Below are 57,671 nucleotides of genomic sequence, written 5' to 3'. Positions count from 1 at the left end.
AATCAGGAATTGATTAAGTTACAACAAACAACGCTTGAACGTATATCAAGGTGTTATTTTTCAGGGGAAGCCGCATCTTCATTATCTCATGAAATTTCTCAGCCATTATTGGCATTGAACTCTTACTTGCTAGGGAGTATTTTACGTTTACAGCAAGAGGATAAAGGAAGCAATGAATTTATAAGCGTACTCCAGAAAGCATTAGAACAAGTTGAATTGATAAGTACCATTATTAAGCGCATGAAGCGTTTTGTAACTCATGGGGAATTACATTTTGAGCGCGTTAATTTAACTTCATTGGCAAAGCAGTCGGTTATCCTGTCAAAATTTTATTCCAATTTTTCGGGAACAGTTCAATATGAGTTTGATGAGGATTTAACTGAAGTTTATTTGGATCGAAATCAAATGCGACAGGTTTTTTTAAACCTTATTAATAATGCCTTTGAAGCGATGTTCGATGCAAAAACGATGAATCCTCTCTTGCTTATCAAGATAAAGAACGATGATACGGATGTATTGGTTACCATTATTGATAATGGGCCTGGAGTGTCACAAAATGTACTCGATAATCTATTTACTTCATGTTACAGCACCAAAGAATACGGCTTAGGTCTTGGGTTAAATATTTGTAAAAAAATTATTGAGGCACATGGAGGAAACTTCAAAATAGAAAGAAATGTCTCTGGTGAGGGTACTGTAAGTTCTTTTAGATTACCTAATCAATTTTTGGAGTCTCACAATGGATAAGACAATTTATATTGTTGATGATGATGAGGACGTATTGCGTGCTTTGAAATGGCTTTTTGACTCGATGAGTTTTGAAGTTAAAACCTACGCGAATGCAACCGATTTTCTGGAGCAACATAATCCCAAGCATATAGGGTGTTTGATTACCGATGTTCGTATGCCTGATATAGATGGCCTTGAACTACTCGAAAAATTAAAAGGACAAAATAGCTTACTCAAAGTAATTATCATTACCGCCTATGGTGATATACCCATGGCTGTGCGAGCGATAAAAGCTGGAGCCATTGATTTTATTACTAAACCAATAAATGAGAAGGATTTATTAAAACTGATTAAAAAATGTCTTGAACATTATCCAAATCATACCTCTCATACGGTTAATAAATATGAACTTTTAACCGAAATTGAGCTCAAGGCTCTCGAAGCTATTTGGAATAAAAATTAAATGGATTTATTAGATAATTAATATCCCACTAAACTTCTGATCCGATTGGTATAATTTCGTAGAGGAGTTTGCACTATAAAATCCTTCAGTGGTGTTTCAATTTCAAAATAGAGAATATTGGCTAAAAATCCATAACAACACGCATCCAGTGTATGTACTTTATCGCCAAATAGATAATCCTTATCTCCTAAAATGAAAAGAATTGCTTGTAAATCATCAATACCTGATTGATATATATCTTTAGCGGGATATCTACCAATACCTTGGTAATGATATTTTTCAATATTATATTTTCTGACTTGCTCAAGAGTGGTTTCAGATAACTCAGAAAATTGTTTTAAGAATTCAGCTTTAAACAAAGGCCAGAATTGTTCATCTTGCCAACGTGAATAGGACATAACCCAATACATGTGATTATCTAACATTCGCGTTGTTAAAAAATGAATGTTCTTTTGTACTTCAGTTAAGTCATGATCCAAATTAACATATTTCTGCGAAAGATATTGGATAATCATGTTACTGTCAGTAATAATTTGCCCCTCATCACTTAGGTAAGGTAACTGTCCTCTGGGTGCATCCTGGGTATTAATAATATGTTCATGTTGGTAATCTATTTGGGTTAATCTAAGGAAAGTATCTACTTTCAGGCCAAAAGGGTTATTATCTGGAAGACCAAAAAGTTCTGGATAAGAATATAAAGTGATCATTAAAAACCCCTAATTTTATATAAATTTCAATTACTAAAATAGCCTAACTTACCAAGATTGGCCAAATTAATTTATTTCTTGGGAATTCCAAAATGACATCATAGTTCACTTAGGCTCCATACAGAAAGTACGTATGCACGGGAAGAAATGGGTATGCGCTCTTTCTGATTTGTATTGAAAAAAGGAGCTTGTTGTTGCGGATTATTAAGAGTCGATTCGTAATTCGCTCTCAAATCAGTAAGAAAAAAATTATCATGTACTCTGTTTTTTTGCACCAAATAGAAGCATTTTTACTCTTATTTAACAAAAAAAGGTATTTTTTTACACTTTATCTATTTAATTTAATATTTGTTTAATAAATAATCAGTATCATATGAGTTATTCCCTTGTGTTGCTTGAACAGCAAAATAAGTCCGGTAATTTAGGGGGGCAGTATGACAAATGAAGTTACTTTAAGTCCAGAAAGTCGAGAATTAATTACACAATTAAGTGCAATAGATTCAAGCCTCACTTTTGCAAACGCAACGCAAATTGATAAAAAAAAGCTGTATACGTGGCTTGAGCAAAATTCGAAAATTGCCAGCGACAACCCTGCATTTTTTTTAATTACCTCATTGCGAGCCTCTTTATTAAAAGATATCCATAAGTCATTAAATCCTGGACTGCCAGAAGAAGAAACCCCAAAAGGGGGGATGAGTGCAAAAACCAAATATGCGCTATTGGCTCTTGCCGGAACTGTTTATTTTGGTTGCGAAGGGTTTGATGGTATTACCGCATTCATGGGAATCTTTTCTTCTATTCCAACCATTGCTTTATTTGTGGCAGGAACATTATTTTCCGTTCTTTCCATGGTTGTATTTTATAGTTTTGATTTGGTTGAAGTTTCCAAAAATTTGGGTATTAAATCCACAGACACTAAAAAATTAGTTGATGTTTTACTTGACGAGGTCAAACAAATCCAAGCTGTTCGTATGCGTCTTGCTAAAACTGTCCAGAAAACTAAGGAAGAATATGAAGAGGATCTTCAGATTGCAAAAATGTTATTGCAACGATATAAGGACTTAGAACAAATTCGAACGGATCTAACATCTGCTGCGAATAATCCCTATTTACAAGCGGCTAAATACGTCACCGCAGCTGTTGCGGGTATTTTATTTTTTAGTGGTGGTTTTTTTGCCGGTCAAACTGTCGCTTTAGCCATTGCGGGTTTGTTTGTTACTACTATGGCGGCAACGGCATGGCCAATTGTTGTTGCAGGTGTTGCTGTTGGTTTAGCCGCACTAAGTGTTTATTGGTTTGTCGAACGTCCGGGGATTGAAAATTTGATTAGCCGCTGGAGAGGACTGGATAAAAAGAAAATTGATAAATTGTGTAAAGCGGAAACAGTAAAAAAAGAAACAGAGGAGTTGGAAGAATTAATTACAAGTATCACTTTTAAGATTAACTTACTGGAACAACATGATTCCGATCAATTAAAAATTAAGAGCCTTGAAAAAGAAGTGGCTGAATTGAAAGCGCAGAAGGAGGCGGCTCTTTTGCAAGCAGAAGAAGCTCAAGGTATCGTATCTAGTTTAACTTCAGAGTTAGAAGCGCTAAAAGAACAACAAGTCAATCTTGAGAGTCCAAAACAAGAAGACCACGTTGTGTCAGACAGCATAAAAGTCACTCAGCCGCTTCATCTATCTAAAGATGATAATGAACTGTCGCCACGCCAACGATACTCTCTTTTTAAATCGGCATCTACAGGACACCTCCTGGATTTAGGAAAAACTTCTACACTGGAAAATTCGATTTAATGCGATGAACAGGAAGTAAGCAAGTAGCAACTGCCTTGAAAATTTATTTCAAGACAGTTGCTACTCGTTACTCGCTCCATGTTTTATTTAGAGTGCGTGTGTACTCAATGTATTCTCTGTTTGCAAAACGTTTTCTTCCTCTGAATGGTTTTTCCCAGAAGTAGAAAGGAATCCATTCTTTGTCAGAGCCTGCATCACGGTGTGATTCGTTGCAGGTTGTTGCCAAACCGGTACAGCAATTGGCTTTTGCCCAAGAACAATAGGTGGTTGGGGTATTGGTCTTCTTCCTGGGTTAAGTTCAAGTTCTTCTGCTTCCAGTAATTTAAGTTGTTCGGTGGTAAGTGTTTTGAGTTGACTGGCATAAATAAAGGGCAGAACTCGAAGTTTGAAAACCAAAGAAAATGCTTCGAATTTATTACTTAGTTCAGTATACCCATGCTGCACTGGATCATTATATGTTGTTTGTAATTGGGATGGAGATAAGGTGTCAATATTATTAAGATCAGTACGATAATAAATTTTCTTGTCTGGACCTAATAAGAGCAAGGGTTGCGGTTGGCGGTATTGATAGTCAATATCGGGCATTTGTTCCAGGCCGCCATATTGCGACGGCTCAGGCAATTTGCTTCCATTAAATACTTGATGTAAATCGTGCAATGAAGAGGTCATTCCTGCAAGACAGGCTTGTTTGTTAAAATAATTCTTTGCAATATCAAAATCACCATCACCACTTGCTGCAACTGGAGGTTCGCTTTTATCGGGTGTTGGATCGTAAACGCGTTTGGTGTAGACGGTTATCCTATTCAATTCATCATGCAAATTATTAACTAAAATGCTGCCCCAAACGCCAAAGCGCTGTGGAAGTAAGGCACGTAAATCACCCATAAATGAAACATGGCCAGCAGCAAAATGATCGGTGTAATAGTGAAAACAAAAAAATTCCATTCCCAAAGACAAAGCCTGATAGCGATGGGCTAAATCCTCAAGTGTCTCACGATCCAGACCGTTAGGAGTTTCTCTCAGTATTTGGAGTAATGCATTGAAGTCGCTGTTATCTGATTGATAATCTTCATGAGTCAGAAATTGTTTTAACTCATAATAAATACGGGCATAGCTCAATGCTATATGATGGCCTATCATATAAACACGGACTGACCATGGAGTAAAATGCGAAATATTCCTATTTAAGATGTCACTGTAGTTTTTTACTCTTAGCGCAAACATGAGTTGTTGCACGTAGAAATTTAATGTGCTTGAAAACGGAATGTAATTGGCATTATTAATTGTATAAATCGTATCAATATCACTTTGTTTGACCTTGTTATTCGCTAATCGTTGATAAGAGCTAATTAGTTTTTGCTCCTCGTCTGCGGTAACTGGCGTTTTAATTAAATATTTTCCCAAAGTTTTGCATGCCTCTGTGCTATCAAAAGCCTTTGGATTTTCTTTAAACTCACAAATGCTTGGCAAATTAAATGAAACTTCTTTGCCTCCAAAATAATCACCGGACATGGCGATAATGACGCCCGCGGATGCTTTTAATCCAATGGGTTCAGGAAGACCATTCTCATTAATTCCTTGTAAGTGCAAATGCAAGCTGCCGTTTTCAATATCGATGTACGGATTGCTTTTTAAGACATCCCATTCTTGAAATCGCAATGCATCACCCAGTTCCGTGTGTTCATTTGTATCCATAAGCAAGCTCCATTTTTATTTTTATTATTGCGCTCAAAAACAATGAACTTCTAAATGCGGTTCTTACAGCAAATGTTTAAAAAAGAAGGGTAAAAAATAAATATAGAAGTGAGATGTCAAATTTTCAAATAATCCAGTTCAGCTCGTTAAGCGTAAAGTGTGTTTTCTGTAACTATAATTAAAATAAATTAAGCAGAATGAGATTATTATGACCGATAAAAAAATGGAGCAACCCTTAGGAACTCATCCTAATACTTTATTTTCAAATACTACAGAAACGAGTACAGCTTCCTCTAAAGACCGTCTAAAAGATTTTGATGCGAAAAAACAGGGTGCATGGCTTGAATTCAGCAAGACAGTGATTTATGAACTGGGTCAACGAGCGTCTTCTTTTCCAAAAGTACCGCCAGAAGTTCATAAGGACATTCATTGTCCTCCAGATATGTTAAGTTCTCAAGTCGGTTGTACTTATGCTTGGTTGGCTGATAAGCGGCGTGAGATAGCCAAGGCGTTGAAACATGGGCCGCTTAGACATCAATTCGGATTAATTAATAAAGCAGGTTTTATGTCTACAGATGATTTTAATTTATCTAAAGATTTACCAACTCAAAAAAATCTGATTTATGCGCACCTATCCGATTTAATTCATCAAAACAGGAAGAACGTTGAGGTAAAAGGATACCCGGATAAATCAGGCGAAGGAACAAAATACACAATTACGATTAAAATGACTGATGAGGAACGCGAATTGGCGCACAAAAAAAACGCGGCTTCTGAGTTTCCATTTATTGAAGATGATGTGGTTCTTACGATTACTTTTAACGATTATGGTAAGGATGACAGCAGAACATCCATCGTGGTTGATCATCGGTTTACCCCTTTTGCTGAGGATTATCGTGATAAGTCCAGTTATTTTCAGGTGCAATTTGAATTACTCGACCCTTATTTTCAAGCGTGTTTTAATTGGGACCCGGACCCGACTCAGGATATAAACGATTTTTTAGTGAATGCAGGAAAACTTGCATACAGTCTTGCTCGATTGCAACCTGTAGGCCGAGGAAATTCAGCAATTGTTGAATGGATGATAAGAGGACTTGCCGAAGCAAAGAATATTGAATTGGGACCTTTTAATCCTAATGAATTGGGATGGGATTTTAAAGCATTTTTAACCCCAGATATTAATGTGTATGCGCAATGGTTTGCTGAAAAAGCGTTTAGTCGTTATGCATTAAAAGAAAACGAAAATTTAGCGTTCAAAAGCTCATAAGTTGGTTCGGTTGCAGCCTGATTGATAAAAATATTTAATTTTCGATTATTTACAAATTTTCGAAAATAATCGATACTGTCTGCACAATTGAAATGAAGCGTAATGAATATGTCCCAAATTAAAACAAAACAATCAAAGACAAGTACCGTATTAGAGAAATTACGTCTCGATCTCGTAAGCGGTTATTTTGATCCGGGTCAAAAATTACAAATGGAACAATTAAAAGAACGATATGAGGTGGGATACAGTCCTTTACGCGAAGCTTTATCTCGGCTGGTAAGTCATGGTTTAGTGAGTCTTGAGGATTTGTGTGGTTTTTCAGTACCGGCTTTGTCTTTAGAAGAGTTATATGACCTCTATGCAGTGAGAATGCAGATTGAAACCCGTGCTCTGGAACTATCCATGCACCACGGAGATGAACATTGGGAAGCAGATGTTATTGCGTGCTGGCATCGTTATGCAAAATACCTTACGCCACAACCCAATAAGACACTGGATCTTATTGAATGGAATGCGTTTCAAAAAGAATTTACCTTTACCCTGATTAAGGCGTGCCAATCGCCTTGGTTGCTTAAAATTCAAGACATGTTGTATGACCATTCATCCCGTTATCGTTTTTTATGTTTGGGTCGTCATCATAATGATGAAAAAGTATTAGCGGAATTTAGACAAGAAAATGATGAGTTGGTTACTGCAGTATTGGCGAGGAATAAAGAAAAAGCGATTCAGATCTCCCAAAGTGGGTGGGATAGCTCGATTAAAATTATGGCGGATAGTTTAAAAGAATAAAAAACGCAGCTAGGGAATAAGCAATGACTGAAAATAAAAAAAATTATTTACTCATTCCTTCGGTACCTACCCCGAATGGTCGATTGCATTTAGGCCATATTGGCGGTCCGTTTTTAAGTGTGGACATACTTGCACGATATCTAAAGCTTTGTGGACACTCAGCCTGGATAATTTCAGGAACAGACAGTTATGAATCGTATGCAGCAGGGAAGGCAGAGGAAGAACATTTAAGTCCTAGAGAAATAGGTCATTATTATCATGCATTAATTGCGCATGATTTAACGTTAATGGATATTCAATGCGATCAATTTATTAATCCGCTTGATGGGCAATGGAGCACATCCTATCAAGAATGGCATGAGCAGATTTTGCAACAGTTATTGGATAATAAGGCTACAGTCTTATTAAAAGAGAACATGCCTTGGGATGATAAGAATAAGCGTTATCTGACTGGATATTGGCTGCAAGGAAATTGTCCTGTGTGCTCTGAGAACACTACAAGTTATTTTTGTGAACATTGTGGTGCACATTTTCGTCCGGAAGAAATGATTCGTGACGATCATTTAGAGCAAAAAACGGTTGAAAATATTTTTTTAGAACTTCCTGATGATGTTGAACTGAGTTCGCAGGGAATCGATCAAAAAATAGTGACGCTATTTCAACGTTATCGGATGTTACAAAATAATCGATTCAGACTTACGACCCAGTGTAATTGGGGTTTAGCTGATAATACTGATCCTGCTCACTCAAGAACTTTATTTAGTTATGGTTTTGTCTTTGCCTATTTTCTAATGTTTGGGGAAATTGCAGGCAAACTCATGGGCATCAACAAAAATGCGTTTGCTGTAGATTCTGATGTGGTGACTATTTCTAGCTTTGGACTCGATAATTCATTGCCTTTTTTAAGCAGTGCATTGGGAATCAGTGCTGGATGTCCTCAATACAAGTCATTTGATTATTATTTGATTAATTATTTTTATTACCTTGATGGGCGTAAATTTTCAACAAGTCGACAGCATATGATCGGAGTAGATGAGGCCATCAATCAAAAAGGGCTGTCCAGTGATATTATTCGGCTTTATCTTGCTTCAATCGATGTGCGCAGTCAAACAGGCAATTTTGTCCTTGAAGAGTTTATTCTTTATTACAACAAAACGATTGATTGGTTTGAACACTATATTATCCAAGGGATACAAAACGTACCTGATAGGGTGAGACAGCCGAGCAATCAACAGGTACACCATCAATTATGCGATTTGTTTGCAATTCAGGAGAATGCGCTGCAACCCGATCACTTTTCTCCTCATATTGGGGTTCAATCTCTAAATGATTGGCTCGTGCTGGGAAAAAATTTAAGTCGATCCCCGGGAGATTATTTCTGGTGGTTAAAAGGATTTACTTTGGTAATTTATCCTTACATGCCAAAGCTTGGCAAAATCATCTGGAATGCTCTGGGTTATGAACGCTTACCCACTCAAGCTGATTTTTTTGTTAAACCCACGAGGTTCTTGCAGAAAAAAATACAATTAACCCTAAAACGAATAACAACGGAATTTGAGATGCCTGTAGAGGAAATGAGTTATGAACACAACGAATCATGATGGGGTTTCCGATTTACTTGGGGTGGGGGTCGGACCATTTAATTTGAGTGTTGCTGCTCTTTTGTCCTCAGTCAAAGAGATTTCAAGCGTGTTCTTTGAACAAAATAAAGACGTGATTTGGCATCCAGGAATGTTATTTCCCAATGCTGAAATTCAGGTCAGTTATTTAAATGATTTGGTTACGCTTGTTGACCCTACTAATTCTTATTCCTTCATTGCCTATCTTGCAAAACATAAACGATTGTATCGTTTTATTAATGCACAATTTAAACATGTGTTACGCACAGAATTTAGTCAATATTTAAATTGGGTGAGCCGTTCATTACCTAATTTATTGTTTAACGAAAAAGTTGAGGAAGTTTCTTTTGATAAATCTTATTTTGTCATGCAAACCTCTCAGAGAAAAATCAAAGGAAAACATCTTATTTTGGGTAACGGCTTAAGTGTAAAAGTTCCTGCTTGTGTTAAGCCTTATTTGGGCAAAAATGTGTTGCATAACAAAAATTTTTTACTCAATCCAATCGATTGGCAGGGAAAAAGAGTTGCTATTATTGGTGGAGGTCAAAGTGGCGCTGAAATTGTGCAGCACATTTTATCGAGTGAACAATTGCCTTCAGAGTTAAATTGGATTTCAAAGAGATCGCAGCTATTGCCAATGGATACCTCTCCATTTGTAAGTGAATTGTTCACTCCTAAGTATGCTGAATTCTTTTTTCATGTACCTGAGAAAGAAAAAGCCTTTTTATTGCAAGAGCAACTCTTGGCGAGCGACGGTATTTCTTCCCACTTATTACAGGCGATTTATCAAAAACTTTATAGTCTTGAGTTTTTGGAAAATAAGCATAAGTTTTTTAAGTTTTTACCCGGTCATGAATTAACAAATATGAATAGCGGATTAGGGAGATATCAGTTAATACTGACGGAGCTTGGCACTATGAGCAAAAGAGTAATCTCTGCAGATATTGTTATTTTGTGTACGGGGTACCAATGGGAGTTCCCAGCGTATCTTTCGCCGTTATCTGAAAAAATACCTTTAAATAATGGAGCATTTTGTGTCAATCAGGATTTTTCCATTGTATGGGATGGACCAAAACAACATCGCATGTATGTCCAAAATGCAGCACGCAATTCTTATGGAATCGCAGAGCCTAATTTAAATATTATGGCATGGCGAAGTGCAAAAATAATTAATAGTGTGGCTCAATCGTCAATCTATGATCTGGATCAGGAGAGTACTGTCTTGGATTGGGAGCGAGAATTATTCTCAGAGGAGCATCAATATGCCTCAATTGCCTGAGTCTGTTGTTTTTGCAAGTCCAAGATTGGTTTTTTCTAATCCAGAACACATTGTTTCAGGAGTTGTAGTAAACCCTGTTGATTTTGCACAAAAGCAAGTAGCCCCCCCTTTTCAAACAACCTATTTTCACGTGTTGCCTCAAAGTGAAACTCCTATGGATTATCATCAGGAAGAAGAAATTTGGATTGTATTAAATGGAAGTGGCGTTTTGATTTATGAGGAAAATGTTTATCGGCTTAACGCGCACGATATTTTTTATTTTGCATCATTTAAAAAACATCAAATCCGTAACCTCATGCACGAACCACTTCTTATTTGTTCTATTTATTGGTAGGGTACTGTAAGGGAAATTGCGCATAGTGTTCTTTTGGGCGAGCATTTTAATGATGAACTATAAGGTTAGATGGTTACAGCCTATTGATAAAGAAAATTGGCTAACAATGTGGCGGGAGTATATGAAGTTTTATCAAAAGTCTCTGCCTCAAGAAGTAGTAAACAATACGTTGAACATGCTTCTTTCCGAGAATCAAAATACAGGATGCCTCATAGCTTGTGACTCTCAAAATACCGCAGTTGGATTTCTAACTTTTATCGTGCATTTAAGTACTTGGAATATCAATCCCGAATGCTATTTATATGATTTATATGTAAAACCGGAACATCGAAAAGCCGGGGTAGCAAAGATGCTCATGGAAGAATTAAAACAAATCAGTACGTTACATCATTGGAGTAGAATATATTGGATCACCGAGCCAGATAATCAGGTTGCCCAAATACTCTACGATAAAATGGGGCGTGGTGAACCTTGGATTGTTTACTCAATGTCTGGATAAGAGATCCTATCCAACCTTTCTCCGTAGAGAAAGGAGGTCATAGTCGTTATTTAAAATCATAAGTATAATATTGAGGGTATGCTTCCGGAGGATCGCTTGGAAAAATTTGCCCTGTTAGGTATTGCTCTTCAACAGTAGGCAACGGCAATCGTGCAGCTTCTTTTTGAAAAAAATAATTTCTTAATAGAGCCAGTTTTTGATTATAAATGTTCTTAAATTCATTAACGTCTGTTTGATAACTATTCTCAATTTCATCAAGAAATTCTTTGAGTTTAAGCTGTTGGGTTTCATTAAGCTGCTTTTGGTAGGGTGCAAATGTATTCGTTACTGTTGTAAAAAACAGGTAGTAATGAGTAGTTAACTCATTAATGATTTCTCGTGCTTCCTGTTTGGATAATACTCTACTATGAGACATACGTTGTTTTAAATTTTCGTAGGTAGGCACTATTTCTGAATCCCATTTTTTTTCAAATGAGTCAATTAGCTTTTCAAATTTATTGAGCATTTTAATTCTTCAATTAAGCAAAAAGAGACGAAATTATACATATTAATTAAATTAATATCAAATCTGCTTTTATTTTATCCATGGATTATATTTTTCTTAAAGAGACGAAGGGTACGTTTTGTACTAACTATTTATTAAGTAATAAATGATTTATATTCGAAGATATTAAAAAATTCGAATCATGTTGGAACAAAAAAACAAGAATTCCTCTAAGTAAAAACGGAGATTTTTATCATGCAAGAGTTAATCAAGCCAGCACTTTTTAATGCCCAATTAATAAGAAGTTTAGGATGTGCTACATATCAAGGTGCTGAAGTTGGGGAATGTCTTGCTATAGCGAACCAAATAGAACCTGGCAATAAAGAAAGCTGGTATGCACGGTGGACCGCTTTTGCTGATAGCAATTTCAGTATGGCAGAAGCTTATCGAAAGCAAGGTTTCCATTATGATGCCAAATTGGCTTTTCTGCGCGCGTGTACTTATTACCGAACCGCTTTTTTTTTCCTGGAAGATGAACCTGCTGATCCAAGAATCGAACAAACACTGCAATACAGCATTCGTGCTTTTCATCAAGCACTCGAATTTTTTGAAGCTCCAGTGGAAAAAGTAGAAATTCCCTTTGAGGAAACAACGTTGCCTGGTTATCTTTATCTGAATAACTCATTTTCAAATCATCCTAAACCTATTTTAATTGATACTGGCGGGGGCGATAGCACTAAGGAGGAATTATATTTTAGTTCAGCAGCTGAAGCGTTAAAGCGAGGCTTTCATTGTTTAAATTTTGAAGGTCCTGGTCAAGGCAGTATGTTGCGTTTAAATAAAATACCCTTTATCCCCGATTGGGAGCGGGTTATCGAAAAAGTTGTCGATTTTATCAGCAACCGTCCCGAAATTGATCAGAATAAGATCTTCTTAATGGGGCGTAGTTTTGGTGGTTACCTTGCTGCTCGAGCAGTAACAAAAGAAAGACGTATCGCCGCCTGTATTGTTGATCCTGGGATATTTGATGCAAGTGGTAATCTCGAAGCTAAGTTCAATTCGTTTATGACGAAGTTTCCTGATTTACACGATGCTCCTATAGAGCACGCCTTAGTACACCTCATGAAAACAGATGAAAATTTACGGTTTATGCTAGAAAGTCGAAAATGGCGATTTGGCGCTAAAACAATTGAAGAAATGCTCGATAAAACACGTGCTTACACGTTGACTGGCTTAGTCGAAAAGATTCAATGTCCCATGCTGATTTGTGATAATACTTTGGAATACATCACTTTAGGTCAGGCAAAAAAACTGTATGATGAGTTACAATGCAAAAAACAATACATTCTTTTTAATGATGAAGAGGGTACTGGCGGCCATTGCCAACCACTTGCACCACGATTATTTAGTGCAAAAATCCATGCCTGGCTAAGTACACTCTAAGTTTTTTCAAGAGGATAAATGCCATTAAATGATTAAGAAAAACGCCCCCTATTTTTAGGGGAGGCCATTCAATTTCAGGAAGATAAATGGAGTCTATAGGTACATGGTGGTTGTGGATAGTTTTTATTGCTTTGATACTGATTGTATTAAGTATCGATATTTTTCTTTTGACCCGAAGTAAAAGGGAACCTACACTCAAGACATCGTGCATATGGGTTACTGTTTGGGTTGTTTTGGCTTTGCTTTTTAATGTCTTTTTGTGGGTCTATCTATTGCAAGGCGATACAAGCAACGTAGCGAATCAAAAAGCGCTTGAGTTTTTTGCTGCTTATCTGATTGAAGAATCATTATCAATGGATAATGTTTTTGTATTTATCATGATATTTAAATATTTTTCTATTCCCTTGAAGTATCAGCGCCGTCTACTCTTATTTGGCGTGTTAGGGGCAATTTCTATGAGAATAATACTCATTGTATTTGGGATTTGGCTCATTAATAAATTTACGTGGATTTTATATCTATTTGGCATACTACTCATTTATTCCGCGACCAAATTCTTGACTTTGTTTAAAGACGAACAATTTGTTACGAATAATTTTATCCTGAAAACATTGAGAAAATTTTTCCCAATAACAAAAGAAATTTCAGGCGATCATTTTATTGTTAAGAAAAATAACTCATATTTTGTAACTCCTCTACTTGTTGTTCTTATTTTTATTGAAGTGAGTGATTTGATTTTCGCCATTGACAGCATTCCTGCTGTATTAGGTATTACTCAAGATCCATTTATTGCATGTTCATCAAATGCTTTTGCAATACTTGGTTTGCGAGCTATGTATTTCATTTTGGCACATATAGAAAATAAGTTTCGTTATCTTAACTACGGGTTGGCTTTGATCTTAGGTTTCATTGGAATAAAAATGCTACTGCATGATCTCGTTGATATTCCTATAGTAGTTACGCTTTCAATGATTGTTTTGACACTCAGCGGCGCTATTATTGCGAGCAAAGTATGGAACAATAAAAACAGATAATTAATCTAATTTACATTAATATCATGTACTAACGCTTTAAATGAGCTATAACTAATTATTGAAGAAAAAGGATATTTATGGAGCAATTCTTAATTTTTGCACTGGTAGGCTTCGTAGCACAAATAATTGACGGTGCTTTAGGAATGGCTTATGGGGTAATTGTTACAGGTGTTTTAGTCACTTATGGTATTCCTCCTGCGGTGGCTAGCGCTGCAGTGCATACTGCTGAGATTGTCACAACCGGTGTTTCTGGTTTATCACATGCGATGTTTAAAAACATTGATTATGCATTATTTAGACGATTAGCTATCCCAGGTATTTTGGGAAGCATACTTGGTGCCTATGTCCTAACCAAGGCATCAGAAAAAATAGCGAGGCCTTTTATTGCAGTTTATTTGATCGTAACGGGTTGCTATATTTTATACCGAGCACTCCAAGGTGGAAAAATCATGCAGCTCATAAAAAATTTTATGGTCAAGCGCCTAAAAACCAGGCGTGCACTGCCTTCTAATCATGCACGTGGGTTAATACCTCTTGGTTTTTTTGGTGGTTTTTTTGATGCAACAGGTGGAGGCGGTTGGGGATCCATTGTTAATTCCACATTACTTGTCCAGGGAACTTCGCCTTCTTACACCATAGGTACGGTGAATTTGACTGAATTTTTAATCACCCTCAGTGTTTCTGCGACCTTCTTTTTTACCATCGGGATTACCAATTGGTCAATTATTCTCGGACTGATTGCAGGTGGGGCTATTGCTTCCCCCTTTGCAGCCTACCTTGTTCGTCATCTTCAGCCGCGACTCATTATGTTACTGGCGGGAACAGCAATCGCATTACTTGGAACGTACTCAATTATTAGCATGCTTATAAAATGGATGGGATGATATAGAGCGAGGATTATCCTTAATTAAACTTCCACATATCCAGTCAAATTAACAATAGAGAGTATTTAATGAAACAAATATTTAATTATTCCTTCAATAAATACATATATAAAACTAATATAAACAAGAGTACCAATATATCCTACAACAAGAAGTACTCCGTCTTTTTCTATTAATCCCAGGCTAAAAATAATAAGAAGAAATGCAAAGATAAAATTACTCAATGGGATGGGCAACATCAGAAAAATAGCTAAACAAAAAATAATGATACCCGTGATGATTTCCATCAAGCGACAGGTCATAAATATCCAGCGTGGTTTCAAAAAATATTCGATTTTAGTCAAATAAGGTACTGTAGTATGAATTACCTTGGAAATAGTCTTTTGATGAATGGTGCGTTTCGCAATGATTTTTGGTAACCACAATGTTTTTCTGGCAAATATCATTTGACATGCAAAAAGTGCTATAGGCAGACTGAATACAACAGAAATGCCTGGAATCGTAGAAAAAGGTAAGGCACTGGGTAAAGCAAAAAACAACAATACAATTCCAAATGCACGCTCACCCAATACTTGTAAAATATGCTGGAACGTTAATTCACCCTTTAATTCCTTAAGGCTTGCGAGCTCTAAAAGGATATCAGAAGAATGTGTAGTTGTTGTTTTCATAAATAACTCGTAGTTGTAACCTGTTACCAGGCAGGTTTTCCGTCCTCAATGAGAGCAAGTATTGCCTCATGTAAATTGCATAACGGGTTCTCGTTACGTTCAGTTCAAGTGTAATTGTTTATAAAGGATAGAGGAAAATCTTTTAGATGACGAGTAACAGCGGCCTGTCAATAAAGAATTTCTTTGAATCATGAAGCAAAGATTATCCCAGAGGGTTTGGAAATTTTTGTAGATAAAGCCCTCCCAATTGATACGACGCATAGTCAGTAATGTGGCCTACATCACGGTATATTGGAACTCCGTTGATGTCCGCTTTGCAAATATTTTTTTTACATTGTACTTTTTTAGGGTCGATAATCATTAATTGCGGGTATTTGTTTTTCATTTTACTAAATAATTGATTAAACCATTGATCTTCATGATACGTAAACTCACATTCATGGGAATTATAAGATGTTCTTGATTTTATATGTTTAAAAAAACAATTATGAAAATCATTTAAAGCAGTTGACTGAATTAATACAGGTTTTGCTCCTGAGTTAATAATGATTGAAAGCGCTTTATCGAGAGCTTTTTCCAATCGCTCTTGAGTTAAAAGTAAAGAACGCGGATCATCTAAGTTATTTATGATGTTTGCGGACAAATAATTAGTCCATGCTTGACCAATAATTACATAATCATAATGATGATTTTGAATCATTTGATAATATTTTTGGGTAAGTTCATGACAGAGTGAATAGACTTGATTTTTAAAGTGCCACCAGTCATAAAGATACATATCAGGCAAGGTTAGGCAAGAAGATACTGTTTGCGATAAAATGGAAACATTTGCTGCTTGCCCTAGCATATCTACAAAACCCCAGTAATGATTGGCAAACGAATCACCGATCATTAATGCGTGTTTACTGTCTGATTTTTTTGAGCCAACAATGCATTGCATACTGATTTCGTTCCGAGAATCGGTGACACACAAAGCTCTTTGTGGGCTTTTGTATTGCTCTAATTGTTGATAAACGGTTAATAGTTCATTATTAAAACGCTGAGGAAACCCCTGATTTTTTTTGATGACATAGTCGGTAAGATGCAAAGCGAGGATTGGAGCTAATAATAGAAACACAAAGGTATAACGGAATTGTATTTTTTTCCAGCGTTTTGATGGTTTTTCAATAAAGCGCCAAGAGAGATAGGATAAAACAAAAGTAAGCCCAAAAGCAGCAAATAAAACAAAGGGAGTTTCTACCATACTTTGATATCTTAAAACCGAGAAAATAACCCAATGCCAAATGTAAAGTGAATAAGACAATAGTCCTATGAACACCAACGGCTTACTGGAAAATAATTGGCTCCAGATATTTTTGGGAGAACAGGTTCCTATGGCAATGAGAAATCCTGTTGCCATACAAACAATAAATGCATAGTAATTTGGATAACCTGTTATAACTGGATTGAAACTGGCGAGGCATAGCACGGTTATTAATGCCAAACCACCAATAAGGTTTAAGAGATATTTATTATTGGCTAAAAAAAAGGTTTTTGGAGTGATGAGTGCAATGCAGGACCCAATTAAAAACTCAAAGATTCTGCTGGAAAATAAGTAATAAGTGTGTGTGGGCAGGTTTTTTGCATTGTAGAGTGACCCTAGAAAAGCGATACAGGTCAATCCAGCTAAAAATGGAATTAAATATTTGTTAGGCGAGAAACGATACAGGCAATAGATAAGACAGGGTAAAAGTAAATAGCACTGCCATTCTATTGAAAGAGACCAGGTATGGAGTAAAGGGATTTGATGTGTGTCCGGTGAAAAATAGCCTGTTGTTGTTTTATCAAAAAATAAGTTGGATAAAAATAAGGAAGTTTTACGCGCACTTCTGCTGTATTGGATTAAATCATCAGGTAAAAAAAACAACAAAGTTAAGGCTGTTGTTAAAAAGAGCAAGCAAACAAAAACAGGTTGCAAGCGCCATAATCTTCGATTATAAAAATTCAAAAAAGAAAAAGAACCTTCTTTGAGTGACTCGTGGATGGTGCTCGTAATGAGAAAGCCAGAAATAACAAAAAATACATCAACTCCAATAAACCCTGAGGGAAAAAAGGAGAGTCCCCCGTGATAAATTAAAATCAATATAATCGCTATGGCTCTGAGTCCATCAATATCGGGGCGGTATTTCATTCACTTTCAAGCAAAAAAACCAATCCTAACATCTTGGTCAACGATTATCTATAATCCTTCTTGTTATTGCCTCTTGAGCACATCTATTCCTACGCCCCTCGGACAAGCCGCGGGACATAGGAATAGAACTGGACTGGTTTTTCAGCGATGTGTAGAAGATTCAGATGCTTGTTAGAGGTACCGAATTTAATTGATTCATTTTGTTTCTTCAAAATTTACGTATCGTTTCATCTTTTAGGTTATTGAGCATATCCACAGCTTGACCCCATATTTCAATTGTTGATGAGCTTTCATCTTGAATGGACCTATTTAAGGTATCAATATAACGGATGGAACCTTCGAGTTTTTTTTCGCTTAATTGTTTTCGTATCGCATTCATAATAATAGAGGCTTCTTCCGTTGATTTTGCCTTAATGATATAACCTAATCCTTGGCCAATAGGTTCAATTTTGAAAATAAGATTGACATCAAATTGACAGTTTTCTGCCAGTTCGTAGCGAAAATTGAAATTATCTTCCGAATCCGATGTCTTGGTGAAAAATTCATATTTATTAAGAAACTCTGATGAGGGTAATGCCCAAATGAAACTTAAAATATATTCCAGAACACCTTTTCTTAAAAAATGATTCCTGTGCTTTTTCATTAAAATATCAGCACTTGGAAGACCATTTTTTAATAATGTAAAATGCAGTTTCTGTTTTACTCTATTGAACTCTACTCCCAGATCAACAGTATTTTTATTTTTAATTTGCATTGCAATATGATTGTACAGTGAAGTAAGTACGATTAATTTACCTGCATCAAAATTTTTATCCGGCAAATCCCCCTTGATTATTATAGAGCTTGGAAGTTTTGCATCAGTTAAAATATTTTTTCCTTGTTTATCGCTTTTGCTTTTTTTATGCAGGGTAATGTTTGGTGGGTTTTTGCTATGCATGACATGTTTGAAGATATGATCAATGTGAAAAAGACATTCTTCCAAGAATTCAGTTTTTTCCTGTCGGCTCTTAAGGATCATCATAATCCTCCACTTTCCTTGTGTTGTCCGCTCTGGACCGTGCCATATCCAATTTTATTTGGACAATTTTGATACTATTATAGTATATATCCAAGTTCTTTTGATAAAGGGGCTATGAATGTTTTATTTAATAAATAGATTAGAGTCCTTACATCCTGATTTTATGAGGAAATGATGCATACGCTACGCGTTTTTTTCGCAATTATATTTCCCAAGTCAACTCAGGTTCGTCTATCTAGAAGTTTAAAAACGCTACAAAATACCCTTCTGTCAGATTATATTCGCTGGGTTCATGTAGAAAAAATGCATATTACTGTGCAATTTTTAGGAAATTTACCGCAAGAACAGTTAATTCTTCTAATTGAAAAGGTACCGTCCGCTATAAAAAATACACTGCCAATTCAACTGCAATTTGGGCATTTAGAATGGTTCCCCACCTTGCGCCATCCAAAAATTCTTTCACTATCCGTTCAACCACAGGCTGATTTAGCGATGTTGTCCAAAGTAATTGGCAACACCTTAATTACTTTAAATGTTCCAGTTGAAACGCGTCCTTTTAGAGGACATTTGACCATGGGGCGATTGATTCGCCACAGGATACCCCATGAACTATTGGAAACAATAAAGATACCGGTAATTCCGCCAATCGTGGTTAATAAAATCCATCTCATAGAAAGTAGATCTGAAAAAGGTAGGCAAAATTACTATCCATTAGCAGAATTCAAATTAGCTGAGTTATAGCGTGATGAGGCGAAGACACCTAGCCATACCTACGTAATAAATACTCTATGATGGCACGTAAACCCATAGCTTCACCGCCTTCAGGTTTGCCAGGTTTGCTTTGTTCACTCCATGCCATAATGTCAAAATGTGCCCAAGGAGTTGTCTTGCTGATGTATCGCTGGAGAAATAATGCTGCAATAATCGCCCCAGCATAAGGATAGTCACTGCAATTGATCATATCAGCAATCGTTGATCGCAGAAACTTTTCATAAGGTGCAAATAATGGTAAACGCCATACGGGATCAGCGGTTTTATAAGATGCGTCGATTATTTCCGCTGCTAAAGACTCATCATTTGCAAAAAATGCCGACATTTCTGTTCCAACGGAAACGCGAGCCGCTGAAGATAAGGTAGCAAAATCAATCAGTAGATCAGGCTTTTCCTCACACGCTTTGACTAAAGCATCAGCCAAAATCAAACGTCCTTCTGCGTCGGTATTATCGATTTCTACAGTAAAACCATTACGCATAATTAAAATATCGCCTGGTTTAAAGGCATTAGGACCAATCGCGTTTTCTACAGCAGGAATAAGTAAATGCAAGCGAATGGGTAAGTTCCGATTCATAATCCATTGAGCAAGACCTATCACATGAGCTGCGCCCCCCATGTCTTTTTTCATTATTCGCATACCATAAGGTGATTTAAGATTCAGGCCTCCTGTATCAAAACAAACCCCTTTTCCTACCAGGGTGACACGAGGATTTGTTTCATCGCCCCAGGTTAAGGAGAGCAAACGAGGCTCTGATTTGGCAGCACGACCAACTGCATGAATGGCAGGATAATTAGCATGCAACAATTCATCACCAATGCATTGTTCGAATTGTGCATGATGTTCTTCTGCTAATTGTTCCACTGTATCCGCCATTTCTTTAGGGCCCATATCACTGGCTGGTTGATTGATGAGATCACGTACTAAAAAGTGAGCTTGGGCTAAATGAATTAAATCAGTGAACATTTGTGGCTCGATTATCAAGATTCGGGGAGTCACACGATCTTTTTTGTATTTTTCAAAACGGTATTGTGCTAATCCCCAAAATAAGGCAGCTTCCTGGGAACAGGTACCTTGAAGCTGGTAACTGTTTGCGGGTAATAATAAAGCGGCATGAGCCATTGCTAATGCCTGATTTTCATCTTCAGTGCCAACATAAGCTTTCTCTAATAAACCATCCGCATTATAAAGCAAGCAATACTCGCCAATTTTTCCATTAAATTGAGCTTGAATGAAATAATTACGTTCAATAGTAGTTAGCATAGAACTTAGCTTCTCCCATTGTTTTTGGGAGATTAGATAAAGGGGGACGGGATGGACACTCTCTATCGTATAAAAAAGTTCAGCGTGCATGTCATTTCCTATTAAAAGTGGATGGTTTTTATCGTTGATAATTAATTATTTATTCTGGTTTGTTTTTTGTCAAAATAAATGATCGTGTTAGAGAACTTCTGTATAAAAAATATACTTAGACCAAAAAGCCTACATCACGAGATCCTCACAAAGTTTAGCGAGCAAGAATTTCATTTGTTACTGGAATCCATCCAGCTTAAGGAATAGGAATCTCAGGGCTTTTGCTTTTATGCGCAGAAGGCAGTTCCGGTTTTCATGTAAGCTCGACTAGATGCCGTGCAAAAAGCACGGCAAGGCAAAAAAGAGAGGTTTTATATCATTGGGCAGGAGTATTGCTGTTGAATTTTTGATAAATTCCAACCAGTTCCGCTTCACCGATAACATGTCCAGTCATTGCATTCAAAAGGATATCTCGAGTCGTACCATCTCCAAGACTTAATACGGTATCCAGGGCATAGAGTTTAAAATGATAAGTATGAGCAATTCCGATAGGGGGGCAAGGACCTCGATATCCTAGGCCATCCCAACTGTTTTTTGCATTTGCAGCTCCTGGAGGGACTGGACTTCCTGCCTCTAATTCCTTAACGGTTGGTGGTATATTAAATACAATCCAGTGCGTCCAAACGCCACCATTAGGTGAGTCCGGATCATCGACAATCAGTGCAAGTGACTGAGTTTTAGGTGGGATATTGCGCCAGGCTAATGGAGGGGATTGATCTACTCCGGTACACGTAAATTCGTCTGGAATTAAGGAGTTCATTTTAAAAGCCGAACTTTCCAAGGTGAATTTATTCGCAAAAGCATTGTAATGAAATAGAGAACACATTAAGAACAAAAAGAGAGAATATTTTTTCATTTTTTTTACCTCATCTCATTTTTAAAAATTGGATAATAAAGTATGGTATCGAAATCATCCAGAGTAGAAGAACAAATGATATTTTAATATTTTTTTATCTGCAATTATGCATTTACACATTCTCTATAAATAAAAAATTCAGGTGAAAATTTTGAGAGTTTTGAAGGATCTCAAAGGTTCGACTATTATTTCAGGAGCATAAAGGACAAACATACAGTACCACAGAAAGCATACTCATAGTTTTAATCTGAAAAATGAATGAATAGGGATATAAAATGACAATTGAATGTATTATCGATTTAATTGCAGCAAAAAAAGAAAAATCGTTTATTGTTTTTGAAGACGAGTATTTCATTTCTTTCTTGGATTCTCGTCCACTTTTTCCAGGTCATACCTTGTTGGCGCCTAAAATGCATATTAAAACACTTTATGATGTGCCTGATTCTATGGTATCACCTCTTTTTTTACTCACGCAAAAGATAGGGAAGGCTGTTGAAAAAGCAATGGAAGCTGCAGGAAGTTTTATTGCAATGAATAATACAATTAGCCAAAGCATTCCTCATCTGCATATCCATATCGTTCCCAGGAATAAACACGATGGACTTAAAGGTTTTTTTTGGCCACGTACTCATTATAGAGATGAAGAACACATGCGTGAAGTGCAAGAAAAAATCAGATATCAGTTGGATAAATAAATCATTGAAATTTTTCATTCTTGCTTTACAAGGTCAATAGTATATTATTAATCTCAATCCCAAAACTGATTTCAGTTCTGTGCTTCAATAAGATTAGGGATAACCATGCATTTTCTCTCATTAATAATACTAGGATGGTTTGTGATGACTTCTAATTTATCAGCAGCAGATACTCAGCATCATGACAATGCATATGATTATTCATTTCATACCTTACGCGGACATGAACCTTTACCGTTGTCTTCCTTTCAAGGAAAAGTTTTAATGGTAGTCAATACGGCTTCAAAATGTGGTTTTACTCCGCAATATGCTCGTTTAGAAAAACTTTATGAAAAATATAAAGATCGTGGTTTAGTCATAGTTGGAGTTCCTTCAAATGATTTCGGTAGCCAGGAGCCAGGAACGGAACAAGAAATTGCAAATTTTTGCCAAGTCAATTACGGCGTTACTTTTCCAATGGCTGCTAAAGAAGTGGTTTCAGGAAAAGATGCCCATCCATTTTATCTTTGGGCCAGAAAGCAATTAGGATTTGGCACGGCACCGAAATGGAATTTTCATAAGTACCTAATCAATCGTAAAGGTGAGCTTATTGACTATTTCTATTCAACTACTTCTCCGGAAGCAGGAAGGTTGGTTAAGGTTGTAGAGCAGGCGCTTGACGAAAAGGTGTAAAGCCATATTTGGCTCATCTTGAGCTCAAATCTGACTTTTCATCAAGATTCAAACATAGCCGTAGCCTGGGTGCGGCGTAGCGGAACCCGGGTAAATAGAGTTGCTTCTTAATCCCGGGTTCCGCTACGCTGCACCCAGGCTACAAGTTGAATAAATTAAGCAGCATCATATCCACCGGCGACGGCGTTATACACTTGTACGATGCTATCGAGTAATTGGGCTTTTTCCTGGATTAAACTCAACTTACTTTGGTCACGATTTATTTTGGCATTGATTACATTGCGATAATCTTTTGCCCCGGCTTTATATTGAGCTAATGCAATATCATATGCTTTTTGTGCTGCCAAATATGCTTTTTGAGTTTGCAAATAGGATAAGTTGTTTTTCTGCTCATTTGTAAGAGAATCATCTACATCCGCGAATACAGAATGAAGTGTTTCCAGATAGTCATAGTAGATTGATTTGAATCCAGCCTTAGCGGATTTGATATTTTGATAGGTGCTGGCATTGAAAATTTTTGTCGAAGCAGCGGCTCGAGCAACCCAAATATTAGTACTTAATTTTAAAATATTAGTTAAATCAACAGAGGCTCCTCCAACCAAACCAGTCAAGTCAATTGTAGGGAAAAAAGCTGAATAAGCCACTCCAATCTGTGCCTGAGCCATTTTCAGGTTATTTAAGGCAATCATGAGGTCAGGACGATTTTTTAAAACCGATGAAGGTAACGATTTAGGAATTAGATGATTTAAGTTTATTGAAAGTAACGTTCGATGAGTGGCAATAGGCCCAGGATTTTGATTCAATAAGAGGTGAATGGTATTTTCACTTTGCGCAATAACACGTTCAATTTGGGGAATCTTCGCTTCTTCTTGAGCAATCTGTTGATCTAGATTGGTTGTTATTTCGATATCATTGGCACCTTTGCGGAATCGAATTTGTTCGAGTCGGCGAAGTTTCCGCAAGTCACTACTAAGGGCTTTTTCTACGGCCAATTGTTCTCGTTGACTTAAGAGCATAAAGTAGGTTCCGCTCATTTGGCTAATAATTCCTAATTTTACTGACTGGGTCTGAGCCTGTTCCATAGCCAAAGAGGCTCTAGCTGCTTTAATATTATTAATATTGTTTAAGATGTTAAATGTATACCCTGGAACAAATCCGGCGTAGTATCCTCTAAATTTCAGGTTGGAGAGGTTAGAAAAGAAAGAGTTATTTGCTAATTGGCCTCTTGGGGTAATATGGGTATTCCAGGTTCTACCAGTAAAGCCGTTCGCTGTAGCATCAAGAGTTGGGATCCAGGCATATTGAGCTGCTTTAAGTTGTGCTTGTGCTTGCTCAATGGTTGCATAGGAGCTTCTAATCGAATCATTACAGGCTAGCGCCTGGGAAATAAGCTCGTTAAGCTCTGGATCGTTGAGTTTTTTCCACCACGCGACGCGACTTAAGTCGGCTTTATTATCGATGTATTTAACTCCACTACGCGTACTTGTAGGATAATTCACTTTTTCATGAATAATACAGTTTTTGCAACATCCTCCAAGCAGTATGGCAAAGAGATTGAGCAAGATAATTTTTCGTTTCATAATTTGGCCATTTTTGTTGAATTCTTCTATCTTGGCGAACTCAGTAGATTCTAGTCGAGCTTTGTTCTAAATATTTTTCCTGTCAAAATAATCAAAATAAAGGCAATCAATAAAATAGGTAAAATATTAGGGACAATTTGGCTAAATGTATTGCCCTTCAGTAATATTCCACGTGTAATCCGGGTAAAATAGGTCATTGGCAGACAATATCCCAAGAACTGTGCCCACGTAGGCATACCATAGAAAGAAAAAATATAACCTGATAAAAACATTGAAGGTAGTTGAAAAAAGACACTAAGTTGCATTGCTTGCATAGGTAAACGTGCGAGTGTAGAAAAAATCATGCCTACCATTAAATTAGCAATAAGAAACGGTGCAGCGGCTATATAAAGCAACAATATACTTCCTTCAGTAGGAATATGAATCAGGAGCTTACCAAAAAGTAAAATACTTGTAAGTTGCAAATAACCTAAAACAATGTAGGGTATCACTTTACCAAGAATGATCTCTAATGGCTTTAATGGAGTACTTAACAGCATTTCCATTGTGCCGGTTTCTTTTTCGGAAGTGATGGCAGTCGAAGTCAGCATTACCAAAGTTAGAGTAAGCAATACTCCAATTAAGCCAGGAACAATATTATAAGAGCTTATATTCGATTCATTATACAGTCGATGGATGGTGAGATCGACACTTCGCTCTGAATGAGTTGTGTGTGTGAAACCTAAACCTTGCTTTGTAAACCTATCCAGAGTTTGATTGAGTATGGGCAGAGCATTGCTGAGCGCACTCGCACTGCTTCCTGGATCAGAGCCATCGATTTCAACCAGTAATTGGGGGTTCTCATTACGAAGATACTTGCGTGTAAAATTTGGAGGAATGGTAAAAGCAAAGCTGATTTTTCCATTTGCAAAATCTTCATCCTTCTTTTGTTCATCAAATCCTTCATGAATGACTTTAAAATATCTTGAGGCTTCTAGTGAGCTGACATAGCTTCGGGTCAAGGGCGAATTATCATAACTAATAATGGTGGTGGGTAGATGTTTGGGATCGAATTCAATGGCAAAGCCAAAAAGGATAAGTAACATTATTGGTAAGATAACAAGCATCGCGATGGTGCCTCGATCACGACTGACAAGAATAAATTCTTTGCGTATTAAACCACCAAGACGAGTTAGAGATATTCCCTGTAATAGATTTTTATAGTTCATCGCATTAATCCGATAAAAACCTCTTCAAAAGAAGGAGTGACTTCTTTGCTTGAACGATCATTGTTTTCTTGAATCACTTGCTTTAGTGATTGATCATCACGTGATGAAATTCGCAATTCATTATTTACAATTGAAGCCAATAACTTTGGATGTGCATCATGTATTTTTTCCATTAATGGAGTTTGCTCTTTTCTATCGACTTCCAATACATATGCTTTGACTTTGGATTGAGGAATTAAATCTTTTGTGCTGCCTATATACAAGAGTTTGCCTAAATTAATGTAGGCTAAATCAGTGCACTTTTCAGCTTCATCCATATAATGAGTTGTTACTAAAATTGTGGTGCCATCACGAGAGGAAATTTTATGTAAATAATCCCAAAATTCTTTACGTGCCTTGGGATCAACACCTGCGGTTGGTTCATCTAAGAATAATAATTGCGGTTTATGAAGTAAACTACATGCCAAAGCCAAACGTTGTTTCCATCCTCCTGATAAATTACCTGCTTGTATCTTTCGATAGTCCTCTAATCCAAGATCTTTGATGATGTCTTCGATCGCTTGTGCCGAATTTTTTACCTGAAAAATATCCGCAGTAAAGCGCAGATTTTCATAAACGGTTAATCCCGTATAAAAACTGAATTTCTGAGGCATGTAGCCTATATGTTTTTTTATCTCATCGCTTTGAGTTTTAATGTCATATCCAAGGCAATTTCCTTCTCCATCTGTGGGAGTTAAAAGGCCACAAATCATTCGAATGGTGGTTGTTTTACCACTACCGTTTGAACCAAGAAAGCCAAATATAGAGCCTTTCTCTACTTGTAGGCTAATGTGATCCACAGCGACTTTTTCATCAAATTTTTTTGTTAGTTTTTTAACATCAATTGCAAAATCACTCATCGGCTAATTCCAAAGTGACAGGCAGTCCCAGATGAATTTTTTCTAAATCAGGAGAATCAATTTTTGCTTCAACTCGGAATACAAGACGTTGACGTTCTTCACGGGAATAAATAATTGGAGGAGTGAATTCAGCAATATTTGAAATATAGAAAATATGTCCCGTAGCAAAATTTTCATTTATATCAGTCTTTATCTTAACGTGTTCATTAAGGCGCAATTGAGAGAGTTCTTTCTCAGGAACAAAAAATACTGCTTTAAGATTATTTCGGGTAATTAAGGAAAGAACGGGAGCACCTGCTTGGACAAATTCACCTTGTGTATGATACGTATCAAATATAAGTCCTCGTTCGGGTGCAAAGTTTTCTTTGCGCGTTACCTGCCATTTTTTATCGTTTGTTTCAATTTGATTGTTTTGGATTTTAACATCGATGTCAGTAAGCTGATCTTTTGAAATCTTTAAATCTCTTTGAGCTGCATCCAGATCGCTTTGGCTTGCTGCATTTTGTTTTCGCATCCCCTGGATACGACGATAATTGATTTCATTGTAGTTAAGTTGGGTCAAAATTTGTTGGCGTTGAGCAAGTAGATTTTGTTTGCTTAGCTGACTCATTTGTACACTATAAAGCTCACTGGTTTGTTCGAGTTTAAATAAAAATTGATTGCTTTTGACTAACTGTCCCTTGAATACGGCTAAATCAGTCAGACGCCCACCAAAATCCGAAGACAAATAGACAAGATCTGTATCAACATATCCACTAAAAGACCTATTTTCTTTTTCGCAGGCTGCGAGCAGTAAAAGAGTCAACCAAACAATCACCAACTTATGCATTTCAAACCCATCCTGAGCTTTATAACTGTGGAATAACAGCAGATATGTAATTGAAGCAATTAAGCTATGTATATTAAGCTCAAGAACCCTGTGTGTCAAAAGAGTTAATCGGCTTCTTATGCAAGAGGCCTATTCAATGATGAGGTCTTAATGAGACAAATACTTCGCCTATAAAATTTCAAAAATACTATTTGACCTTAGCGGAACAAGATGTTAAACAACAATCCGATATCAACCCCCTCAGTGTTTTAGAAACAAAGGAGTATCTAAATGAATTTTAAATCGTTCTTCTGTGTCACAATTGCAGCATCTTCTTTATTAGCTCAATCTGTTTTTGCTGAGCAAAAAACAGTTACCTATAAAAATGAAAGAGGATCAATTTTAGAGCTCAATATCTTGTCCGATAATAAAATCGAAGGCTCTTTCACTACTGCTGTTGCCTCAAAAACGTGTCCACAAGCAATAAATCAAAAAAGACCAATTACCGGCTACATAGTAGGTAATGCATTATCTTTTAGCGTGGTTTATCCAATGTGTGAGTCCGTATTGAGCATTAGTGGGCATTTTGATAAAAATCAACAAGCGATTGATACCATTTCCATACTCAATAAGCAGGCAAGCGACATTACTCATGAAGGACCGGGAGCCCGTTTTATTGGACATGATTCTTATAAAAAAATGGGATAAATTATAGAATATAATAGCCTGGGCATAATTTGCATGTGTTCAGGCTTTGTATACCGATTTAATCAAGACATTCTTTGATGACGTTTAAAGAAAATGGAGGAAAAAAATCGGAGAATTAGTTCATGATATGTAATAACTATGCCAGTCTTGCACAGCGAAATATACCTTGTAACTTGAGAAAGACCTTTTCTTTTGTCTGAGTGATTCCTATGACTAATAGAACCTGGGCAATATAATAGAGCAACATAATTAAAACAGCTATGGGTTTATTGGGTGGCAAAATAAATAAGTCTAATGACAAGATAAAGTCGGAGAGTAAAAAAAGACAGGCTCCGGTTCGCAGCAATAGTGATTGCTGTTTGACTTGGAAGGAACAAAATACCATTAAGGTCAGCAGACATAAATAAACTGCTACCGGTATTTTCATTGCTCCCAGGTAAGGTGATAAAAAGTAAAAGCTTATGAGTACAAATAATAAGATGGGTAAAAAGGCGAGCAAATTCTTTCTTTGAAACTGTAGGTTCTTTAAAAATAAACTGATGTAGCTGCAATGGGTGGCCATAAACGCCAAGATCCCAATTTGCAATGCCGTTTCCATGGGAAGAGTCAAAAAGACATCACCAATTAGTGAAAATCCTAATGCAAGAAATAATAGACGTTTTATGTGCTTGTCTGGATTAACTTGGAAGACAAAAAGAATCAGCAAAGCAATGGGAATGGGTTTGAGGAACGTAGTCAAAGGGTATTGAATAAAGGAAAGTAACAAAAGATAAAGTACCATGCTGAACAAAACAAATGGCATGGTTATTTTAAATGGCTGTCCAGGCATTAGAATTCCCTGATTATTCAATAATCTTAATAATCCGAGTATACACTTTCTTTGCCCCTTTTCCTTTAAATTTTTGTCTACTTAGGAAAAATATGGTTTAATAACGCTCGTTTTGCGTTTTTTGGTGTCTAATTATGAAAAAAATAATCTTACTTCTGCTCGTTACTTCTCTATTCTCAGTAGGACATGCCAGTAAGCTCAGTAAATTTTTTAAAGAAATGGATGAAGAGGATAGAGCTCGTCAGCAACGAGAGTGGCAACAAGATATGAATTTTGGCGATTTTTCGTTCCGCTTAGACAGACGATATACAGATGATCATGGACAACGCTGCCGAGATTATAAGTTTAGATCGCGCAGTAATCCTTTTCGCCATGGATACTATACCGTCTGTGATGAACGCTAGGCTCTACTGAAATTTTCTCCTATGTAACTGCTCGCTTTATGTCTGAGAGATCCTCAAAAAATCGAAACAGGAAAATACGTACAGCCACGGAGCATTGTAGCCTGGGTGCAGCGCAGCGAAACCCGGGTTCCGCTGCGCTGCACCCAGGCTACTGTATTTTATTGAGTCAAATAACTCCTCAGTGGATGGCCGTTCAAAGCGGCATGCCCCTTGTAGATTCTTAATGGTTTTTAATTTGATGAATTGAAATGGAGAAATCCATTCTATACTACAATAACATCATATAGACCAAAATCTTGCTATGGCAATGCAACTTTAAGGATGCATTATGAGTAAGTCTATGATGATGCTTTTCCTGTTGGTATTTACTTCCTGTAATCATGCTAATATTGCCAATGATATTTTATTGAGCAGAACATCAGCGCAAAAAACACAAATACTAAGCGGTATTATCAATGCAGCAGGCGAGTCCTGTGCTCCTATTGAATCTTTTTATCAAGGAGTCGATCGCAATGATGCGGCATATTGGAATATCTTATGCTTAAATGGCCGGTCCTATGTTATTCAAATAGCAAATGATGCAGAAGCCACAACAACAATCTTTCCATGCAGCGCCATGAAATCTTTAGGAGCCCAATGCTTTAAACAGTTTGGCTTTTAAATAGGGTCTCTATCTAGGTATCAGTTCAAATTGATTATGTGGATAAATATTAATGGAGTTGCATGAGCGCTGATTGTATACTCAATTAAAAAGAGGAATTAATTATCTTGTTTGAATCGAGAAGAGGGACTTTTTATGGAGCAAACAGTAGAACATCGTGTTATTCATTTAATTGCAAGAACACAGGAAATTGCGCCTGAAGCGATCGATTTGGATCAATCAATTGATCAAGTTGTTCCTAGCTCTCTAGATTTAGTTAATTTTTTCTTCGACTTAGAGGATGAATTTGATCTTGATATTCGTAATGATATAGGTAAAGAAAAAACAATCCGTGAGATAGCAATTGATATTAAAGAGTTAATTGCGAAAAAAAACTAAATGCAAATGATCCTGCACTTTAACCAATGCTAAGCGACTTCTATTCTTTATTGCCTCATAAGGGGTAAACACATTATTCAACTATGCACCATTTTGCATATTTCTTTGTTGTTATTATTTAAAATAAAATTTAGAATGCCTTTTCATTTTTCTTATGAGTAGACCAAAATGGCATCCGTATTAGAGACTGTATTAGGAACTTTCGGGTTAAAAAAGCAACCATCTTATACACCTATTCCTCAATTGGGTATTAACAGTGAGTTAAATACATTGCAGTTGGAATCGCAACAGTATTTTGCTATTGGTAAGGGCGCTCAGGCGGCTGATGGCAATGTACTTGGCATCACAGTGGAGCAGGATTTTCGAACGACTAATTCAAATCAAATCGAGTTTTTAAATAAATGCATCGCACTCGTAAAAGATAAATCAATGCAACTAAAAAGTATTGATCAAAAAATTACCGGAAGTGTGGTTTTTGGGGTCACAGCAACCGCTTTGTCTTTTCTTCCAGTAATCGGTTATATAGGTTGGATAGGCTGGGCAGCTGCAGCGTACTTTATCAATAAACGCGCTACTGCATATGCTGAATATCACGAAGCATTAACTCTTTTAGTGGGAGCATGTAATTGGAGCCTTGGTTTAGGTTCTGGTAATCGTAAAGACTCTGCTGAGAATTTAACGAAGAATAAATCAATACGTGAGATGATGGCGGTGCTTTATCCCGTTCTTACAGAAACGCAAGTAAGGCACTTGATTGCAGATGATATCGAAGATGTATTTACTCAAGAATTACACGATTACGAAAAAAGATTTCAACCAGGCTTTGAACCAAGTCGATTTTTCAAAAAAGACGATACGATTGCACTCAGCAAAAAAGGCGCCGAATTCAGTCGTTGCATTTACGGGTTCAATAAGGGTGGGGTTACGGATTATCTTGATGCTATTGTATCCATCCTTCCTGATTTATACCGGGCAGCACTGCATGGTTGGCATAAACTGACCTATTGGTGGCAGGAAAAGAAGACTCATCAAGATACCGAAATGGAATCACATGAGCACGAACACAAAGCCACTATCAACTAAATAATCCCTGTTTACTGCATCACACTGAAGCCCTGATAGTATAACTGGGGCTTTAGAGTGCACATTGCCAGCGCGCCTCCTAGAATGTCATTATTTTTAATAAGGGTGCTATTGTAAGAAAGTCTGGAGGACTGAAACCCGGGTTTCACTTCGTTTCACCCAGGCTACATGCTAATGTTTTAATAGTCCCATCTAAACTATTTACTCAATTGGAAATCCAGGACAGCGCGTGCGAGCTCTGCTCCTAGGCGCGCATTATTTTTAATTAAAGCGATATTGGCAAGCAAACTTTTGCCTTGGGTCAGCTGGGCTACTTCGGCCAAGAGAAAAGGCGTTAATGCTTTTCCTGAAATATTATTTTGCTCCGCTTTGTGTATGGCATCCATGATTACTGGTTCAATCACTTCAAGCGGAATATTAAATTCTGCAGGAATTGGATTGGTAATTAAGACTCCTGAAGACATGCCGATATCCCAATGAGCTGTTACTATTTGAGCAAGGGTGGGTACATCCTCTACCCAAGTGGATAACGAATACTGAGTCGAATCAGTATAAAATGCGGGTAATACCTGCGTGCGATAACCAATAACAGGCACGCTCATCGTTTCTAAAAATTCTAGAGTACGTGGCAGGTCAAGGATGGCTTTTGCTCCAGCGCAAATAACCGCAATCGGTGTTCTTGAGATTTCAATTAAATCAGCAGAAATATCCTGAGCATCACCTCGATGGACACCGCCAATTCCACCTGTAGCGAATAATTTAATACCTGCTTTAGCAGCACAGAATAAGGTTGCTGCAACCGTGGTTCCTGCAGAATACCTGTTGGCTACTACGAAAGGCAAATCACGTCGGCTTGCTTTTAAAACCTCTTTATTGCTTGCAAAGTGGTGTAATTCATTTTCTGTTAAGCCCATTTTTATTTTCCCATCAATCACAGCAATGGTAGCCGGGGTGACATCGTATTCACGAACGATGTGTTCTACTGCCTGTGCTGTTTCATAATTATCAGGATAAGGCATACCATGGGAAATAATCGTGGACTCCAAAGCCAACACCGGCTTTTTATTTTCAAGAGCTGATTTTACTTCTGGGGAGTAACCAAAAAATTGCTTCATAATCTGTTTCTCTTCTTTTTATGTTTCAGCTGAATATTTTTTAGTGCTTCATGATGAAGCTGTTTATTTACATACCCAATAATTACCAAGCTCCAGGCATCCACGAACCATGTAAACCATGGGGAATTCGGCGAGGCATCCTTATGCGAGCAATGGGATCATTCGGGAAATTTTGGGCATCTAATAAAACGAGTTCACTTTGGTTTGAACGTTTATCGTATACAAATAACAGTAAATAACCGTCATCTTCTGATTTATGTGTTGCCGCTGGTGCAAAAACTGCTTCTCCTATTTCTGCATGGGGGCCAAAATCATAAACCCATGAGTGTTGATTCGTTACATCATATTTTATTAGCGCATTAAAGGCCTGCTGGGGATTAAGAGTATTCGTTTTTGTTGGTGTATAAATAAATTGATGGGATAGGCTGTTTTGATCTTCCCTAATACGAGGGAATTCTACCAGTCGCTCATCCAGTACACTATGTTTCATCATTTCTGTTTTCAGATTAAGAACAGTTCGGTTTAATCTAGGAGGAACGGATTGGTGCTTTTCTTCCTGTGCTAAAAGAACTATTTTTTCATGCCTAACATAGTCAATAATAAGTTCATCGTTTTGCTCATAAGCATTAGCAAAGTGAAATACAAAAAATGGTTCAGTGTGAAACCATTTTATTTGCCCGCCTGAACGAGGCATCACACCGATACGTACGCCGAGCTCAGGTCGCCAACTCAAAACAGGTCCCCCAGACATCATCTGTTGTATATCAAAGAGCACAGGGCAATCAAAAACAAGAACGTAATTTTTTGTTAAAATAAAATCATGAATCATAGAGCAATAGGGTTTTTCAATATCCCATTTTTGGATTTCTTCTCCCTGTTTATCCAATCGATAAAACGTCAAATAGGGTGGAATTAAAGCGTAATTTACAAACCACAACTCGCCATTTAGTGGATCTAATCGAGTATGAGCACAAATGTCTATGGCCGGTTGATCTTGATAAGGCTTCCATTCACCAAGGGTATCCAACTGTGCTGTCATGCGATATGCTGGTGCTGATTCACTCAGTGCCAGATAAATGTCGTGGTGACGAGTAATATGAATAAATGCTCCATTCTTAAAGGCAACGGGCTCATCCTCAGGGCCTGCCCACTTAGGATCCATTGGAGCAGGGTGCAAAACGCCACCATAGAGTGCTTTTCCCGCTTTCCGTTCTTTAAGTAACCCTTTGGTTGCAACAAATCGGTTCCGGTACGCTGCTTTACCCTCTGCGATATAAACCGCATGGATCATGCCGTCCCCATCGTATGGATAAGTATAGGAAATAGGAGCGAACTCTGGATTTGGGCCATTACGCATATAGACTCCCAGTAAATCCTTAGGGATTTCGCCGAGTATTTCCAATTGATTCACCTCCAATTCATCGTGAACTGGGGCATAGTTTCCTGATAGATAAGGATTATTTGAATTATTCATGTGCTATTCTTTTCTGAAATCGTTTTAAATATATAGCATAACCTAAAGCTTGTGAAAAAAGCAGTTTATCGAATCTAACTAAGGATAAATCATGGGACAATTAGTTGATGGTCAATGGCATGATGTTTGGTATGATACTTCGAAAACAGGAGGAGCATTCAAACGAGAACCTACTCAATTTCATTCAGCAATTGGTAATGAACCCAACACTCGTTTTCCTGCTGAAAAGGGTCGTTACCATTTGTATGTATCACTTGCCTGTCCATGGGCACATCGTACTTTGATCTTCAGAAAACTCAAGAAATTAGATGATTATATTGATGTCTCTATTGTACATCCTCATATGCTTGAATATGGTTGGGAGTTTAGAAAAGGAATGGGGGCTACTGGAGATTCTCTGTATGGATTGAACTATTTATATGAGCTTTATATCAAAGCAGACAATCAATACAGCGGTAGAGTTACTGTACCTGTTTTGTGGGATAAAAAAGAAAAAACGATTGTTAGTAATGAATCAGCAGAAATTATTCGCCAGTTTAATCAGGCGTTTAATCATTTAACAGGAGATAACCAAGATTTTTACCCAGAACCTCTGCGCGTGGAAATTGATGTGTTGAATGAGCGAATTTATAATGCCATTAATAATGGAGTTTATCGCTGTGGTTTTGCAACAACTCAGCATGCTTACGAAGAAGCGTATGTCCAATTATTTCGTTTACTTGATGAACTGGATGTGCGCTTACGCAACCAAGAATATTTATTCGGGGAGCAGTTAACTGAGACCGACTGGCGCCTATTTACGACGTTAATTCGTTTTGATGCCGTATATTACAGTCATTTCAAAACAAACCAGCAGCGAATAAGTGATTATGAGGCACTACAACCATATTTAGAGCGGTTGTATCATTATCCTGGGGTACGCGAGACCGTAAACTTTTTACATATCAAACACCATTACTATTTTAGTCATAAAACCATAAACCCAACACAAATCGTGCCTTTAGGACCGAAACTAAACTTTGATTCATGATTGCTGTTCCTGCAATGATACCCGTAGGTTGGGTCATTTTGACCCAACAACTCGTTGTGAACAGAGTTTTTTGTTGGGTCTAAAAGACCCAACCTACCTTGTGTTTATGAAGATTAATCTCATTCAAATATATCTAAGTGTGTAGGTTGGGTTGTTATTTACTTTTATTCTTCTTTTTTAGATCTTTTTTCACCCAATTAATTAATCCACCTTCAAGAAGCAATTCGATTTGACGTTTCGATAAGGTTTGTTGCACTTCCACTTCTTTGTCATTGATTTTTATTTTGAAGGTCTCTTTGTCCAGAATGTCAGGCAATTTCTTGATTTCAACAACATCATTTAAGTTAATTGCATCGTAATCTTTAGGATTTGTAAAAACTAAAGGCAAAATGCCAAAATTGATCAGATTTTGCCAATGAATGCGGGCAAAACTTTTGGCAATGACTATTCGTAAACCCAAATAGCGGGGAGCTAAAGCTGCATGTTCTCGACTAGAACCTTGTCCATAATTCTCTCCGCCTATGATCACATGACCTTGTTTATTTTTTTTCGCACGCTCTGCATAGTCTAAATCGATATGAGTAAAAGTAAATTCGCTAATTTTAGGAATATTACTGCGATAAGGTAGAACTTTCGCCCCAGCGGGGGAAATTTCATCCGTTGAAATATTATCTTCTACTTTGAGTAACACAGGTATTTTCAATGAATGAGGCAATGGCTCAAATTCTGGCAAAGTTACGATGTTTGGACCTTTCACTAATTTTATTTTTTTTGCTTCGTCTAAAGGCAGAGGTCCTTCAAAGCACGCCTGATTTAATATTCTTTTCTTGGGTATTTTTATTTTAGGATAAGGCATATCTAAAGTAGTTGGGTCGGTAATTAATCCTGTCAATGCGGATGCGGCCGCGGTTTCTGGGCTACAAAGGAAAACCTTGTCTTCATCAGTACCTGAGCGTCCGGGGAAATTTCTTGGTACTGTGCGTAAACTGTTTTTTTCTGTTGCGGGGGCTTGCCCCATCCCAATACATCCATTGCATCCGGCCTGATGAATGCGAGCACCTGCGTGAATCAGACTTCCTAAATAACCATCGCGCACTAGTTCTTCTAAAATAGTTCGGGAGGTTGGATTAATATCAAATGAGACATTAGGGTGAACGGTTCGTCCTTTTACTATCTCGGCTGCAATCGCAAAATCTCGATAACCTGGGTTAGCTGAGGAGCCGATATAGGTTTGATAAACTTCTTGGCCAGCTATCTCGGAAACTGGAACTACATTTCCAGGGCTCGTAGGCTTGGCAATCAGTGGTATCAGTTTGGATAAGTTGATTTCTGCATGTTCATCATACGCTGTTTTTTTGTCTGCCTTTAATTCAATCCAGTCTTTTTCGCGACCTTGACTTTGCAAGAATTCTTTTGTTATTTCATCCGAAGGAAATACTGTAGTAGTTGCTCCTAACTCAGCGCCCATATTGGCAATCACGTGGCGATCCATAGCGCTTAGGTGTTTTAAACCCTCTCCATAATATTCAAAAATATAACCCACACCACCTTTTACATCATAACGACGTAACATTTCCAAAATAACATCTTTTGCACTGACCCATTTGGGCAACGATCCGGTCAGATGAATGCCCATAACTTTGGGCATTTTTATATACAATGGATAACCTGCTATAGCCATTGCGACTTCCAATCCTCCTGAACCAATAGCAATCATTCCTAGGGATCCTGCAGCACAGGTATGACTGTCTGATCCGGTTAATGTTTTACCGGGTTTTCCAAAGTTTTGCATATGTACCGCGTGACTGATGCCATTACCCGGTCGGCTAAAATAAAAACCAAAACGTCTTGCTGCACTTGCAAGAAAGAGATGATCATCTGGATTTTTATTGTCTTCTTGAATTAAGTTGTGATCTACATATTGAACGGAAATTTCAGCTTGAGTTTGCTCAAGACCTATTGCTTCCAACTCAAGCATGACTAGGGTGCCTGTCGCATCTTGACACAGAGTTTGGTCTATTTTTAAGGCAATCTCTTTTCCTGGTTCCATTTTTCCTTCAAGAAGATGCGCTTTGATAATCTTTTCAGTAACATTCATTGCTATTTCCTCCATGAGAACAGCCAGATTGTTAAAATATAGCATAGTGAGATAAATACACTTAAATTAGGTATCTAAGGTGAGAAAAGGCACAATTATGGTTGATGCGGACACAAATAACGATTAAGAATTGATACTTTGTTACATGACGAAGTATGGACTAGACTTCAATTTGAAGGAGCGTTTTGGAGGAATATGGCAATGAACTATGATGATCGATATCAAGCAGGCCGTGTTCTAGTGGATTCGCTAAAGAATTATGCGAAGCGCACGGATGTAATTGTGTTGGCATTACCTCGAGGAGGTGTCCCCGTAGGCTATGAAATTGCGCATAAGCTATCGCTCCCGCTTGATATTTTTATTGTCCGTAAGCTGGGTGTTCCTGGACATGAAGAATTGGCTATGGGGGCTATTGCCTCTGGAGGGATAACCGTTTTAAATGAAGAAGTGGTCAACTTATTACATATACCCACAGAAGCGATTGATAAAATTCAAAAATCCGAACAGAATGAGTTATTGCGACGTGAACGGGTTTATCGTGGCACGAAACCTGCTCCTGAATTATTGGGAAAAACCATAATACTTGTGGATGATGGCATTGCGACTGGCTATACGATGCGTGCGGCAATTGCAGCATTGAAACAAAAGAAACCAGCAAAACTTATTGTCGCAATTCCAGTTGCTGCACGCTCGACGTGTGATGAAATCGCTCCATTAGTTGATGAGATCATTTGTCCAATGCGCCCAGTAAGCTTTTATGCTGTAGGATTGTGGTACAATGATTTTTCACAAACGACAGACGACGAAGTGATGCAGTTGTTACGGCAAAACTAACGATATCACAAAAAATAACTTATCCTACACTTTCCACTACTGATGTGCAGTAGTGCTTTTTACATCATTTGAAGATAATATTTTTAATAATTCATTGTATTTTTTCTAAATTTAAGTAGGGTATGTTGATAATTCATCCATATTCTACGTCCCGCGACTTGTTCGCGGGATCCAGGACGTGGAGAATAAGGCTACAATGTCTGATTATTAAACCAGATCGATCATGGATTCTGCGAACAAATCGCAGAACGTAGGTAGTGAGAGGGCTAAGAGATGAATGATTTAACCAATAAAATTATTTTAATTACAGGGGCTTCCAGCGGAATTGGTCAGGCTTGCGCTCGCTTGTGTGCAAAGCATGGAGCGCGACTGATACTCAGTGCTCGTCGTGTAGAACGCCTCGAGGCTTTGGCAAAAGAGTTGAATCAACAATATGGAGAAGTGCATTACGTTTTGCCTTTAGACGTATGTGATCATGAAGAAGTTAAGAAACAATTAGGTTCTTTACCCAATCAATGGCGCTCTATAGATGTCTTAATTAATAATGCAGGATTGGCATTGGATTCTTTGCCTTTGCAACAGGGAATTGAAGCACATTGGGATGTCATGATTGATACCAATATTAAAGGGCTGCTTTATGTAAGTCGTGCTCTGATTCCAGGCATGCTGGAACGAGGCCGCGGTCATGTAGTGAATATCAGTTCTGTGGCGGGACATGAATGTTATCCAAACGGTAACGTTTATTGTGCAACCAAACATGCAGTACATGCTATTTCAAAATCAATGAGACTGGATATGCTTGGCAGCCCGGTTCGTGTTACTGAAATCGCTCCAGGGGCAGTGGAAACTGAGTTTAGTGAAGTACGATGGAATGATAAACAAAAAGCAAAAGCGTTTTATCAGGACTTCCAATCCTTATTGGCAGAGGATATAGCAGATGCCATTGTATATTGTATTACTCGTCCCCAACATATGGATATCGAAGAAATGACCATTATGCCTACGGTACAAGCTTCTGCAAATCATTTATATAGAAATAAGGAATAAGTAAATTTTGTGCAAATAATAAACACCAATGGCACTCAATGGTCTATTATTTACATATATAGGTAATGAATCTTCCTGGCTGAACCATTGAATAACTTCAGATTGGGAGGTTGTGTTGGAGAGTGGTGTGCAAGCCTATGTAGTTGATAGGAAGCCTTAAGCTCTGCATAAACCTCCACAGTGGATAATGAAACAGGCTCAGGAGACGGGAAGGCGTTGCCTGTATTTCATTAAGCGAAATAAATAAAAAAATAATCATTTTGATTAAAATATGAACATACTGTATACTTAATCTACGCTGATTAGATTTGTAATAAGAGCCAGGAGGCTATTATGAAAAAACTAATTATTTCCGTAGTCTTAAGTATTCCTTTTTTCTTAACTGCCTTGCCCATTTTTGCGGCATTCCCTTCAGCTCCTGAGAATCCAGCTCAAAGGACAGATGTCTCGTCCATTAACACTAATTTACTCAAAGTAGCAAATTATGCTTATTGGCATCATGGGCACCGCTGACATCACTGGCATTATTACTAATTTTTAAGATTCAGTCTATTAAGTATCAATGAATAGGAAGATATCATGAACAGATTAATGCTTGTTGTAACGGTGTTAGGCACTGTATCTTTAATAACTGGATGTGCTCGAGATCGAGTGTATTACACTCCAACTTCTACTACTCCAGTTTATACGACTAAAACCTACTACACCCCTGCTACTAAAACCTATACTAAGACCTACTACCCCACTGCTAAAACCTATTACACTCCGGGCTATGCTAAGACTTACTATACTCCAGCCTATACTACTCCTGCTTACGCCTATAGTGTTGGGTATCAGACTAGCCCCTATTGGGACATAGATTATTACAATGATAGCGATGCTTATTATTATGGCTATGATGATTTAGGTAATGTGGGTTATTGGGGTATGTATAATACTTATCAGGTTTATTAATTGAAGAGCCTGTTTTCATTGGGTTCATTAAACGATCCTCGTGGCCGGGCGCGAGGGTCGTTATCGGGGAATGGCTGTATTTGGTGCATCTAAATTTAAAATTCCCCAAAACTTGGGGAATTACTCATTGAATGGAATTATTCTTTCGCGCGAGAAACGTACTCGCCTTTACGAGTATCTACTTTAATTAACTCGCCAGTTTGTACGAATAAGGGGACGCGCACTACAGCTCCAGTTTCTAAAATGGCTGGTTTTCCACCGCCACCAGAGGTATCGCCTTTTAATCCAGGATCGGTTTCAGTAATTTCTAAAACCACAAAATTAGGTGGTGTAACTTGTATTGGTTCATTATTCCAAAGGGTTACGATACAAATATCTTGTTCTTTTAACCATTGGGCCGCATCAGCAAGAACTTCTTTGCCCAAAGCATATTGTTCAAAATTATCAGGAACCATAAAATGCCATTGCTCGCCATCGTTATAAAGGTATTGCATTTCCATATCGGCAACATCAGCAGAAGGTAATGATTCATTCGATTTGAACGTGCGCTCTACAACTCGGCCTGTTTTCAAGTTACGGATTTTAATGCGAGTAAAAGCTTGGCCTTTTCCGGGTTTTACAAATTCACAATCGAGAATAGTACATGGGGCGTCATCAACCATTACTTTTAAGCCATTTTTTAATTCATTGGTGCTATAAATTGCCATTAGTGCTCCACAGTTGAGATTTTGCTTCGTTTTAGTTAAAGTTCGCACAGTTTATCAATTCTGTGTAATTAATGCGAGATACCTCTTTAAGTTGGCAAAAAAATTTGGTTCAAGGTTTTGCTTCAGTTACTGAATTATTAACTTTTCTGGAGCTGCCTTCCTCTATTGGGAATTTATATGCCGAAAAGCAATTTCCGAGTCGTATTCCTTTAGGGTTTGCCAAGCGCATGCAAAAAGGAAATCCTCGTGATCCTCTATTGCTTCAAGTTTTAGCTACTGAATCTGAATTACACGTGAGCGAGGGATTCAGTGTTGACCCCTTAGATGAACGCAGTACTAATCCAATTCGAGGATTAATTCATAAGTATTACGGCCGTGTTTTGTTAACTTTGACTGGTGTTTGTGCTGTGAACTGTCGGTATTGTTTCCGCAGACATTTTCCTTATCAAGATAATAATCCTGGTCGTCATGGATTTAAAGCAATTTGTGATTATCTTGCACAAGATACCAGTATTACTGAGGTGATTTTAAGTGGCGGTGATCCTTTATTGGCATCCGATTTGGTTCTCTCTGAGCTAATCCAACAACTGGAAGATATTCCTCATCTGCATACATTGCGCATTCATACACGAATTCCTGTAGTTTTTCCCGAACGGATTGAGCAGGGTCTACTTTCATTATTAAAAACAACTCGATTCAACAAAGTGATTGTCCTGCATTGCAATCATGCACAGGAACTTGATGATTCGGTGCGACAAAGACTTAATGATTTACGGCAAATAGGATGCCATTTGTTAAATCAAACTGTTTTATTAGCAGGAATAAATGATGATGCTCATATTCTGGCTGGTTTAAGCCAAGCCTTATTTGCATACGGCGTTTTGCCTTATTATCTACATCGATTAGATAAAGTAAAAGGAGCAGCTCATTTTGATTTGCCTTTCGCTACAGTACAAAATATTTATCAGCAACTACAACATCTTTTGCCAGGATATTTAGTGCCACGCTTAGTTTGTGAAGAACCAGGAAAATTAAGTAAAACCCTATTAAGTTAAACATACATTTTAACAATGTATTTACTTTCTTTTTCCTAAAAAAATTACACTAAAATAGCTTTTACCCAAAATGACAAAAATTATAAGAGATCACGAATGAAAAAATTACCTATCTTAAGCATTGGAGATTCTGTGGAAATCATTGCACCTGCGTCTCGCAGTTCGGATAGCCAATTGTTTGGATTAAAAGAATTATTAGAGTCTTGGGAATTAAACTGTGTTGTTCAGAAGGATATTTTTGCTCCCGATTTATTATGTGCGAATACGGATGAAATGCGGTTCACCCATCTTAAAAATGCCCTACAGAATCCTAAAACAAAAGCTGTAATTTGTGTGCGTGGTGGTTATGGTTCCACGCGTTTAATCCCCAAATTGGCAGAAATTCATCCCCCGGATGCGGTCAAAATATTTATTGGCATAAGTGATGTGACTTGCCTTCATCTTTATTTACAACAACATTGGGGTTGGCCAACAATTCATGGTGCTGCTGCGCCTGATAAGTTTTCTAAAGAGACGATTGCAGCGGTGAAGTCCATTTTATTTGGGGATGCGCCGACTCAATTTACCGGATTAATCCCACTGAACAGACAGGCGCAAAAAGAGGGCTTTATTAAATCCCATGTAACTGGCGGCAACTTAGCAATAATTCAGTCTGGAGTGGGAACATGTTGGCAAATGGATGGTCGAGACAAAATTATTTTGCTCGAAGAAATTGGCGAGCGAGGATACCGTGTTGATCGCATGCTGGAACATTTAAAGCAAGCAAGCCTTTTTTCACATGCTGCTGCAATCATACTGGGAGATTTTCTCGAGGGTGATGAACCTAATGGTTCCTCATTGATTGAGCCCGTTTTACAGCGTTTTGCTGAAAGCTGCTCTATTCCAGTATTAAGAATTGCAGGAATAGGGCATGGTCCGATTAATTTTCCCATTCCTTTTGGCACCGAGGCGCATTTACAATTGGGGGAAAAGGCCCAATTAACGTGTTTTCGTTAAAGAATGTAGTTCGAGGGAAACAATGCCTACATTCCGCGCTATGCGCGGAATCCAGTTCCAGCCTTCATGTTGCTGCGATGCAACAGCTCATTGTGCACAGAAAATGCACGAACTGAGATTAAATCACTTGTCCCTCATCTTGAAAGAGCTTAATAAGTTTTTCCTGGGCACAATTATTTCCTTGAGTTACAGGCTTATAGCTGCCATCACTTTGCATTTCCCACGTGTTACTGTTGTCTTTGAGGTAGTTTTTAATGATTTCTTGTTTGATTCGTTTCTTGCAGTTTTCATCAAGAATTGGAAACATAATTTCAATACGATGGTATAAATTTCTTTCCATGAGATCCGCACTAGAACAAAAATAATATTCTTCTTCGTCAGTGCGAAAGTAGAATACCCGATGATGTTCTAGGAATCGTCCGATATAGGAAAGCACGCGTATGTTTTCTGAAATACCAGGGATTCCAGGTTTGAGGCAACATACCCCACGCACAAGCAAATTTATTTTAACTCCCGCTTGTGATGCCTTATATAAAGCTTGAATTATGGTTTTATCAGCTAATCCATTTACTTTAAGGAGAATTTCTGTGTCTCCTTTTTTTAATGCGGCTGCAGTGCATTGTTCGATGTATTGCAGCAATGTTTTTTGTAAGGTAAAAGGTGAGTGGCTTAGCGCTTTGAGTTTAACTACTTTGCCAAGGCCGGTTAGCTGTTGAAAAATGATTTGAATATCGGAGGTAATTGTAGGCTCACAGGTTAATAAACCGAAATCAGTGTAACGTTTTGCAGTGTATTCATGGTAGTTTCCCGTACTTAAATGTACGTAACGTTTGAGTTTCCCATGAGCTCGTCTGACGACAAGGGTCATTTTGGCATGAGTTTTATATCCTACAACGCCATAAAGCACTAGAATTCCCGCGGCATGTAAACGATTTGCCAATTTCAGATTGGATTCTTCATCAAAACGAGCCCGTAATTCAATAACGGCAGTAACTTCTTTGCCTGAATGAGCAGCATCCACCAAAGCATCAACCATCACTGATTGTGAGCGAGTACGATATAAAGTTTGACTAATCGCCACAACATTAGGATCGCTTGCTGCCTGTCTGACAAAATCAATAACCACTTCAAAGCTTTGATAAGGGTGATGCAGTAGAATGTCTTGCTCATCAATGACATTAAATAAATTACGTTCTGACTTGGGAAAGTGAGGATATTGTGCTGTAAAAGGTGGGTAATTCAAATCCGGTCTATCAATGCTGTTAATTGCAGTTAAATGGCGTTGGATGTTAACTGGCCCATCACAATAATAGGTATCTTCATGACGTAAATGGTATTTTTGCAATAAGAAATCAACAATTTTTTCTGGGCAATTTTTTTCAATTTCAAGTCGAACTACATGGCCATAATGACGGGAAAAAATCTCGCGCTGTACAGCTTTGGCCAAATCATCAATTTCTTCTTCTCGCAAAAAAAGATCACTATTTCGAGTAAGACGAAATGAATAGCAGCCGCTAATTTCCATCCCTGGGAATAAACTATTCACGTGGGTAGTAATAATTGAGGAGAGATGAACAAAATAATGCGCATCGCCACATAATTCTGAAGGTAAATGAATAATCCTGGGAATCGATCTTGGAGCATGTACTACCGCATAATTAATATTACGATCAAAAGCATCCTTACCACTTAAAGAAATAATAAAGTTTAAGCTTTTATTAATCAGTTGCGGTAAAGGATGCGCTAAATCAAGAGCGATTGGGCTAATTACGGGTTGAATCTCATGTTTAAAATAGTGCTTTGCCCACAGGTGAATGTCGTCGGTCCATTTTTCAGTATCAAGAAAGTGAATATTTTCTTTACTCAATGCCGGGAGAAGTTGTTTATTAAATATGAAGTAAAGTTGATCGATGAGTTTATGCGTTTTTTGGCTGATCTGACTAAATGCTTCATCAGGACGTAAACCATCAATCGTTAATTTTCCTGAGGAGAGTGCAATTTTTTCTTTAAGTCCGGCAACGCGTATTTCAAAAAACTCATCAAGGTTACTGCTGCAGATGCTAAGAAAACGCATTCTCTCCAGTACAGGAATGCGCTCATCATTAGCCAACATAAGAACCCTCTGATTAAATGCTATAATAGAAAATTCTCGATTGATATAATATTCTGGATTATCCAACACGGTTTCCAAGGGAGTAACTCCATTTTATTCTTTAAAATATTAGGATTAGCACGTTACTATTTTAGACCTTAACGAACTAGAAAAAAACACACTACTATAAAACCTATAAACCCATAAAAGGGTGATAAATTCCAAAAAGTTAAAGCGAGAAAAAATACAAAACAACACAGTGCAATTGGAATAGAAAAATACATGCTGACGACGCCTTGAGCAACTGAGTAACTGGCTGCAGCGAGTAAAGCCAACGCACCATATTGTACTCCAACCATTATTTTTCGCATTCCAGGTCCATTATGACTGGTCAGCCAATGATAGCCAGCCAAGGCCATTAATAAACCTGGCAAATTAAGACTAAGTACAGCAAGAATCAAACCGGTGACTCCAGCGGCTTTATACCCTATAAGGGCAGATAATTTGACTCCGGTTAATCCTGGAAAAATAAAAGTTGAACCAACCATGGCAATAAACTCTTCCTGTCCAATCCACTGTCGATACTCAACCGCTTCATATTCCAATAATTTTAACATGGAATTACCTCCCCCCAGGGAAATAAGACCAATTTTTCCAAAGCTTAAAATAATAGCGAACAGGGTATTTATCATAATTGCAGTAAATTTTTTAGGAAAGTTACATATTCGCAGGAAACAGGTTCATCCAGCAAGTGTTTGGAAATCGTCTCTACGAGCTGCAGTGATTTTCCTTCAATACATACGCTAAAATAAATTTTTTGGAGTACCTCAAGACGGGCAAGCTCGATTTTCACTTTAGGTTGTGTTGGAAGCTTATAGATAAGTGCTTCCTTTTTAACAAAAACTTCGATGCCTTCTTTTTCAACTTGTTGCACCATTTCCTGTAACTGCGGAGAAAGAACCTGGTCTTGAGTTCGTTCAAGAATTATTTTTCGCCCATAACCAACAGCATGGTTTATTTGTTTAAGTAATGGTTTATAAAGCAACTGCTCTCGGCGTTTCTTGATGTTGTAGTTTTGTCCAGGCAGCAAATAATAACAATCTTCTCGAAGTTTCTGTTTATAATTAGCTAATTCGAGTAATGAATTATCAATAGTGTTTAAAATAATGGTTTCATTATCCGGCCAAAAATAACGAATCTCCCATTTTAATTGTTCGTCTTTTTTATCCTCAAAATGAGCTAAGGGTAAGTTTGCTTTTGGGGCAAATTCAAAATTCCAGACTAAGCGTTGGTTCGTGCTCAATTGCTACTCGCAAAATAAAGAGTATATACTACAGCTTTATTATACAAAGCAAGGAAGGTATTGATATTATGGCCATTCTGTTCTTTTTAGCGTACTTGATATTTACCCTAATTGTTCTTTATAGAGCAATGAACCCGCTAGTTTGGGAATTGGGTAGCGTCTTTTATTTAATTGTAGCCACATTTGCTATTGGCTTGCCTTGGGTTATAGGCTTTTTACTTTGGCTTGTGATTATTGTGGCCTTACTTGTAGTGTACCTTGAACCTTTGCGTGCAGTGATTGCGGATTACCTTTATAAGAAAGCGGGTAAATCGATTCCTAAGTTATCAAAAACCGAGGAAGAAGCACTTAATGCCGGTGATACCTGGTTAGAAAAAGATATTTTTACGGGAAAACCAGATTGGGATAGATTAGCGAACGTCTATACGGAGCTTACTGGAGAAGAACAATTATTTCTTAATAATGAAACGCATACCTTATGCAGCATGATTGATGAGTGGGAAATTAGCCAAACACGTGATTTACCCGAACATGTTTGGAAGTACATGAAGGAAAATGGATTTTTTGGTTTGGTGATTCCAAAAGAATATGGTGGTAAGGGATTTTCAGCGCGTGCGCACTCTGATGTGGTAATGAAAATATCCAGTCGTTCGGGTGTCGCTGCAGTAACTGTTATGGTACCTAATTCATTAGGCCCTGGTGAATTAATCAATTATTATGGTACAGAGGAACAAAAGAATCATTATCTCCCCCGTCTTGCAAAAGGTATTGATATCCCTTGTTTTGCCTTAACTGAACCTGGGGCAGGCAGTGATGCAACCTCCATTCAATCAACCGCGATCGTCATGAAGAAGAAGATTGATGGGAAAATGGTACTTGGATTAAACATTACTTTAGACAAGCGTTGGATTACTTTAGCACCAGTAGCAACGTTAATTGGTCTTGCAGTCAATGTGAAAGATCCTGATGGCTTGTTGAAGGACGAAGGCGAAGAAGGAATCACTTGTGTGCTGATTCCACGCGATACCAAAAATTTGGAAATTGGCAACCGCCATTTACCTTCTGATCAACCGTTTATGAATGGAACTATTCGTGGGAAAGATATTTTTGTGCCCATAACAACGGTGATCGGAGGTCAGAAACGAATAGGTAGCGGATGGCAAATGTTGGTTGAATGTTTGTCTATCGGTCGTTCGATTTCTTTACCCGCACTTGGTGCTGGTTCTTCTTCTTCGTGCTATCTCGCAACCAGTGCTTTTGCGCGCGCACGCTGCCAATTTAATGTAGAAATTGGCCAGTTTGAAGGAATTGAAGAAAAACTTGCAGAGATAGCCGGTTTAAATTATTTGATTAATTCAAATCGATTATTGACGGTTGCTGCTGTGAATGAGCATAAAAAGCCTTCTGTAGCTTCTGCAATTGCTAAATATTTTAATACCGAATTGGCACGTTTAGTGGTTAATTCATCTATGGATGTGCATGCAGGACGTGCCGTGGTGGTGGGCCCACGTAATTATTTAACTAATTTTTATAACGGGGTTCCTATTTCCATCACTGTGGAAGGGGCAAATGTCATGTCACGAAACTTGTTAATTTTTGGACAAGGCTCTATGGCATGCCACCCATACATACGTGATGAGTTTTATGCTATTTCCAACCAAGATAAAACAGCATTTAGAGAGGTTATCTGGAAACATATTCAATATTTCATGCAAAATTTTGCCAAAGCAATTTGTTCTGGATGGACAGGGGGGATATTTATTCATGCACCCAAGCAAAAAATGAAAGGTGAGTATAAACGACTCGCACGTCTGAGCCACGCTTATGCATGGCTTGCAGACCTATCTTTGATTGTTTTGGGAGGAGATTTAAAACGTAAAGAACGTCTGTCAGCACGTCTTGCTGATGGAATGTCTTATCTTTACATGGCAATGGCTGTTTTACGCAATGTGCAATTGAATAATGAAAATCCTGATGATCTGTTACATGCTCGATGGGCAGTGTCCTATTGTTTTTATCACGCACAAAAAGCAATGATCGCATTGTGTTATAACTTTCCATCCCGATTTTTGGGGGGACTTGCCCGTATATTGGCATTTCCTTTGGGGCAGACGATGCGCTATCCCACGGATAAGTTGGAGCAAAAATTAGCGCGTTTGATGACCACGAACAATCAATATCGTGATCGGTTGAAAAACATCGTTTACCTGAGCGGTGACCCAAAACAACCAATAGATAGAGTCGAGCACGCGTTACAGCAGATCATTCAAACAGATGAGCTTATCAAAAAGGCAGGTGACTTAAGACGGGTTAAATTTGGTAAATTAAGGGACAAACTAAAAGAGAAGGTTGTAAAAAAAGAATTAACGCAACAGGAAATGGATGCCTTACTTGCAACCGAAGCCGTACGATGGGATGCTATTTTAGTGGATGAGTTCACTTTTGAGTCAATGAAAAAGCAAACATTTCACTCTGTGATTGATGAGATTAAATCACCGTTTATGCATGATGATGCTTCCTCTTAGACGTACTCTCTAAGGTGATGGAGCGTGTTAGCCCTGGGAGTTTATGAATCTTTCAGGGCAGTAGTAAAAGAACACAAATTGTTTATTTATCCATATTTTACACATTTTTAACGGGTAAACTGAAAATCGGTTTTCGCGTAAACAACGCTAGTTTGCTATAATTTAGTCAATATAATAAGTAGAATTTATGAGAGAGATTAATCTATGTCTGCAACTGTATCTGCACTAGTTACCACCAAAGATCGATTCTTGCCAAGCCGAGAAGATTTATTAAGAGCAATGCAATCTGCAGAGAAGTCACCGGAAGCAGCACGATATTTAAGAGATCAAGTTCATCAAATTGTTGAAAAATCAAGACATTACAATAAAGATCCGGAGGCAAAAGCGCTTGCGCAACAAGTACTAAAAGCAGTGGATGAGTTTACTCAACTTGTGGAATATAAATTCTCTCAAGAATCACAAGTTTGGTCTGGTAAGCCACCCAAATCTACCTTCGATCAAATGCAGACTCAAATTGCAAAGCAAGCAGGTGCTGAGATATCTAAAAAGAATTTTGAACGTATTCGATTCGATTATGGGATCAACGAGGAGGGGCATTTTGTTCGTGGATATGGTCCGACTAAGAAAGGAGATCCTGCATTGGGAGATGATACAGTTGAGTCCTTAGACCGCTTGTTTAATGCATGGTTAGCTAATGATCATCAAGTTATTACTCGAGAGGGTTATTTCTTGAAAAAAGACGAGACCGGCAAAGAAAGACAACTGACACGAAACGAAGTAGAGGCGTTAATGGAAGATTCCGCTAAAGAATTTAAGGAATATTTGAAACGGAGTGGAATTGAAACCGAACTCGTATCCCAACAAAAAGATTATCCAGGTGAACATCGATTGGAAGACGCCAAGAAAAAAGCTGCTCAGGAACGGGTAGAGCAAGTAGCCGAGGTTCAAGAAATAGAACAAATTGAAGTTGAAGTTGAAAGGACTACCGCGCCTGGTGCTAGTGGTGGTAGCTAGTTTGCCCCATTTTTTTCAGGATCAATCATTTCATCTAGTATAGTGAACTCGGGCTTGGACATTAATGAGCCCGGGTTGCTATGAGTTAATTGCAGTTCAAAATTTAAATCCTATTCACCGCGTGCAGCCTCTCTAGAGTGCCTATATCAAACCAGAGGCCATCATAAACACGAGCGGTTACTTTATTTTGTGCAGCATATTGGCGAATTAAAGGCGCGACGGAATAGCGCCCTTGCACACAGTGTGCAAATATCTGTGGATGGTAGCAGCAGATTCCTGCAAATGTATATTCTGGATTCGTGTTACTTAATTGAGTTTGATTGATTAAGCCAAAGTCGCCATGATGATTAAGCGCAGGATTTTTATTTACCAAAATCACATGGATCGAATTAATATATTCCAGGTGTATTTGCGAAAAATCAAAATCTGTATAGATATCGGCGTTGACGGTAATAAAGGGTTTAACACCTAACAGTGGGAGTGCGTTTACGATACCGCCACCTGTTTCTAGTCCTCCAGGAGGTTCAGGTGAATAACAAATTTCAATTCCCCAACGTGTTCCATTTCCTAAATGTTGACGAATTTGTCCTCCAAGATAAGCATGATTGATCACGAGTCGTTCAAAACCAGCTTTTGCCAAGTTCATTACATGATGTTCGATTAAAGGCTTTTCTTTTACCATGCACAAAGCTTTTGGTGTGGCTTCAGTAAGCGGTTTTAAGCGGTCACCGCGTCCGGCGGCTAATATCATAGCAGTTTTCATGGTAGATAAACTCTCATTTGCAGAAATTGGAAAAATGGGCGTAATTCATCATAAATTTCTGTACATTCAAGTACATACTTTAAGGTTAAAGGTAAATCTTTAAGATATCCTGGTTTGTTATCTCGTAAATGCAAACGACAAAAGATTCCTAAAACCTTTAAGTGTCTTTGTAAGCCACAAAGATCAAATGCACGGATAAATTCAGACAAAGAATAATCTTTAGTTAAAGAACTTTGAGTGTAAAAAAATTCAACCCATTCCAAAACCTTATGTCGTGGCCAGGAAATATAACAATCTTTAAGTAAAGAAACCAAATCATAAGTGAGGGGGCCACGCATTGCGTCTTGAAAGTCAATAACTCCCAAAGTTGATTCTGATTGGTTTCGTACAAGCATCAGATTGCGAGAGTGATAATCACGGTGAATAAAGGTTAATGGCTGCTGGGCTACCTCTGTGGCAATCCATTCTATAGTTTGTTGGACTAAATCACATTCATCCTGATTGAGTTCCAAAGCAAGATATGCATTAAAAAACCATTCATGACATAAATTCATTTCTTTAAGCATGTGGGCTTTATCAAAGGGGGCAAGCAATGGATCATTAATTGAGCACGTTTGAATTTTAAATAAAGTTTTTATGGCATCATGATAATGATCATTCACCGTTTCAGAATGAAGCGCGTTCAAAAGAAGTTGATCCCCTAAATCACTTAATAGTAAGAATCCATTTTCTAGATTCATCGCAAGAATTTTGGGGGTATGAACATCCGCTTTCTCCAGGGTTTGCGCAACATGTATAAAAGGGTTGAGATCTTCTTTTCCAGGAGGCGCATCCATAATCACTCGAGTGAGTCCGTTGTATTGAAGACGAAAATATTTTCTAAAACTGGCATCTCCAGCCAAAGGAGCTAGCTGAAAATCGTGCAGTTTTAGTGTATCAATTAACCATTCTTTCAGTGCGTTTTCTCTTGCATGCATGGTATACTTCCCCATCATTATTTCTGGTTGTAACTTATAACTAAGATCACTTCGCTCATTAATTGAGAGAATAAAGAAGCACGTTGCGGATGAACTTTACCGCAATAACTTGTATGACGATCAAAAGTGATTCGTTACATATTTTTGTGTGCATAATAAGGCATTTTATTATCTGTGAACAAGATTTCATTTAAATGGTTCTTGATGAGCATATTTACGACCCTACTCATTTTGCTCATGGTAATTTATCATGCGTTGGCCTATTCTGCCTCTTTGATTGATGAGCCAGTTCAAGCGTGTGTCATCGCACGTGATGTTGATTTAACTGATGCAGTAAGAGCAAAATTTGCCCAATGCTTAGGATGGCAAGCAGATCAAAGTTCCCCTATTTGCCTTGGCTCATACCAACCCCTTACAGTTACACCTCTGGCTTCACCTGATGAAATAAGGATCATGGCGGATCGCGTTTCATTTTATCAAGACAAACCGTCCACTTTGAAAGGAAATGTGGAAATCCAGCAAAACCAGAGAATAGTCAATGCACAAACTGCATATGTGTATCGTGATCCCAAAAGCAAACAAATTACAAAAATCGAGTTTCTAGGTAATGTGCGTTATCTGGAGCCTGATAAATTATTAATTGCTCGTAAAGCTACGATTAACCCCCAGGATAAATCAGGTCAAATTGAAGATGTCATCTATCGTTTTAATACCAATAAACGTACTGTCATATTGCCTGCATGGGGAAGGGCGGGTTTAATGCAGCGCTTTCCTAATTCGGATTATTTGTTGCGTCAAGCGACTTACACTACATGTGCCCCACAAGATAAAGCCTGGGATCTTGAGGCGAGATCAATTGTTATTGATAATAAGAAAAAGATGGGTGTTGCCAGAAATGTTACGTTGCGTATTCGTGAGCAGCCTGTTTTTTATGTGCCTTATTTGAGTTTTCCTACAAGCAAAGAACGCAAATCCGGTTTTTTAATGCCTTTAGCTGGATATTCCAATGTAGGCGGTTTTGATTTAGGGCTTCCTTATTATTGGAATATTGCCCCAAACTATGATTTGACTTTAACCCCTCATCTTTATACTAAACGTAATGTCATGTTAGGCGGGGAGTTTCGCTATTTAACTACGAACAGTGCCGGGATAATTATTGGGAATTTTTTGCCGGATGATGCCGCGTATCGAAATTTTTTGAACAGCCACTCTGAGCAATTTCCTTCCTTTAAAGATAAATCAACAAATCGATGGCTTTTTGGTTTTCTTGACACGACGCAATTTACTCCCAATTTACGATTAAATGTGAATGTTCAACAAGTTTCTGATGATTATTATTTCCAGGATTTTAGTTCTAATTTAGCCCTGATTACTCAAAGACAATTATTGCGTCAAGCAGATTTAACCTATTCAACAGAGCATTGGACTTTTAGAGGCATGGCTCAAAGTTTTCAAACCTTGCACCCAATTAATGAGACGCCTATTGCTGATCAATATGAACGTTTGCCGCAGCTATATGCTCATGGCTATTATTATGAGCTGCCGGCAGAGGCCAATTTAAATATAACTGGGCAGTACGATCAGTTTTTTTGGCCAACATCAACGTTGCAGGATCCGATAATAGGATTGTTCCCAGGACTGATTCCGGGGGTAGAAATGCCTCAAGGTCCCCGATTCCATTTTAATCCGGTACTTTCTTTACCCCAGCGAACTAATTGGGGGTTTATTACTCCATCAGTAGAGTTTGTAGAAAACTATTATCAGGTGCGCAATGATTGGAATGATAAGCACACGGAATATAATCGTTTTATTCCACGTTTCGGCGCTCATGGTGGCTTATTTTTCGATCGTAATTTTAATTGGAAGGGGAGCTCGTATACACAAACTTTAGAGCCCAGCTTATTTTATTTGTATGTACCTTTTTACAATCAAAGCCAGCTGCCTATCTATGATACTGCTAATATGATTTTTAATTTTGATCAACTTTTTAGAACCAATCGTTTTTCAGGGTTTGACCGAATTGGTGATGCCAACCAATTAACTTATGCATTGACTTCTCGTTGGTTGTCAGAGGAAACGGGTGCTGAGCGTGCCAGTTTTTCTATTGGCCAAATCAAATATTTTACGAATCGAAACGTACAACTATGTCGTAGCCTAACTGGTTCTTGTATTGCAAATCCTTTAGAAATTGGACAATTGTCTCCGTTTTATGGTGTTTCACCTATAGCGTCGCGGGCGGTTTATCATTTCAACCCTGCCTTGAAAATTTTGGGTGATTACGTATGGGATCCTGCCACCTCTGCGACAAATAATGGAGGTTTGAATTTACATTATCAACCGAAACAAAATGCAATTATTAATTTGGGTTACAGTTACTTAGTTAATGGAGATGTGACAAAAGTTAGGAATGATGCAGGAGTAGATAATTCGTTGCACCAAGGATTAATTTCTGTTTCTTGGCCAATAAATGATCGATGGAGTACTGTTGGTGCATACAGCCATAACATTAGTAAAGATTACAGTATGATGTCGTTATTAGGGATACAATATGATAGTTGTTGTTGGGCAGCACGAATTTTAGGAGGAAGAACGTTTAAGAGTTTAAATGCTGAATTCTTACCTCAATATAATAACAATATCTATTTGCAAATTTTATTAAAAGGCTTAGGATCAGTAGCTAATAGTGATCCTGGTAGTGTATTGAATACGTATATTCCGGGATATGATGATCCATTTCATCGTTAAACCAAATAATGGTATAAAGTGAAGCGAAGTCGCTTGTGTTTTGGATAAAAATAACCTAAATTGCTCGAAAAAAGTAATAAGGATTAAGGTATGTATAAAAAAATAACCCTTGCATGCATATTGTTTGCTGCTATTGGGGTGTCAGAAGCAAAACAATTATTGGATAAGGTGGTTGCTGTTGTTAATAATGGAGTGATCACTTCAAGTGAGCTGAACAAACAAGTTGAATTAACAAAAAAACAAATTATTGCACAAAAAATGCAAGTTCCAGCAGACTCTGTATTGCGTAAGCAAGTACTTCAGCACTTAATTGATGTGAATGTGCAATTGCAAATGGCAAAACAACACGGTCTTACTGTAGATGATACCGAACTAAATCAAGCGATCGAAAAAATAGCAACAGTAAACCATGCCACTCTGACCCAATTACGTGAAGAAATTATAAGACAAGGAATGACTTGGGAAGAATATAGAGAAAATATTCGTAAAGAGATACTCCTTTCTAACTTACAACAAAAAGCAGTAGGAAGAGATGCCGCTGTTACGAATGAGCAAGTTGAGCAATACCTCAAAACAGAAGGAGCAATCGTCAATCGTTCTGCGCTCACCTATCATCTTCAAAATATAGTTATTCCATTAAGCGAAGAGCCTACAACTGAAGAAGTAAAAAAAGCTAAAAGCACAGCCGAATCTTTATTGATAAAGATAAAAAAAGGCGAAGACTTTAGTCGTTTGGCTATAGAAAACTCCAGTGGTGAATTTGCATTGGAAGGGGGGGATTTAGGTGACCGTCATTTAGCAGAGTTACCCGAATTGTTTGCAAAGGAAGTAGTGAATATGAAAGCAGGACAAGTAGCTGGTCCCCTACGTGCAGGCAATGGATTTCAGTTAATTAAACTGGTATCTATTGGCGGTGACAATCAACATCATGTCATTACTAAAACTCATGTTCGTCATATTCTTTTAAAGCCTGATCCAAGCATGCTTCCAGAAGATTCAAAGAAACAAGTGAACAATATTTACCAGCAATTAAAAGCGGGTAAGGATTTTGCACTCATGGCAAAACAATATTCGTTGGATTCGGCCAGCGCTGTTAAGGGTGGTGATTTGGGTTGGGTTCCACCAGGGGTATTAGTTCCTGAGTTCGAGAAAGCTATGGATAAACTGGCTGTAAACGAAATTAGTCCTCCTGTAAAATCACAATTTGGTTGGCATCTTATTCAAGTACTTGGCCGTAAGAAAGAAGATGATTCAGAAGCTTTCAAAAAGCAGCAAGTACGACAATTTTTACAACAACGGAAGTTTGCTGAAGCAGTACAAAATTGGCAGCAACATATACGTTCGGATGCTTATGTTAATATTGTTGAGAAGGAACTGGCGTGAAGCCACTCCTCATTAGCAGTGGAGAGCCAGCAGGAATTGGTCCAGATTTATGTTTGGCTCTCGCAAAATATGATTTTCCATTGGTAATATTAGGGGACCAGGCGGTATTGGAGGCTAGAGCAAAAGAATTAAACCGCACTATCTATTTTACTCCATACCAAAGCGGACAAGATATCAAACCGAAACATGATCATTTAACAGTGCTTTCAGTAACTTGTCCTGATCCAGTCCAGAGCGGTTGTCTTAATCCCAAAAATGCCGCGTATGTTATCGAACTATTAAACCAGGCAGCAGCATTATGCGGGCGGGGTGAATTTTCTGGGTTAATTACTGCTCCTGTGCACAAGGCAAATATTAACGAAGCAGGTATTCCATTTAGTGGGCACACTGAATTTTTTGCACAATTCTACAAAAAAGACGTGGTGATGATGTTGGCCTGTAATGAGATGAAGGTGGCTTTAGTTACTACGCATCTTCCTTTACGTAGGGTACCGGATGCAATTACTTCAGAACTGATTATCAAAGTGATTACCCAGGTACATCAATCATTGATCCGAGATTTTAATATTAAAGAACCCTGCATCAAAGTAGCCGGTTTAAATCCACATGCAGGCGAATCAGGTTACTTGGGTCGAGAAGAAATTGAGGTAATTACCCCTACTATAATGCACTTACAACAACAGGGTATTAATGTTCAGGGACCTATGCCCGCAGATACTCTTTTTATTAAAAGTCATTTACAAAATTGTGATGCTTATGTTGCGATGTACCATGATCAAGGTTTACCAGTAATTAAATATGCTGATTTTCATAATGCAGTTAATGTGACTTTAGGATTGCCCATAATACGTACTTCAGTAGACCATGGTACTGCCTTAGAATTGGCAGGCAAAAATTTGCTCGATCCTGGCTCCATGTTTGCCGCCGTTGATATGGCAAAGACCATGACTATATCCAGGATGAGATCATGATCAGTTTAATAGCCGCAATTGATGAGACTGGGGGCTTAGGTTTCAACAATCAGTTACTTTGCCATTTACCAGCCGATTTACAACACTTTAAATCAATTACTATGGGCAAACCCATCATCATGGGAAGAAAAACATTTGCTTCTATAGGAAAACCTTTGCCAGGAAGACTAAATATTGTCTTAAGTCACAGTGTAACCTCAATTGAAGGGGTCTCTGTATTTAATTCCTTAGAAAAAGCAATCAATCAAACTAAAGAGTTTCCCGAGATTATGATTATAGGTGGCGCTGAATTGTTTGCTGAGGCAATGAATAAAGCTGCTCGCCTGTATATCACACGAATACATCATCAATTTATTGCAGATGTTTTTTTTCCTGAAATTGATGAATCAATATGGCACTGTCATGAAAAACAGTTCAGACCGCACGATGAAAAAAATGAATATGATATGACTTTTTATACATATGAGCGTACCAAATAATAATTGTCATTATCTAAGATAGTGTGCAGAAATAATTTCAATCCGCAGTCTTACCTTTTCAGCATGACGATAAACATTTAGAAAACTTCAAAGTGTCACTAATGAACTATTCGATGCTTTTCCGCTACAATTAAATGCAAAAAATGCCCAACATGAGCACGTAAAGATCGATATGGACTAGAGTCGATAAGCAAAAGAAAACAATTAAAAAAAAATGAAAAAAGTGTTTGACACAAGGAACGAAATCAGTAGAATACGCAGCACGCCTTCGGGGCGGGTTCATTAAGAAGAGAGAAGACAAACTGTGTGGGCACTTTAAAGACCT

General features: G+C 37.8%; 55 protein-coding genes (1 of these 55 running past the window's edge). 33 read left to right on the top strand and 22 right to left on the bottom strand.

Going from position 1 to position 57,671, the window contains the following annotated elements; all coding sequences use genetic code 11:
- Both Lani_RS02165 and Lani_RS02160 read left to right on the top strand, forming a co-directional pair.
- Positions 1-747, top strand: partial view of a sensor histidine kinase gene (locus Lani_RS02165; protein ID WP_223499521.1) — the 3' portion only. Its footprint begins 348 nt before the window's first position; 747 of the gene's 1,095 nt are visible here — the last part of the coding sequence; its start codon lies beyond the left edge, outside the window; its stop codon occupies positions 745-747.
- Positions 740-1,192, top strand: coding sequence for a response regulator transcription factor (locus tag Lani_RS02160; protein WP_019235185.1), 453 nt, complete (start codon positions 740-742; stop codon positions 1,190-1,192). The genes Lani_RS02165 and Lani_RS02160 overlap by 8 nt, the downstream gene beginning before the upstream one ends.
- A gap of 17 nt (positions 1,193-1,209) precedes the next feature.
- On the opposite strand, the gene Lani_RS02155 is transcribed toward Lani_RS02160, so the two are convergent.
- The gene (locus Lani_RS02155) at positions 1,210-1,899 is read right to left on the bottom strand and encodes a glutathione S-transferase family protein (RefSeq protein WP_019235184.1); all 690 of its coding nucleotides are present in this window, start codon (positions 1,897-1,899) and stop codon (positions 1,210-1,212) included.
- A gap of 434 nt (positions 1,900-2,333) precedes the next feature.
- On the opposite strand from Lani_RS02155, the gene Lani_RS02150 reads away from it, so the two are divergent.
- On the top strand, positions 2,334-3,695 hold the full coding sequence (locus Lani_RS02150; RefSeq protein ID WP_019235183.1) for an AAA family ATPase: 1,362 nt from the start codon (positions 2,334-2,336) through the stop codon (positions 3,693-3,695).
- Positions 3,696-3,782: 87 nt separating this feature from the next.
- Here the strand turns inward: Lani_RS02150 and Lani_RS02145 are convergent, their stop codons facing one another.
- A complete protein-coding gene (locus tag Lani_RS02145) occupies positions 3,783-5,390 on the bottom strand; it encodes a hypothetical protein (protein ID WP_019235182.1) in 1,608 nt (535 codons plus the stop codon).
- 208 nt (positions 5,391-5,598) lie between these two features.
- Between Lani_RS02145 and Lani_RS02140 the strand changes: the two genes are divergently transcribed.
- The 6 genes from Lani_RS02140 (at position 5,599) to Lani_RS02115 (ending at position 11,177) form a co-directional block, all read left to right on the top strand.
- Complete coding sequence (locus tag Lani_RS02140; RefSeq protein ID WP_058388368.1) at positions 5,599-6,657, top strand: hypothetical protein; 1,059 nt, start codon at positions 5,599-5,601, stop codon at positions 6,655-6,657.
- A gap of 102 nt (positions 6,658-6,759) precedes the next feature.
- Positions 6,760-7,446 carry a GntR family transcriptional regulator gene (locus Lani_RS02135; RefSeq protein ID WP_103030566.1) on the top strand — a complete coding sequence of 229 codons (687 nt, stop codon included), beginning with the start codon at positions 6,760-6,762 and terminating at the stop codon, positions 7,444-7,446.
- Positions 7,447-7,469: 23 nt separating this feature from the next.
- Positions 7,470-9,047 carry a methionine--tRNA ligase gene (locus Lani_RS02130; RefSeq protein WP_019235179.1) on the top strand — a complete coding sequence of 526 codons (1,578 nt, stop codon included), beginning with the start codon at positions 7,470-7,472 and terminating at the stop codon, positions 9,045-9,047.
- Positions 9,028-10,344, top strand: a complete 1,317-nt coding sequence (locus Lani_RS02125; protein ID WP_019235178.1) for a lysine N(6)-hydroxylase/L-ornithine N(5)-oxygenase family protein — start codon at positions 9,028-9,030, stop codon at positions 10,342-10,344. Before Lani_RS02130 ends, Lani_RS02125 begins: the two co-directional genes overlap by 20 nt.
- Positions 10,328-10,678 carry a cupin domain-containing protein gene (locus Lani_RS02120; protein WP_019235177.1) on the top strand — a complete coding sequence of 117 codons (351 nt, stop codon included), beginning with the start codon at positions 10,328-10,330 and terminating at the stop codon, positions 10,676-10,678. Before Lani_RS02125 ends, Lani_RS02120 begins: the two co-directional genes overlap by 17 nt.
- Positions 10,679-10,727: 49 nt before the next feature.
- Positions 10,728-11,177 (top strand): GNAT family N-acetyltransferase, encoded by a 450-nt coding sequence (locus Lani_RS02115; RefSeq protein ID WP_058388367.1) that lies wholly within the window; start codon positions 10,728-10,730, stop codon positions 11,175-11,177.
- A 46-nt stretch (positions 11,178-11,223) separates the two neighbouring features.
- Here the strand turns inward: Lani_RS02115 and Lani_RS02110 are convergent, their stop codons facing one another.
- Complete coding sequence (locus Lani_RS02110) at positions 11,224-11,682, bottom strand: hypothetical protein (protein ID WP_019235175.1); 459 nt, start codon at positions 11,680-11,682, stop codon at positions 11,224-11,226.
- Between the two features lie 234 nt (positions 11,683-11,916).
- Here Lani_RS02110 and Lani_RS02105 point away from each other — a divergent pair, with 234 nt between their 5' ends.
- The 3 genes from Lani_RS02105 to Lani_RS02095 all read left to right on the top strand — a co-directional run bounded on the left by Lani_RS02105 (position 11,917) and on the right by Lani_RS02095 (position 15,022).
- Positions 11,917-13,104, top strand: a complete 1,188-nt coding sequence (locus Lani_RS02105) for an alpha/beta hydrolase family protein (RefSeq protein WP_019235174.1) — start codon at positions 11,917-11,919, stop codon at positions 13,102-13,104.
- A gap of 86 nt (positions 13,105-13,190) precedes the next feature.
- Complete coding sequence (locus tag Lani_RS02100; protein ID WP_019235173.1) at positions 13,191-14,138, top strand: TerC/Alx family metal homeostasis membrane protein; 948 nt, start codon at positions 13,191-13,193, stop codon at positions 14,136-14,138.
- A gap of 77 nt (positions 14,139-14,215) precedes the next feature.
- Positions 14,216-15,022 (top strand): sulfite exporter TauE/SafE family protein, encoded by an 807-nt coding sequence (locus tag Lani_RS02095; protein ID WP_019235172.1) that lies wholly within the window; start codon positions 14,216-14,218, stop codon positions 15,020-15,022.
- 65 nt (positions 15,023-15,087) lie between these two features.
- Here Lani_RS02095 and Lani_RS02090 read toward each other — a convergent pair whose 3' ends face one another.
- The 3 genes from Lani_RS02090 to Lani_RS02080 form a co-directional block, all read right to left on the bottom strand.
- On the bottom strand, positions 15,088-15,690 hold the full coding sequence (locus Lani_RS02090) for an exopolysaccharide biosynthesis protein (RefSeq protein WP_019235171.1): 603 nt from the start codon (positions 15,688-15,690) through the stop codon (positions 15,088-15,090).
- A gap of 202 nt (positions 15,691-15,892) precedes the next feature.
- Positions 15,893-17,860, bottom strand: a complete 1,968-nt coding sequence (locus tag Lani_RS02085; RefSeq protein WP_058388366.1) for an acyltransferase family protein — start codon at positions 17,858-17,860, stop codon at positions 15,893-15,895.
- Positions 17,861-18,068: 208 nt separating this feature from the next.
- Positions 18,069-18,842 carry a hypothetical protein gene (locus Lani_RS02080; protein WP_223499510.1) on the bottom strand — a complete coding sequence of 258 codons (774 nt, stop codon included), beginning with the start codon at positions 18,840-18,842 and terminating at the stop codon, positions 18,069-18,071.
- Between the two features lie 207 nt (positions 18,843-19,049).
- Here Lani_RS02080 and thpR point away from each other — a divergent pair, with 207 nt between their 5' ends.
- Complete coding sequence (gene thpR, locus Lani_RS02075) at positions 19,050-19,619, top strand: RNA 2',3'-cyclic phosphodiesterase (protein ID WP_223499508.1); 570 nt, start codon at positions 19,050-19,052, stop codon at positions 19,617-19,619.
- Positions 19,620-19,638: 19 nt separating this feature from the next.
- On the opposite strand, the gene Lani_RS02070 is transcribed toward thpR, so the two are convergent.
- Positions 19,639-21,003 (bottom strand): leucyl aminopeptidase family protein, encoded by a 1,365-nt coding sequence (locus tag Lani_RS02070; RefSeq protein ID WP_058388364.1) that lies wholly within the window; start codon positions 21,001-21,003, stop codon positions 19,639-19,641.
- Between the two features lie 316 nt (positions 21,004-21,319).
- The gene (locus tag Lani_RS02065) at positions 21,320-21,859 is read right to left on the bottom strand and encodes a YbhB/YbcL family Raf kinase inhibitor-like protein (protein WP_058388363.1); all 540 of its coding nucleotides are present in this window, start codon (positions 21,857-21,859) and stop codon (positions 21,320-21,322) included.
- A gap of 275 nt (positions 21,860-22,134) precedes the next feature.
- Between Lani_RS02065 and Lani_RS02060 the strand changes: the two genes are divergently transcribed.
- A complete protein-coding gene (locus tag Lani_RS02060; protein WP_058388362.1) occupies positions 22,135-22,554 on the top strand; it encodes an HIT family protein in 420 nt (139 codons plus the stop codon).
- Between the two features lie 144 nt (positions 22,555-22,698).
- Positions 22,699-23,226 (top strand): glutathione peroxidase, encoded by a 528-nt coding sequence (locus Lani_RS02055; RefSeq protein WP_019235164.1) that lies wholly within the window; start codon positions 22,699-22,701, stop codon positions 23,224-23,226.
- A 155-nt stretch (positions 23,227-23,381) separates the two neighbouring features.
- On the opposite strand, the gene Lani_RS02050 is transcribed toward Lani_RS02055, so the two are convergent.
- From Lani_RS02050 to Lani_RS02035, 4 genes are read right to left on the bottom strand one after another with little or no spacing between them, the layout of a single operon-like run.
- Positions 23,382-24,806, bottom strand: a complete 1,425-nt coding sequence (locus Lani_RS02050; RefSeq protein WP_019235163.1) for a TolC family protein — start codon at positions 24,804-24,806, stop codon at positions 23,382-23,384.
- 50 nt (positions 24,807-24,856) lie between these two features.
- Entirely contained in the window at positions 24,857-26,014 is a 1,158-nt protein-coding gene (locus tag Lani_RS02045) for an ABC transporter permease (RefSeq protein ID WP_019235162.1), read from the bottom strand.
- A complete protein-coding gene (locus Lani_RS02040; RefSeq protein WP_019235161.1) occupies positions 26,011-26,913 on the bottom strand; it encodes an ABC transporter ATP-binding protein in 903 nt (300 codons plus the stop codon). The genes Lani_RS02045 and Lani_RS02040 overlap by 4 nt, the downstream gene beginning before the upstream one ends.
- Positions 26,906-27,742, bottom strand: coding sequence for an HlyD family secretion protein (locus Lani_RS02035; protein ID WP_019235160.1), 837 nt, complete (start codon positions 27,740-27,742; stop codon positions 26,906-26,908). Before Lani_RS02035 ends, Lani_RS02040 begins: the two co-directional genes overlap by 8 nt.
- Positions 27,743-28,012: 270 nt before the next feature.
- Here Lani_RS02035 and Lani_RS02030 point away from each other — a divergent pair, with 270 nt between their 5' ends.
- Complete coding sequence (locus tag Lani_RS02030; RefSeq protein ID WP_019235159.1) at positions 28,013-28,429, top strand: avidin/streptavidin family protein; 417 nt, start codon at positions 28,013-28,015, stop codon at positions 28,427-28,429.
- 136 nt (positions 28,430-28,565) lie between these two features.
- Here Lani_RS02030 and Lani_RS02025 read toward each other — a convergent pair whose 3' ends face one another.
- The gene (locus Lani_RS02025; RefSeq protein ID WP_019235158.1) at positions 28,566-29,258 is read right to left on the bottom strand and encodes a lysoplasmalogenase; all 693 of its coding nucleotides are present in this window, start codon (positions 29,256-29,258) and stop codon (positions 28,566-28,568) included.
- 134 nt (positions 29,259-29,392) lie between these two features.
- Here Lani_RS02025 and Lani_RS02020 point away from each other — a divergent pair, with 134 nt between their 5' ends.
- The 4 genes from Lani_RS02020 (at position 29,393) to Lani_RS02005 (ending at position 31,784) form a co-directional block, all read left to right on the top strand.
- Positions 29,393-29,662 (top strand): hypothetical protein, encoded by a 270-nt coding sequence (locus Lani_RS02020; RefSeq protein WP_019235157.1) that lies wholly within the window; start codon positions 29,393-29,395, stop codon positions 29,660-29,662.
- 328 nt (positions 29,663-29,990) lie between these two features.
- On the top strand, positions 29,991-30,323 hold the full coding sequence (locus Lani_RS02015) for a hypothetical protein (RefSeq protein WP_019235156.1): 333 nt from the start codon (positions 29,991-29,993) through the stop codon (positions 30,321-30,323).
- 135 nt (positions 30,324-30,458) lie between these two features.
- The gene (locus tag Lani_RS02010) at positions 30,459-30,701 is read left to right on the top strand and encodes an acyl carrier protein (protein ID WP_019235155.1); all 243 of its coding nucleotides are present in this window, start codon (positions 30,459-30,461) and stop codon (positions 30,699-30,701) included.
- 168 nt (positions 30,702-30,869) lie between these two features.
- The gene (locus tag Lani_RS02005; RefSeq protein WP_019235154.1) at positions 30,870-31,784 is read left to right on the top strand and encodes a hypothetical protein; all 915 of its coding nucleotides are present in this window, start codon (positions 30,870-30,872) and stop codon (positions 31,782-31,784) included.
- Positions 31,785-31,981: 197 nt separating this feature from the next.
- Here the strand turns inward: Lani_RS02005 and Lani_RS02000 are convergent, their stop codons facing one another.
- Both Lani_RS02000 and Lani_RS01995 read right to left on the bottom strand, forming a co-directional pair.
- The gene (locus tag Lani_RS02000; RefSeq protein ID WP_019235153.1) at positions 31,982-32,899 is read right to left on the bottom strand and encodes a pseudouridine-5'-phosphate glycosidase; all 918 of its coding nucleotides are present in this window, start codon (positions 32,897-32,899) and stop codon (positions 31,982-31,984) included.
- Positions 32,900-32,981: 82 nt separating this feature from the next.
- Positions 32,982-34,373, bottom strand: coding sequence for a carotenoid oxygenase family protein (locus Lani_RS01995; protein WP_019235152.1), 1,392 nt, complete (start codon positions 34,371-34,373; stop codon positions 32,982-32,984).
- 91 nt (positions 34,374-34,464) lie between these two features.
- Between Lani_RS01995 and Lani_RS01990 the strand changes: the two genes are divergently transcribed.
- Complete coding sequence (locus Lani_RS01990; RefSeq protein WP_019235151.1) at positions 34,465-35,403, top strand: glutathione S-transferase family protein; 939 nt, start codon at positions 34,465-34,467, stop codon at positions 35,401-35,403.
- Positions 35,404-35,557: 154 nt separating this feature from the next.
- Here the strand turns inward: Lani_RS01990 and Lani_RS01985 are convergent, their stop codons facing one another.
- Complete coding sequence (locus Lani_RS01985; RefSeq protein ID WP_019235150.1) at positions 35,558-37,501, bottom strand: aconitate hydratase; 1,944 nt, start codon at positions 37,499-37,501, stop codon at positions 35,558-35,560.
- Between the two features lie 201 nt (positions 37,502-37,702).
- Here Lani_RS01985 and Lani_RS01980 point away from each other — a divergent pair, with 201 nt between their 5' ends.
- From Lani_RS01980 to Lani_RS01965, 4 genes are all read left to right on the top strand, one after another.
- Complete coding sequence (locus Lani_RS01980; RefSeq protein WP_040523278.1) at positions 37,703-38,335, top strand: phosphoribosyltransferase; 633 nt, start codon at positions 37,703-37,705, stop codon at positions 38,333-38,335.
- A gap of 273 nt (positions 38,336-38,608) precedes the next feature.
- Positions 38,609-39,382: an SDR family NAD(P)-dependent oxidoreductase gene (locus tag Lani_RS01975; protein ID WP_019235148.1), complete on the top strand. Its 774-nt coding sequence runs from the start codon at positions 38,609-38,611 to the stop codon at positions 39,380-39,382.
- Positions 39,383-39,715: 333 nt separating this feature from the next.
- The gene (locus tag Lani_RS01970; protein WP_019235147.1) at positions 39,716-39,895 is read left to right on the top strand and encodes a hypothetical protein; all 180 of its coding nucleotides are present in this window, start codon (positions 39,716-39,718) and stop codon (positions 39,893-39,895) included.
- A gap of 66 nt (positions 39,896-39,961) precedes the next feature.
- Positions 39,962-40,336 carry a hypothetical protein gene (locus Lani_RS01965; protein WP_019235146.1) on the top strand — a complete coding sequence of 125 codons (375 nt, stop codon included), beginning with the start codon at positions 39,962-39,964 and terminating at the stop codon, positions 40,334-40,336.
- A gap of 137 nt (positions 40,337-40,473) precedes the next feature.
- Here the strand turns inward: Lani_RS01965 and efp are convergent, their stop codons facing one another.
- Positions 40,474-41,043 (bottom strand): elongation factor P, encoded by a 570-nt coding sequence (efp, locus tag Lani_RS01960; RefSeq protein ID WP_019235145.1) that lies wholly within the window; start codon positions 41,041-41,043, stop codon positions 40,474-40,476.
- A gap of 71 nt (positions 41,044-41,114) precedes the next feature.
- Here efp and epmB point away from each other — a divergent pair, with 71 nt between their 5' ends.
- Both epmB and Lani_RS01950 read left to right on the top strand, forming a co-directional pair.
- Positions 41,115-42,098: an EF-P beta-lysylation protein EpmB gene (epmB, locus tag Lani_RS01955; RefSeq protein ID WP_019235144.1), complete on the top strand. Its 984-nt coding sequence runs from the start codon at positions 41,115-41,117 to the stop codon at positions 42,096-42,098.
- A gap of 96 nt (positions 42,099-42,194) precedes the next feature.
- Positions 42,195-43,094 (top strand): S66 peptidase family protein, encoded by a 900-nt coding sequence (locus tag Lani_RS01950; protein ID WP_019235143.1) that lies wholly within the window; start codon positions 42,195-42,197, stop codon positions 43,092-43,094.
- A gap of 118 nt (positions 43,095-43,212) precedes the next feature.
- Here the strand turns inward: Lani_RS01950 and ppk1 are convergent, their stop codons facing one another.
- The 3 genes from ppk1 to Lani_RS01935 are packed head-to-tail and all read right to left on the bottom strand — an operon-like array spanning position 43,213 to position 46,489.
- Positions 43,213-45,285, bottom strand: a complete 2,073-nt coding sequence (ppk1, locus tag Lani_RS01945; protein WP_019235142.1) for a polyphosphate kinase 1 — start codon at positions 45,283-45,285, stop codon at positions 43,213-43,215.
- Between the two features lie 59 nt (positions 45,286-45,344).
- Positions 45,345-45,878: a chromate transporter gene (locus Lani_RS01940; protein WP_019235141.1), complete on the bottom strand. Its 534-nt coding sequence runs from the start codon at positions 45,876-45,878 to the stop codon at positions 45,345-45,347.
- The gene (locus Lani_RS01935; protein WP_019235140.1) at positions 45,875-46,489 is read right to left on the bottom strand and encodes a hypothetical protein; all 615 of its coding nucleotides are present in this window, start codon (positions 46,487-46,489) and stop codon (positions 45,875-45,877) included. The genes Lani_RS01940 and Lani_RS01935 overlap by 4 nt, the downstream gene beginning before the upstream one ends.
- Before the next feature lie 68 nt (positions 46,490-46,557).
- Between Lani_RS01935 and Lani_RS01930 the strand changes: the two genes are divergently transcribed.
- Together Lani_RS01930 and Lani_RS01925 are read left to right on the top strand one after the other, a co-directional pair.
- Positions 46,558-49,014: an acyl-CoA dehydrogenase gene (locus Lani_RS01930; protein WP_019235139.1), complete on the top strand. Its 2,457-nt coding sequence runs from the start codon at positions 46,558-46,560 to the stop codon at positions 49,012-49,014.
- 204 nt (positions 49,015-49,218) lie between these two features.
- Positions 49,219-50,028, top strand: a complete 810-nt coding sequence (locus Lani_RS01925) for a hypothetical protein (RefSeq protein ID WP_019235138.1) — start codon at positions 49,219-49,221, stop codon at positions 50,026-50,028.
- 103 nt (positions 50,029-50,131) lie between these two features.
- Here Lani_RS01925 and murU read toward each other — a convergent pair whose 3' ends face one another.
- On the bottom strand, positions 50,132-50,791 hold the full coding sequence (murU, locus tag Lani_RS01920; RefSeq protein WP_019235137.1) for an N-acetylmuramate alpha-1-phosphate uridylyltransferase MurU: 660 nt from the start codon (positions 50,789-50,791) through the stop codon (positions 50,132-50,134).
- Positions 50,788-51,768, bottom strand: a complete 981-nt coding sequence (locus tag Lani_RS01915; RefSeq protein WP_019235136.1) for an aminoglycoside phosphotransferase family protein — start codon at positions 51,766-51,768, stop codon at positions 50,788-50,790. The genes murU and Lani_RS01915 overlap by 4 nt, the downstream gene beginning before the upstream one ends.
- 204 nt (positions 51,769-51,972) lie before the next feature.
- Between Lani_RS01915 and Lani_RS01910 the strand changes: the two genes are divergently transcribed.
- From Lani_RS01910 to Lani_RS01895, 4 genes are all read left to right on the top strand, one after another.
- Positions 51,973-54,513 (top strand): LPS-assembly protein LptD, encoded by a 2,541-nt coding sequence (locus tag Lani_RS01910; RefSeq protein ID WP_019235135.1) that lies wholly within the window; start codon positions 51,973-51,975, stop codon positions 54,511-54,513.
- A gap of 90 nt (positions 54,514-54,603) precedes the next feature.
- A complete protein-coding gene (locus Lani_RS01905; RefSeq protein WP_019235134.1) occupies positions 54,604-55,896 on the top strand; it encodes a peptidylprolyl isomerase in 1,293 nt (430 codons plus the stop codon).
- On the top strand, positions 55,893-56,867 hold the full coding sequence (pdxA, locus tag Lani_RS01900; protein WP_019235133.1) for a 4-hydroxythreonine-4-phosphate dehydrogenase PdxA: 975 nt from the start codon (positions 55,893-55,895) through the stop codon (positions 56,865-56,867). The genes Lani_RS01905 and pdxA overlap by 4 nt, the downstream gene beginning before the upstream one ends.
- Positions 56,864-57,346 carry a dihydrofolate reductase gene (locus tag Lani_RS01895; RefSeq protein WP_019235132.1) on the top strand — a complete coding sequence of 161 codons (483 nt, stop codon included), beginning with the start codon at positions 56,864-56,866 and terminating at the stop codon, positions 57,344-57,346. Before pdxA ends, Lani_RS01895 begins: the two co-directional genes overlap by 4 nt.
- The last annotated feature ends 325 nt before the right edge of the window (positions 57,347-57,671 follow it).

It is taken from the genome of Legionella anisa (assembly GCF_001467525.1).
Classification (GTDB): Bacteria; Pseudomonadota; Gammaproteobacteria; order Legionellales; family Legionellaceae; genus Legionella; species Legionella anisa.
This window is presented reverse-complemented; position numbering and strand designations above follow the sequence as displayed.

Excerpts from the sequence above, each read along its gene's own strand:
- Lani_RS02160 (WP_019235185.1), top strand. The coding sequence starts at position 740 with ATGGATAAGACAATTTATATTGTTGATGATGATGAGGACGTATTGCGT.
- Lani_RS02155 (WP_019235184.1), bottom strand. The coding sequence starts at position 1,899 with ATGATCACTTTATATTCTTATCCAGAACTTTTTGGTCTTCCAGATAAT.
- Lani_RS02150 (WP_019235183.1), top strand. The coding sequence starts at position 2,334 with ATGACAAATGAAGTTACTTTAAGTCCAGAAAGTCGAGAATTAATTACA.
- Lani_RS02145 (WP_019235182.1), bottom strand. The coding sequence starts at position 5,390 with ATGGATACAAATGAACACACGGAACTGGGTGATGCATTGCGATTTCAA.
- Lani_RS02140 (WP_058388368.1), top strand. The coding sequence starts at position 5,599 with ATGACCGATAAAAAAATGGAGCAACCCTTAGGAACTCATCCTAATACT.
- Lani_RS02135 (WP_103030566.1), top strand. The coding sequence starts at position 6,760 with ATGAATATGTCCCAAATTAAAACAAAACAATCAAAGACAAGTACCGTA.
- Lani_RS02130 (WP_019235179.1), top strand. The coding sequence starts at position 7,470 with ATGACTGAAAATAAAAAAAATTATTTACTCATTCCTTCGGTACCTACC.
- Lani_RS02125 (WP_019235178.1), top strand. The coding sequence starts at position 9,028 with ATGAACACAACGAATCATGATGGGGTTTCCGATTTACTTGGGGTGGGG.
- Lani_RS02120 (WP_019235177.1), top strand. The coding sequence starts at position 10,328 with ATGCCTCAATTGCCTGAGTCTGTTGTTTTTGCAAGTCCAAGATTGGTT.
- Lani_RS02115 (WP_058388367.1), top strand. The coding sequence starts at position 10,728 with ATGATGAACTATAAGGTTAGATGGTTACAGCCTATTGATAAAGAAAAT.
- Lani_RS02110 (WP_019235175.1), bottom strand. The coding sequence starts at position 11,682 with ATGCTCAATAAATTTGAAAAGCTAATTGACTCATTTGAAAAAAAATGG.
- Lani_RS02105 (WP_019235174.1), top strand. The coding sequence starts at position 11,917 with ATGCAAGAGTTAATCAAGCCAGCACTTTTTAATGCCCAATTAATAAGA.
- Lani_RS02100 (WP_019235173.1), top strand. The coding sequence starts at position 13,191 with ATGGAGTCTATAGGTACATGGTGGTTGTGGATAGTTTTTATTGCTTTG.
- Lani_RS02095 (WP_019235172.1), top strand. The coding sequence starts at position 14,216 with ATGGAGCAATTCTTAATTTTTGCACTGGTAGGCTTCGTAGCACAAATA.
- Lani_RS02090 (WP_019235171.1), bottom strand. The coding sequence starts at position 15,690 with ATGAAAACAACAACTACACATTCTTCTGATATCCTTTTAGAGCTCGCA.
- Lani_RS02085 (WP_058388366.1), bottom strand. The coding sequence starts at position 17,860 with ATGAAATACCGCCCCGATATTGATGGACTCAGAGCCATAGCGATTATA.
- thpR (WP_223499508.1), top strand. The coding sequence starts at position 19,050 with ATGATGCATACGCTACGCGTTTTTTTCGCAATTATATTTCCCAAGTCA.
- Lani_RS02070 (WP_058388364.1), bottom strand. The coding sequence starts at position 21,003 with ATGCACGCTGAACTTTTTTATACGATAGAGAGTGTCCATCCCGTCCCC.
- Lani_RS02065 (WP_058388363.1), bottom strand. The coding sequence starts at position 21,859 with ATGAAAAAATATTCTCTCTTTTTGTTCTTAATGTGTTCTCTATTTCAT.
- Lani_RS02060 (WP_058388362.1), top strand. The coding sequence starts at position 22,135 with ATGACAATTGAATGTATTATCGATTTAATTGCAGCAAAAAAAGAAAAA.
- Lani_RS02055 (WP_019235164.1), top strand. The coding sequence starts at position 22,699 with ATGACTTCTAATTTATCAGCAGCAGATACTCAGCATCATGACAATGCA.
- Lani_RS02050 (WP_019235163.1), bottom strand. The coding sequence starts at position 24,806 with ATGAAACGAAAAATTATCTTGCTCAATCTCTTTGCCATACTGCTTGGA.
- Lani_RS02045 (WP_019235162.1), bottom strand. The coding sequence starts at position 26,014 with ATGAACTATAAAAATCTATTACAGGGAATATCTCTAACTCGTCTTGGT.
- Lani_RS02040 (WP_019235161.1), bottom strand. The coding sequence starts at position 26,913 with ATGAGTGATTTTGCAATTGATGTTAAAAAACTAACAAAAAAATTTGAT.
- Lani_RS02035 (WP_019235160.1), bottom strand. The coding sequence starts at position 27,742 with ATGCATAAGTTGGTGATTGTTTGGTTGACTCTTTTACTGCTCGCAGCC.
- Lani_RS02030 (WP_019235159.1), top strand. The coding sequence starts at position 28,013 with ATGAATTTTAAATCGTTCTTCTGTGTCACAATTGCAGCATCTTCTTTA.
- Lani_RS02025 (WP_019235158.1), bottom strand. The coding sequence starts at position 29,258 with ATGCCTGGACAGCCATTTAAAATAACCATGCCATTTGTTTTGTTCAGC.
- Lani_RS02020 (WP_019235157.1), top strand. The coding sequence starts at position 29,393 with ATGAAAAAAATAATCTTACTTCTGCTCGTTACTTCTCTATTCTCAGTA.
- Lani_RS02015 (WP_019235156.1), top strand. The coding sequence starts at position 29,991 with ATGAGTAAGTCTATGATGATGCTTTTCCTGTTGGTATTTACTTCCTGT.
- Lani_RS02010 (WP_019235155.1), top strand. The coding sequence starts at position 30,459 with ATGGAGCAAACAGTAGAACATCGTGTTATTCATTTAATTGCAAGAACA.
- Lani_RS02005 (WP_019235154.1), top strand. The coding sequence starts at position 30,870 with ATGGCATCCGTATTAGAGACTGTATTAGGAACTTTCGGGTTAAAAAAG.
- Lani_RS02000 (WP_019235153.1), bottom strand. The coding sequence starts at position 32,899 with ATGAAGCAATTTTTTGGTTACTCCCCAGAAGTAAAATCAGCTCTTGAA.
- Lani_RS01995 (WP_019235152.1), bottom strand. The coding sequence starts at position 34,373 with ATGAATAATTCAAATAATCCTTATCTATCAGGAAACTATGCCCCAGTT.
- Lani_RS01990 (WP_019235151.1), top strand. The coding sequence starts at position 34,465 with ATGGGACAATTAGTTGATGGTCAATGGCATGATGTTTGGTATGATACT.
- Lani_RS01985 (WP_019235150.1), bottom strand. The coding sequence starts at position 37,501 with ATGAATGTTACTGAAAAGATTATCAAAGCGCATCTTCTTGAAGGAAAA.
- Lani_RS01980 (WP_040523278.1), top strand. The coding sequence starts at position 37,703 with ATGAACTATGATGATCGATATCAAGCAGGCCGTGTTCTAGTGGATTCG.
- Lani_RS01975 (WP_019235148.1), top strand. The coding sequence starts at position 38,609 with ATGAATGATTTAACCAATAAAATTATTTTAATTACAGGGGCTTCCAGC.
- Lani_RS01970 (WP_019235147.1), top strand. The coding sequence starts at position 39,716 with ATGAAAAAACTAATTATTTCCGTAGTCTTAAGTATTCCTTTTTTCTTA.
- Lani_RS01965 (WP_019235146.1), top strand. The coding sequence starts at position 39,962 with ATGAACAGATTAATGCTTGTTGTAACGGTGTTAGGCACTGTATCTTTA.
- efp (WP_019235145.1), bottom strand. The coding sequence starts at position 41,043 with ATGGCAATTTATAGCACCAATGAATTAAAAAATGGCTTAAAAGTAATG.
- epmB (WP_019235144.1), top strand. The coding sequence starts at position 41,115 with ATGCGAGATACCTCTTTAAGTTGGCAAAAAAATTTGGTTCAAGGTTTT.
- Lani_RS01950 (WP_019235143.1), top strand. The coding sequence starts at position 42,195 with ATGAAAAAATTACCTATCTTAAGCATTGGAGATTCTGTGGAAATCATT.
- Lani_RS01940 (WP_019235141.1), bottom strand. The coding sequence starts at position 45,878 with ATGATAAATACCCTGTTCGCTATTATTTTAAGCTTTGGAAAAATTGGT.
- Lani_RS01930 (WP_019235139.1), top strand. The coding sequence starts at position 46,558 with ATGGCCATTCTGTTCTTTTTAGCGTACTTGATATTTACCCTAATTGTT.
- Lani_RS01925 (WP_019235138.1), top strand. The coding sequence starts at position 49,219 with ATGTCTGCAACTGTATCTGCACTAGTTACCACCAAAGATCGATTCTTG.
- murU (WP_019235137.1), bottom strand. The coding sequence starts at position 50,791 with ATGAAAACTGCTATGATATTAGCCGCCGGACGCGGTGACCGCTTAAAA.
- Lani_RS01915 (WP_019235136.1), bottom strand. The coding sequence starts at position 51,768 with ATGCATGCAAGAGAAAACGCACTGAAAGAATGGTTAATTGATACACTA.
- Lani_RS01910 (WP_019235135.1), top strand. The coding sequence starts at position 51,973 with ATGAGCATATTTACGACCCTACTCATTTTGCTCATGGTAATTTATCAT.
- Lani_RS01905 (WP_019235134.1), top strand. The coding sequence starts at position 54,604 with ATGTATAAAAAAATAACCCTTGCATGCATATTGTTTGCTGCTATTGGG.
- Lani_RS01895 (WP_019235132.1), top strand. The coding sequence starts at position 56,864 with ATGATCAGTTTAATAGCCGCAATTGATGAGACTGGGGGCTTAGGTTTC.